The sequence below is a fragment of the Paenibacillus sp. SRL342 genome, from assembly GCF_984798905.1.
In genome coordinates this window covers 7,143,521-7,201,191 of record NZ_OZ481790.1, presented here as the reverse complement: position 1 = coordinate 7,201,191, position 57,671 = coordinate 7,143,521, and the positions used below count along the sequence as shown (strand labels likewise).

The following is a 57,671-nucleotide window of genomic DNA, read 5'->3' as shown; positions in this document are numbered from 1 at the left end:
GCAGTTACGCAATTTACTTTGGCAGTGGACAGACCGTTTACAAGCCAAGGGGGAGAAAAGGAAGCCGATTTCATTCCGGTCGTAACCTGGAGACAGCTTGCCGAGACCTGTGCGAACTACTTGCGCAAAGGACGCCTGGCTGCAGTCGAAGGACGCATTCAAGTACGGAACTACGAGAATAACGAAGGAAAACGTGTATACGTGACCGAAGTCATTGCCGATAATGTCCGTTTCTTGGAGTCAGCTAACCGTGATAATAGCGGTGGCGGCGGTGGGCAACCAATGCGTGAAGAGCCTTCTTATGGAGGCGGCGGACGCGCGAACAATAACAATAATTCGCGTAGCAACAATCAGGATCCTTTTTCCGATGACGGAAAACCGATTGATATATCGGATGATGATTTGCCATTTTAACATGAACTGATACTCTTAGGAGATATGGGTTACATGATAGGAAAGGACTGAAAAGCATGGGCTTCAAGCAAAGAGAAGGCGGAGACAACGATAAAAGACCGGCACGTCGTGGCGGCCGTAATAAACGTCGTAAAGTGTGCTTCTTCACAGCTAACAAAATTACTCACATCGATTATAAAGATACGGACTTGCTTCGTAAATTTATCAGCGAACGTGGAAAAATTTTGCCACGCCGTGTAACAGGTACTAGCGCTAAATATCAACGCATGCTGACGATTGCAATCAAACGCTCCCGTCAAATCGCATTATTGCCATACACAACTGAGTAGTCTTTACTCAGCTTGCATACGAAGCAGTCGGCTTATAGCCGGCTGCTTTTTTGTATATATGAATAGAAGTAATAGAAATAACAGATCCACTCTAACAAATGGAAGAATTCAACTGTGGTGATAGAAGCATTCAAGGCTCAAATGAATTATAATAGAGTCTAATCTACTGAAAAGGTTCAGGCAGCAGGAATAGCTGTTTATTTCAGAATAAACACCAGGAGTGGATATGAATACATCAAAACGTAAAGGCAAACAGAGAAAAAAGAGCAGTCTAAAAACCTGGATTATAGCTACTCTTTTACTTTCCATTATATATGTATGGTTACAGCAAAAAGGTGATATAGATAACAGGTGGCCCGGGACAACAATTCAAGAAGCTATGCCAATCACCGGCCTACATCCTGTGGTAGCAGAGAATGAGGAATTATTGGTACGTAAGGCAGCGAGACGTGGAATAGTGATTGTTATCACCCACGGCTACCGAAGTTCCGAGGAGCAAGATGCACTATTCAACCAAGGACGCTCAAGTGCAGGTAATATCGTTACTAATGCGCGTGGTGGTGAGTCATATCATAACTACGGATTAGCAATTGATTTTGCACTGAGTACGCCTGACGGTGATGTGGTGTGGGATATGGAACGTGATGATAACGGCAATGGCAAGTCAGACTGGATGGAAGTTGTGGAGCTTGCCAAAGAGTTAGGTTTCACTTGGGGTGGAGATTGGGCAAACTTTCCAGACTATCCTCACTTGCAGATGGATTTTGGCTTGAGTATTAATGAGTTAAAACGTGGTAAAAGACCTCCTGATTCTCCGTAAAAGGTTGTTTTATATACAATTAAATGAATAAATATTAGATAAGCTCTGCATTTTGCAGGGCTTTTTTCTTTCTTTTGTAAAATAAATGATAAAAGATGACAATTTGGTCTTTACATTAGCAAATAAATAAAACTATACTAGATTAACTAGATTTCTTACTTTGATCGCATATATTATTTCGATTGTAGTATATCGGCTCCGATTAAATAAAATTCAGCTATAGATCGAGTTATAATCATCACTTATATATGTAACATTTACCTCACGCCAAATTAAGAATGTCTACTAAAGTCAAAGCATACACATACACTAGATGTAACTACTATGTTATGTATATGTTATTTTGACTAATTGCCTATGTGCACCTCACAGCCAAAAAACAAAATAATACCATTCAAATTCTCTGATATATACCTTTATAGTATTACTAATATCCAAATCTGTATTATAAAAAACATTTATACCAAAAATCTCAAAATAAGCATTGACGTTAGCTAAAATTACACGTATGATTACATTAATTATTTTGATATATAATTCCGCTAGGAATTATCAACATTAATTGACCAATGGTCTAAATATGAGTCTCTTAAACTTGTTTCTCCTAACAATTTGGTATTTTGTATAAGCTATTGTTCGTTATCTTCAAGAACTTGGAAATATACAGTGGATGCATTTCTCTACACACGAATACAATCTACGGAAATTATGGGGTTAGGGTGATTGATTTGAATACAGAGCTATTGGAAGTCAGAAATCTAACAACATCATTCAGAATTGAAGATGACTATTATGCAGCAGTGGATCACGTTAACCTTACGGTGAAGAAAAATGAAGTGTTGGCGATAGTAGGTGAATCCGGGTCAGGTAAAAGTGCTTTTGCATTCTCTCTTATGGGTTTGCATAACAAAGCAAAAATTGAAGGCCAGATTCTCTATAAAGGACAAGATATTGCCAATATCTCCCCAAGCAAGTTAAACAAGCTACGAGGCAAAGAAATGGGCATGATTTTTCAGGACCCATTGTCCGCACTAAATCCTCTAATGATTATTGGTGAACAGATTGAAGAGATTCTCACACTTCATCAGTCCAAGCTGTCTTCCAGAGAGAAGAGAGAAAAGGTCATTCACTTATTGAATCAGGTAGGGATTCCACGTCCCGAACAAATATACAAGCAGTATCCCCACGAACTATCTGGTGGTATGAGACAGAGAATTGTTATCGCCATTGCGATTGCCAACAAACCGGAACTACTCATAGCCGATGAACCAACGACGGCGCTTGACGTTACGATTCAACTACAGATCCTGGAGCTGATCCGTGATCTGAAGAATGAAATTAACGCAGGCATTATTCTGATTACACATGATCTGGGTGTCGTAGCTGAGATGGCTGATCGCGTTGCAGTAATGTATGCAGGCGAAATTGTTGAAATCGCAGATATCTTCACATTGATGAACGATGCGAAGCATCCATATACCCGCTCACTGTTGAACTCTATTCCCACCCTGTCTGAAGAAAGATCCAAATTACATGTCATCCAAGGCATCGTACCATCACTCAAAAACCTTCCTCGCAAAGGGTGCAGATTCAAAGCCCGAATTCCATGGATTAGTGATTCGGCTCATGAAGAGAACCCACAGATGCATGAAATTGCACCAGGTCACTTTGTACGGTGTACCTGTTACCAGCACTTTCATTTCCCTGACCAAAGCTGAGGAGGAATAACATAATGGCATTACTCGAAGTAGAAGGGCTCAAGATACACTTTCCGATTCGCGGTGGATTGCTTAAACGGGAAATTGGCAGTGTAAAGGCTGTTGATGATGTTAGCTTCTCCATTGAAGAAGGACAGACCTATGGTCTGGTTGGCGAATCAGGTTCAGGTAAGACAACAACAGGCAGAGCCATTATTGGGCTAAACCATGTCACTGACGGAAAGATTCTGTTTAATGGAAAAAATTTGGCTACGGAGCGACGTAAGAACAGGCAGCTCCAGCGGGATGTACAAATGATTTTTCAAGACCCATATTCATCATTGAATCCAAAAAAGCGGGTTATCGATATTATTGCTGAGCCTTTCCGTAACTATGAGCGTCTGACCGCTACCGAGGAAAAAAGACAAGTAAGAGAATTACTTGAAAGGGTTGGTCTAAGTCCGGAATCAATCTACAAATATCCGCATGAATTCTCAGGGGGGCAGCGCCAACGGATCGGCATTGCACGGGCTATTGCACTGAAGCCGAAGCTAATTATCGCGGATGAACCTGTATCTGCACTCGATGTATCGGTACAGGCTCAGGTACTCAACTTCATGCAGGAAATTCAAAAAGAACTGAATCTGACCTATCTGTTCATCAGTCACGATCTGGGCATCATTCGTCATATGTGTGATCAGATTGGAATTATGTATAAAGGTCGATATGTGGAACAGGGCACAACAAATGATATTTTTGAGAATCCGCAACACATCTATACCAAACGTCTTATTGCAGCCATTCCGGATATGGACCCAACCAAACGAGAGGAAATGGTAGCCTTCCGTCAACAGGTCAAATCCGAGTATGAACATTCATACCGAAATTTCTTTGATGAGGAAGGGCTTGCATACTCGCTCAAATCCATTTCCGATACTCACCGAGTAGCTCTACCTCAGAAAGGTTGAAGGCCATATGTGGAAAACGATAGTACGCAGAATTATCATAATGATTCCTCAGATCTTTTTACTTAGTCTTTTGGTCTTTCTGATGGCCAAGGCCATGCCGGGCGACGCGCTAACCGGATTGCTTGATCCAAGCGTTGATCCCAAAGCATTGGAAGCCCAGCGAGAGAGACTGGGATTGAATAATCCCTGGTACGTGCAATATTGGGACTGGATCAAAAACGCCGTCCAAGGTGATTTTGGGCAATCCTTCCGTTTCAAAATGCCGGTTACCGACTTGATCGGTCAGCGTGTAGCAAACACATTCTGGCTCGCACTGGCGACACTTGTACTGACATACCTGATCGCTATTCCACTGGGTATCATCAGTGGTCGTTACAACGATACCTGGTCTGATCGGTTGATCACGGGATACACCTATCTGGGGTTTGCCGCACCATTGTTCATCTTCGCACTAGTGATGGTATGGATCTTCGGATTCCACTTCGGCTGGTTCCCGACAGGAGGTAGCGTTGCGCCGGGACTTACACCAGGCACATTCAGCTACATAATGAGTAAGTTCTATCATCTATTATTGCCGGCACTATCCATGGCACTGATTACAACGGTATCTACTGTTCAATATTTGCGTAGTGAAATCATTGATATCAAGCATAAGGAATTCGTTATTACTGCCAGAGCCAAAGGCGCCTCGGAATCCCGGATCTACAACAGGCATATCTTGAGGAACTCACTATTACCTATCGCCGCGTTCTTCGGATATGAGATTACAGGGCTTATCGGAGGTACGGTTTTTATCGAAAGTATATTCAGTTATCCAGGTATGGGGCAGTTGTTCCTGAGTTCCATCTCATTGCGTGATTTCAGCGTTGTGACTGCACTCGTATTGTTGTATGGCGTAGCTTCCATTCTCGGGGCATTGCTGTCTGACATAATTCTGGGAATTGTAGATCCACGTATACGGATCAAGTAAGAACTTGAAGATTTCGGGGTGAAAACAAGATGAGCAAGGCCAACGAGGTAGTTGTAACTTCACAAAAGGTTGATAAAAGCCCCTCCAGCTTGAGTATTTTATGGAGGGAGCTTGTCAGAGATAAGGTGGCACTAATCTCGCTCATTTTCTTGGGCTTGGTCATGTTGCTGGTATATGGCACGTCTCTCATTCTGAATCAGGATGATATCGTGCGCGTGGATCTGTTTGCCTTATATGAACCACCATCCGCGAAATATTGGCTTGGAACGGACTATGGAGGTCGTGATGTATTTGGCCAACTAGTGATCGGTACACGTAACTCCCTGACCATTGGAATTATCGTAACGTTAATGACTGGCTTCATAGGTATCTTAATTGGCCTTTTATCCGGTTATTTCGGTGGAATGATAGACAACCTGTTTATGCGTGTTGTTGATTTCTTCATGATCCTTCCGATGTTGATGATTGTTATCGCGTTTGTTACGGCAGTACCGAAATACAATATCATCTCGTTCTCTCTTATCATGACGGCATTTCTCTGGATGGGTATCGCCAGATTGATTCGCTCCAAAGCATTACAGGAACGGGAACTGGATTATGTAAAAGCTTCAAAAACATTGGGCTCTTCTCATCTGAAGATTATGCTCTCACAGGTTCTTCCGAATCTGAGCTCCATTATCATCGTAACGATGACATTGAATCTCGCTGCCAACATTGGCCTCGAATCCGGGCTGTCTTTCCTAGGGTTTGGTTTTCCCGAAAGTACGCCTAGTCTTGGAACACTCGTAAGTTATGCACGTAATCCGCAAACCCTGGAATCCAGATGGTGGATATGGCTACCCGCATCGGTACTGATTCTGGTATTGATGTTGAGTATAAATAATGTCGGTCAAGCCCTAAAGCGTGCGACTGATGCAAGACAAAGAAGAGGTTAAAAAAAGGGAGGAAAGGTTCATGAAAAAGGGATTATTTTCACGGGGACTATTTTTCACGATGATGTTGGTCTTTGTATTGGTGCTCGCAGCGTGCTCTGAGAAAGAAGCAGCTACTCCAGCTCCAGCTTCCAACACAGAAGAGGGAAAAACGGAGGAAAAACCTGCTAATGAAGAGGGCGTTTACTCCATTGAAGACTTCAACAATGTCAAAACGAATGAGGGTACTGCGATCGAGGGTGGATCGATTACATTCGGACTTGTATCGGATACTGCTTTTGAAGGTACACTGAACTACAACTTCTATTCCGGTAACCCAGATGTTCAGGTACTGCAATGGTTTGATGAGGCATTGCTTACATGGGACAAAGACTATGTGTACACCAACGATGGTGCAGCAACATATGAGACATCTGAAGATGGCAAAACGTTCACACTGACCATTCGTGACAATGTGAACTGGCATGATGGCAAGCCGGTAACGGCTGAAGATCTGCAGTTTGCTTATGAAGTGATCGGTAACAAAGCGTATGATGGTCCACGCTACGACTCCAACTTCACTAGTGTCGTAGGTATGGACGAGTATCATGCTGGAAAAGCAAAAACAATCTCTGGTATTAAAGTGCTGAGCGACAAACAAATCAGCATTACGTATAAAGAATCTACTCCGTCCCTGCTGACAGGTGGCGTATGGACGTATCCACTGGCTAAACATATCTTCGGAGATATGGATGTAGCCAAAATGTCTTCTTCCAAAGAAGTACGTGAAAAACCAATTGGTTTTGGTCCATTTAAAGTGGATGTCATCACTCCGGGTGAGTCTGTAACTTATGTTAAAAACGAAGACTACTGGCGTGGAGCTCCAAAACTGGACAAAGTGACTCTGAAAGTTATCAACCCGACAACGGTTGTTCAAGAACTGAAATCTGGCGGGGTAGACCTCGTGGATGCATTCCCGACAGATCAATATAAAGACAATGCAAACCTGTCCAACGTAGAATTCCTGGGCGCAATCGATCGTGCTTATACGTACATCGGTTTCAAACTGGGTACGTGGGATGAAGAGAACGGAAAAGTTGTAAGCAATGCCGAAGCAAAAATGGGCGACAAAAACTTGCGTAAAGCAATGTGGATGGCTGTAGATAACGATCAAGTAGGTAAACGTTTCTATAATGGCCTGCGTTGGAATGCAACAACCTTGATTCCACCGTCTCACCCAGAATTCCATGATTCCAACAATCCGGGTGTAGCATATGATCCAGAAGCAGCGAAAGCATTGCTCGACGAAGCTGGTTACAAACTGGATGGTGAATTCCGTACGAATCCGGATGGAACACCACTCGAAATCAACTTTGTATCCATGACTGGTGGCGACACAGCTGAACCATTGGCTCGTTATTATGTTCAATCATGGGCAGCTATTGGTTTGAAAGTAAACCTGGAAATGGTTGAGTTCAACAGCTTCTATGACCGTGTAGGTAACACAGGTAAAGATGATCCGAACATTGATGTGTATCAAGCCGCATGGGGCGTTGGTATTGACGTAGATCCATCTGGTCTATATGGCCGCGATGCACTCTACAACTTCTCCAGATTCTCCAGCGAAGAGAATGACAAATTGCTGGCACAAGGTATCTCTGCTGAAGCATTTGATGTAGACAAGCGTAAAGAGATCTACAATCAATGGCAGCAATACATGGTAGATGAAGTTCCTGTATTCCCTACACTGTATCGTGCAGTTGTAGCACCCGTTAACAAACGTGTAATGAACTATGCGATTGGTGATGGAACAGGCGTTTACCTGAGCGACCTGCAAGTTAATGCAGACAAAGCAGTTGTAGCTGAGTAACACATTCTTAAATTAGCAGCTGTTAGGATTGGGGTCCTTTAAGAAGTCGGTTGCTAAATTATCAAAGAAGAATTCTCCTGGGAAAATGAATAAAAAGTGTCTTTAAAAACATGGATTCTGTACACTCTGGCATGGGTGTATGGGGTTCATGTTTTTTTTGTAACCAAAAAATAAAAAAAATTTAACTTTTTTTCAAAAAAGTGCAGACAAAATGCCTCTTTACTTCGTCTATATAGGTAAGAGGTGATCATCTTATGAGAAAATGGTGGAAACGGGCAGGTATGCTGCTAGCTCTCTTGCTTATTATATATTTGGGTGTGAAACCGGACATGCTGGTAGGCAAACCGGGAATTAAAGCTGAATCTGCGGTATTAATGGATATGAACTCTGAACAGATCTTAATGGATTTTAACGGCTCCGAAGAGATTGCTCCGGCAGGCGTCAGTAAGTTGATGACAGAACTGTTAGTAATGGAGGCCGTGATCAATGGTGAGATAGGCTGGAATGATCTTGTTAATGTGAGCCTGTATGCCAGCTCCGTGGGGGGCAGTCAACTGACCCTGAAACAGGGAGAGCAATTCACCGTTCAGGAGTTGTTCGAGATCGTAGCTGTCTATTCAGCCAATGATGCAGCGGTTGCTCTGGCTGAACATATCAGTGGTACAGAGCAGAAGTTCGTGCAACAGATGAATCAGAAAGCAACTCAGATTGGGCTGTCTGAGGATACACAATTCACGAATTCAACGGGCCTCAGTGAAAAGCTGCTTGGTCCTAACCGTCCGATGGAAATACAAGGGCAGACCTTAATGACGGCTATAGATGCATGCAAGCTCGCGCGATATCTGCTGAATAACCATCCCGAGATTTTAAGAATTTCCAGTCAAATGCAAGTATCAATGCATCAAAAAGGGATGTACATGAGTAACACGAACTGGATGTTGTCCTCTATTGGTGGGCCGTATGCTTACGATGGGAATGACGGATTAAAGACCGGGTATGATGAAGATTCCGGATATCATTTTGTGGGGACAGCTGAACGTGATGGCAAAAGACTGATATCAGTTGTATTTGGAACAGATACTCGTGAAGGGCGTTTTGTGGAGACTCGGAAGTTATTCAACTATGGATTTTCGGGAAACCAAGTCAGACCAGATTATTGAAGCATTACGCAAGCGTTAGTACGTTAGATAAGATATGAGGGCTGTCCGCAAGTTCAACTGAACATGTGGTAGCTCTATTTTATCGAATCAGAGGTAAATTGATCCATATAATCATATTATTAAATTGACATATGGTTTTCTTTTGTTTTAAAATGACCAGTGAGTCATTATTATTCAATTCAGTTTAATATATATGTACCAAACCAACTGTACGATACTGAATTTACGATCTGATCGGGAGGTAATATGTGATGCAAAAACAAATGAAATGGCCGCTAATCCTGTTTGCCATAGGGGTATTTATGGCTGCGCTGGATAACGGGATCATCACCTCTTCACTGACCACCTTAAATGCATCATTTGGTGTGTCGCCAACATGGGGAGCATGGACGATTACGCTTTACACGCTTGGGCTTGCGGTGAGTGTACCTATTGCAGGCAAACTGTCGGACCGTTATGGTCGCAAGAAACTATTTTTGATTGAAGTGGCGTTGTTTGGGATCGGGTCCCTGCTCGTTGCGTTGAGCACATCGTTTACCTTTTTCCTGATCGCTCGTGTCATTCAAGCTCTGGGCGGTGGAGGGATATTTATCATCGCCAGCTCATACGTATTAAGCAAGTTCCCGGCGGAGCGTCAGGGTACAGCTTTGGGTCTGCTCGGAGGTATGAATGGTGTTGCCGCTATTTTGGGACCTAATGTCGGTGCTTTTATACTGGATCTTACGGGCAACTGGCATTGGTTATTCCTGATCAATGTACCTATCGCCATTCTGCTATTCATTGCAGGTATTCGATTTATTCAGGAAGAACAGGAACTGAATCGTGCAGCAGTGGACTGGAGCGGTATTGCTGTCCTAACGTTGGGTGTACTCAGTTTAATGTATAGCTTCAGCAATCTGGACGGTGTGAACATGCTTCAAAGCCTGGGATCACCGATGTTCTACGGTTTCTTCTTGGCAGGTGTGATTATTCTGGTACTCTTTTACTTCATGGAAAAAAGGCTGGAAGGATCTGAACGTGAACCTGTTGTATCGACACAACTTCTGGGCATTGCGTCCTTTCGCTGGACGCTGTTGATTGCCTTTTTCTCCGGAGCCATTCTGGCCTCGGTGATCTTTATTCCCGGATTTGTTGAACAATATCTTGGCGTATCCAATACAGCTTCCGGGTACTGGTTTACTCCGCTCGCGCTGGCATCCGGCATCGGGGCAGGTGGAGGTGGATACCTCGTAGACCGCAAAGGGCCAATCTGGACGTTATCGGTTGCGGGGCTGCTATCTGCGATTGGATTCCTGCTGTTCCCGCTATGGGTGGAGCATATCTGGCAATTTGTCATTGCGAGTACACTCGTAGGTATTGGCTTCGGTATGATGCTTGGTGCGCCAGTTAATGTACTTGTCACGGAACAGGCCGGTGAGAACAATAAAGGCATCGCAGTAGCGACCAGCTCGTTATTCCGCCAGATGGCTATGGCTATTGCACCTACCATTTTTGCCGGATTCCTGGCACGTTCTTTCATTAATCTGGGATCCAACATTCAGGCAGGATTAGCTGACAAAGGAATTCAGGTGCCGCCCGAGATGCTGCAACAATATGCCTCGGGAGGGGCAGCAGGGAGTGATGTCTCCAGTCTGACAGAGGGCCTGTCCCAGATTCCTGATGAAGGCATCCGTGAGGTGTTGCTCCAGGCAGTGCATCAAACGACAGGGCAGGGTTATAATGGCCTTTTCTGGTCTGCGGTGGTATTCAGCGTGCTTACGCTGGTAGCTGCGCTTATAACGGGACGTCTGCGTCAAAAAGAGAAGAGTCATCATGTGGAAGGTGTATCCACAAACTGATTTAATAATGTTGGAAATGAAGAGAACAGTGTACCTTTTGTAGCTAAAAAGGAGTCGCTGTTCTTTTCAATTTAACCGGATTGTAACTTTTCTTGCTCCTGCAATGATTACAATAGAACGAGCGTAAGCGGTGTCTTGATTCCAGAGAGAGAAAACTTCAGAGAACACCGAGTCACAAGTCATCCCAGACGTTTAATTGGTATTATGGATTATCATTTTGATAGTGAAGAAGGAATCAATGGATGAAAAGCAGAACTAAAGATAAGAAGAAGAAAAGAAGAAAAGGCCTATATATAACGCTCGTTTCACTTGTTGTTTTGTTAATCGGAGGTTATTTGTTCCGTCAGCAACTGGCTGTAGCGGCATTTGATCTGTTTCTCGCCGGTTCGGTAGAAGATCAGCTATCCCGCTCTTATGTACCGCAAGAAGGTAATAACACGCCTGATCCAACGGTATACCGTAAGGAACCATTTTCCGTATTACTGCTCGGTTCGGACAAACGCGCCTATGAAAAAACGCGTGGACGTTCGGATACCGTTATCTATGCTGTAGTACGTCCCAAGGAATCCCGTGTGCTTCTGGTATCCATTCCACGTGATACGTATGTGCAGATTGTAGGACGGGACGCGAACAAGGACGGCGAAGATGATTATGATAAGCTGGCGCATGCCTATGCTTTTGGTGGGGAGAATATGTCCATCAATACGGTGGAGAAATTTCTTGATGCTGATGTGGGTTATTATGCAACGATCAACTTCGACGGAATCAAAAAAGTGGTTGATGCGCTTGGTGGTGTAAAACTGCCAATTGATGAGGACATTGTGAACAAAAACCCGGATCATGTGCAATTCACGATTGAAGGCGGTAAGCCGATCTATGACGGGCAGGAAGCACTGTACTATGTAAGATACCGTGAGGATAGCGATTTTAATCGTACCAAGCGGCAGCAGATATTCCTCAACGCGATGGCGAATGAAATGCTGAATTTGAATCAAATCGCCAAAATCCCGGAATTGATTCAGATCATGGGAGACAGCTTCCAGACAGATATGCGAGCTTCTTTCATTATTGATCTGGCTAAACAAGTGCTTACTCAGGAGAAACCGCAGATCTCAAGCTTCACCATTTTGGGTGAGGGGATGAAAAAAGACGGTATCTATTATGGTCAGGCTGACGAGAAAGATGTCCAATATGCCAAAGAGCTGATTAACAACTGGATGGATCAATCGACCCCAGCCGGTGAAGTAATGATCCCTGACCGGCAAAAGATTGAATAACCAATTCCATACCAATGATGTGTTGTAGACCACAATCAGCAGTACGTTTATTCGCGGGCTGCTGTTTTTTTTCTTTGTAGTGAGAACTATTATCCTTTTGGAACATCCTGCGTTCTGATCCGTATAATATAAGTTGAGCGAGATAAGTTGAACGAAGAAATTCACAAGGAGGATATACAAGGGTATGAACATCGCATTTTTTTTGCTACCCAAACAAGAGGTTACGTGCGTGACGTCGGATTCTACGCTGCGGCAAACGTTGGAACGGATGGAATATCATCGTTTTACGGCGGTACCCATTTTGAATAAAGAGGGCAAATATATTGGTACGGTTACCGAAGGCGACTTACTATGGTATATGAAGAATGCCGAGGGAAAGATTTCATTTGAAAACGCTTCAAAGTTCTTGCTCAAGGACGTTCCACTTCGCTTGGATATTAAACCCGTATCCATTGACGCCAACATGGAGGACCTGATTAATCTGGCTAAAGTTCAGAACTTTGTTCCTGTGGTCGATGATATGGATCGGTTCATTGGTATTGTCAGACGGAGTCAGATTATTGAGTACTGTGAGGGCATTGTAGCCAAAGAATCGATCAAGGCTAAGTAAGGTGGTTACGAATTTAAACATTATTGTGTCATTAGGGATAATCACAGCCGTCCGGTATCATGTTAAACTTAAGAAGTCCTGAACTAGGGACGCATTCGAAGTTTTTTACAAATATATAGGTCGCTAGGATGTACGGAGGACTCCGCATAAGTACCTGACATCAGTTTCGGAGAACTTCTCCGCTTTTTGGGGTAATTTTGCGGGCCCTCTTTTTATGCTATAATCGAGAATAAAGCTTTTTCGGGGGAGAGTGACTTTCGCCAAATGCCTAAAGAACTGGATGTAGCCAAACGCGCTAAAGTGATTGAATGGCTGAAAACCGAAGTACTTGATCAGGTATCCCGATTATTCAAGGCGTTATGGGAAGGCAGTACAACTCGAATCGGGGACAGTCTTGCCAGTTTGATTATGAGTAGTTACATATTGGGCCGCAGGCTCGGTATTCCTTTCAAGGATCTGGATGCACTGCTAGTTGAGAAGTTGAAAAAGCATAAACAGGAAGGTCACCAGCTTGAAGACTGGTACCAGGATATTTCCGCGCTAGAAGATCATATGCGTAAGAGGTGAATTTGTTGAAATTTAGCTTTAAATCAGCTGTTTGGAGCGCAGTCTATCTGCTCTTGCTACTTTCGCTGTTAACTCCTTTATCGGTACTTGCCATATTTTTTATGATGATTCCGGGAGTTATTTTGTATGCTTCATTATCTTTAAAATCATTTATATGGCATCTCGTGCCCGTAGCCGTTATTTTGGTCGTATTCCACCCCATCTATCTGTTACTATTGCTCATCTTCACCCTGCCTGCGATCGTGATGGGTCACGCGTATAAAACACGCAAATCAGCCCTGTTCGCTCTGATGGCGGGAAGTGGCATGATGTTGGCAGAATACTTGTTGTTGCTCTTAGTGGGCAGTGTCATTTTTCAATTCGACCTGTCCAGTTATATTGAAGATGTCGTCAAATTGACCATTGAACCGTTAACCAATACATCGAATCAGATGATCAACGGGTTTGCATGGACACCTGAGATGACCGAGGATGTTGCCAAACAAACACAGCTTATGATTCCGTTTGCTCTCGTTGTCACATCGATGGTAATGGCCTTTATTACACACGCCATAGCTCGTCCAATTCTGAACGTGATGGGTGTGGTGGTATCGAAGCTTCCACCAGCGAGAGAATGGCGTATGCCGCGTGCATTGATCTGGTATTATTTCCTTGCTCTCTTGATCGAAGTGATCTCCAGACAAAGTGATGGAACATACTGGACCATGATTGCCATGAATCTGTCCCCGTTAATTAATCTGGGCTTCATGATTCAAGCGATCGGTTTCTTCTTCTTTCTCTCACATACAAAGAAATGGAATCCGGTTATACCATATTTCCTGGCGGCTGCGGTCTTCTTCATTGGCCCGCTTCGGATTATCGGAATTATCGATCTGGCGTTCCCGCTTCGTGAGGCAATATCGAAATCAAAACGATAGGGTGATGAGTCATGCCTAAATTTCTGAAGAAACGCTGGCACGGCTACTATACCGTATGGGCGTTCATACTGCTGCTGTTGCTCGTTATGTTCGTTACCATTTATAACTGGACGCTTGGTTTGATTAGTCTGATACTGGCTTCGGCGCTGGGAATCGTCATGATTAAGGCGGAGCTCGCGTTCCGCCGTGAGCTTAACGACTACATTAATGGCCTATCTATTCGGATCAAACGGATGGAGGGGGAAGCGGTCAGCATGCTTCCATTCGGAATTGTGCTGTACAGCGAAGATCGTACGGTAGAGTGGCATAACCGCTTTGTCGCGGAGATGTTCCAGGAGAAGACAATGGTGGGTAATCCGCTACTTAATATGTTTCCTAAACTTCCTCAGCCTAAAGAGAAGAAGGATGGGACGAAGGAACATTCATCCAAGGAGTTGCATGACGAATTCCAGTTGGATGATCGACATTATGGAGTTATTCATAACCCGCAGGAGCGGTATGTATATGTATACGAGATTACGGAGCTAGCCATTCTTCGTGATAAATATGAAAATGAACGCCTTGCATTGGGAATTCTCGTTCTGGATAATCTGGACGAGGCTGCCCAAGGCATGGACGATCAACAGCGTACAGCACTGATTGCCCGAGTGACCAGCGAAATTACGTCTTGGGCCAAGCGGTACGAAGTGTACCTGCGCCGTCTGTCTTCTGATCGTTATCTGTTGATGCTGAATCATAAGTCTTTGCAGGAACTGGAGCAGAGCCGATTTGTCATTTTGGATGAAGTTCGTGAGATGACTGCTGATCTCAAAGTGCCAATGACACTCAGTGTTGGACTGGCGTTTGGATCGGATAGCATCAGCGAGATGGGAGAACTGGCACAGTCCAGTCTGGACATGGCGCTTGGACGTGGTGGTGATCAGGCTGCCGTGAAGTCCGGACAACGCCTGTCTTTCTATGGCGGTAAGTCTAACGCAGTGGAGAAACGCACACGGGTAAGAGCCCGCGTTATTGCGCACGCGCTGCGTGATCTTATGCAGGAGAGCGATCGGGTGCTCATCATGGGGCACAAAATTCCGGATATGGACGCGATCGGCGCATCCATCGGAGTGTGGAAAGCGGCCAGTCTGTATAATGTGGAAGCACGGATTGTTCTGGATGGAATTAATCCATCGATTGAACGCATGATGGAGCAAGTGAATAAGGACGAGAAGTTGTCCAAAGCATTTGTATCACCGGAACAAGCAACCCAGATGATGACCGAGCACACGTTGCTGGTGGTAGTGGATACTCATAAGGCCTCCATGACCATGGAGCCAAAACTGGTACAGTCTGCTACCCGTGTCGTCGTTGTGGATCACCATCGCCGGGGTGAAGAGTTCATCAATGACGCAGTGTTGATCTATCTGGAACCTTATGCGTCCTCTGCTGCCGAATTGGTAACCGAACTCTTGCAATACATTCATGATAAGGTACAATTCACTCCGCTGGAAGCTACGGCTCTACTTGCCGGAATTACGGTAGATACGAAGCATTTTGCACTGCACACGGGGTCCAGAACGTTCGAAGCGGCAGGCTTCCTGCGCCGTAGCGGTGCGGACACCATTATGATCCAGCGGTTGATGAAAGAGGATCTGTCAGAATATATTGCTAAGGCAGAAATCATAAAGCATGCTAAAATGGTATATGGAAACATTGCGCTGGCGGTCACAGACCCTGGCAGCAAGATTTCACAGATGATGATCGCCCAGGTGGCGGACACATTGCTGAACATGACTGACGTGGTCGCTTCATTTGTTATAAGCGAGCGTCCGGATGGACTCATTGGCATCAGCGCGAGATCGCTGGGGCGCATGAATGTTCAGGTTGTCATGGAACGACTGGGCGGTGGCGGACATTTGACGAATGCTGCCGTGCAGCTTGAAGGAACGCTTGGAGAGGCAGAAAAACGGCTGACGAACGTACTGGCTGAAATCGAAAAGGAAGAGGGGCTGTTCGAATGAAAGTCATTTTTATAAAAGATATGAAGGGTCAAGGCAAGAAAGGGCAAGTGAAAGAAGTATCTGAGGGTTACGCACAGAACTTCTTATTGCCACGGGGAATCGCACGTCTGGCAACGGACGGCAACATGAAAACACTGGACAACCAGAAGGCGGCTGAGGAAAGACTCAAACAGGAAGAGAAAGCGGAAGCGGAAGCACTTGCGAAAAAGTTGGAAGCAGAAGTGACTGAACTGAAAGCGAAGTCCGGCGAAGGTGGTCGTCTGTTCGGCGCCATTACCAGCAAACAGATCGCAGAAGCTTTGTCTAAAAAGGGTCTGAAAGTAGACAAACGCAAAATTGAGCTGGACGAGCCTATTCGTACACTCGGCGTAACACAAGTAACTGTCAAGGTTCACCCTGAAGTGAAGGCAACCTTGAAGGTACAGGTAACGGAAGAGTAAGATGGGCGGAGAAATGTTATTCGACCGGATTCCCCCGCAGAACCTGGAAGCCGAACAGGCCGTGCTGGGTGCAATCCTGTTGCAGGGCGAGGCCCTGATTACAGCGATGGAACGGGTGCAAACCGAGGATTTCTATGATAAGCCCCATCAATTAATCTTTGAAGCGATGATCCAGCTTGGTGAGGGAAATCAACCGATTGACCTCGTGACACTGACTTCGCTTCTGAAGGATAAAGGTGAGCTGGAGGACATCGGGGGCGTTAGTTATCTGGCTAAGCTAGCCCATGGTGTACCTACAGCCGCGAACGTAGACTACTACGCTCAGATTATCGAAGAGAAATCGATGCTGCGTCGCCTGATTCGTACGGCAACACAGATCGTGAGCGAAGGATATACAGGCGGCGAAGATGTTGCAGCGATGCTCGGAGAAGCTGAACGTCGCATTCTGGAGATCTCCAACCGTCGCTCCAGTAGTGGTTTTATAGCCATTCAGGACGTACTGATGGAAGTATTCGATCGTGTGGAAACACTTCATCAGAATAAGGGTACAACGACAGGTATTCCGTCCGGGTTTATCGATCTGGACAAGATGACTGCCGGATTCCAGCGCAGTGACTTGATCATTGTAGCGGCCCGTCCTTCCGTAGGTAAGACGGCCTTCGCCCTGAATATCGCTCAGAACGTTGCCATTCGGGCACAGGAGACGGTAGCTATCTTCAGTCTGGAGATGTCAGCTGCCCAGCTGGTACAACGTATGATCTGTGCGGAAGCCAACCTGGATGCCAGCGTAATGCGTATGGGTGACTTCAAAGGTGATGAGGACTGGCAGAAGCTGACGATGGGTATTGCCGCTTTGTCAGAAGCCAACATCTTCATAGATGATACGCCAGGGATTACCGTAGCGGATATTCGTGCCAAATGCCGTCGCTTGAAGAAAGAGAAAGGCCTTGGCATGATCCTGATCGACTATCTTCAACTGATTAGTGGACGTGGTAAAGCAGGGGAGAACCGTCAACAAGAGGTATCCGAGATTTCACGTACACTGAAACAGATTGGCCGGGAACTGGAAGTTCCGGTTATTGCCTTGTCCCAGCTGAGCCGGGGTGTAGAGCAACGTCAGGACAAACGTCCGATGATGAGTGACTTGCGGGAATCGGGTTCGATCGAGCAAGATGCCGACATCGTAGCGTTTCTGTACCGGGATGACTACTATAACCAGGAGACCGAGAAGAAAAATATTATTGAGATCATTATCGCTAAACAGCGTAACGGTCCGGTAGGTACGGTAGAACTGGTCTTCCTGAAAAACTTTAATAAATTCGTCAATTACGAGAGGGCGCACAATGACGCCTTCGCGATGTAACGGGCAGGTGCTGACGGCTTCGATCAAGAAGCCAGAATCGTTTGTCCCGAAGATCAACCATTAGAGCAACTGAACGCAAACAGGTCTTATAAATACCAGATATAGAATTACATTGAAATGGGTATCCTTGAACCGGTGATAGCAGTCAAGCAAGCTTGGACTGAAGTCTCCGGTTTTTTGTGTCGAAATAATGGGTAAATCCCGAACATTACAGTTGTACTATATCTAATTGTTCGCCATTTGATTTGACTTTGAAAAAGGGTACTGGTACACTAATACTGCTGCGTTAAAGCAGCGCAAACCTTCCCTTGAATGTAACGGAAGGACATTTTTACTGTCCGTTAGCACGCTTCTCAGTCGGTTTTTTGCGTAACACGCCTGCCGGGATAGAGGACGGACAGACCAATACAAAGGTGCGCAAGGCACCCACGGAGGAATGTTAACTATGTCAACGGTAGTTGTAGTGGGAACGCAATGGGGAGACGAAGGAAAAGGTAAAATCACGGATTATTTGGCGGAGAGCGCTGATGTGGTGGCTCGTTATCAAGGTGGTAACAATGCGGGTCATACAATTCTGATTGATAACAAAAAATATAAACTGACGATGATTCCATCAGGGATTTTCTACACGGATAAAGCGTGTGTTATTGGTAACGGAATGGTTATCAACCCGAAGGCACTCATCGAAGAAATTAACTATATTCATGACAATGATTTCACAACGAAGAACCTGTCCATCAGTGAGCGCGCACATATCATCCTGCCATATCACATGGTGTTGGATGCACTCGAAGAAGAGAGCAAAGGTCCGAATAAAATCGGTACGACTGGCAAAGGAATTGGCCCATGTTACATGGACAAATCAGCCCGTATTGGTATTCGGATGGTTGACCTGCTGGATGCTGAAGACTTCGAACTGAAACTGCGTCATCTGGTCAAAGAAAAAAACCGTGTCATCGAGCAAGTCTATGGCGGCCAGCCTGTTGATGTGGAAGAGATTCTGCAAGATTACCTCGGATATGCCGAAATTCTGCGTCCTTACGTACGTGATACATCGGTTGTTCTGAACGAATATATTGATGAGGATAAAAAAGTATTGTTTGAAGGTGCACAAGGCGTTATGTTGGACCTTGATCAAGGAACTTATCCATTTGTTACATCATCCAATCCGTCCGCAGGTGGCGTATGTATCGGTTCTGGCGTAGGCCCGGCTCGTATTCAGCAAGTCATTGGGGTAGCGAAAGCTTACACAACGCGTGTAGGAGATGGCCCATTCCCTACGGAATTGCATGATGCAATCGGCGACCAAATCCGTGAGACTGGACATGAGTATGGTACGGTAACTGGACGTCCACGTCGTGTAGGTTGGTTCGATAGTGTTGTTGTTCGCCACGCGCGTCGTGTCAGTGGAATCACAGGTCTGTCCCTGAACTCTCTGGACGTAATGACAGGTCTGGAAACTGTAAAAATCTGCACAGGATACAAATTCCGCGGCGAGGTCATCACACACTATCCGGCAAGCCTCAAAATGCTGGCAGAATGTGAAGCAGTATACGAAGAGATGCCAGGTTGGAGCGAAGATATCACTGGAGCTAAGAAACTTGAAGACCTGCCAGTGAACACACAGAATTATGTAAAACGTGTTTCCGAACTGACAGGCATTCCAATTGCCATCTTCTCCGTTGGTCGTAACCGTGAGCAAACAAATCAAGTTCTTCCAATCTACGAGTAATCGAAGAAATAGAGAGATTGTTTCTTGAATTATAAAATAGAATCCTCTGCCGACTTAGGCATGTTAAGCCTCCAGTTGTTGCTTTTATAGCGATGACTGGAGGTTTTTTGTATGTTTTTCGGATATAATCCCAAGATTTCCGTCAATACTGGTTAACAGTAGAGTCACAGACCCCGACATGCGCATGTTAGACGGGTGGGATAATCGGAGGGAGAGAACGGAATGAAGTTGCTTGTGTGGTTTGTCAAAATCGTGCTAACCGTGTTGCTGGTCAGTTCACTGACACTGCTCACGACCGGATTAATTGTACAGTCATATGCGAAGTCGCTACTCGCGAGTTTCAATATTCAGTGGGAAGGTCAACCCACGGGGTTAACTACCATGTTCCAAGGTGCCTTGGGCGGTAAAACCAGTGAAGGGAACAAATCAGGAAATGGGACGACAGATCAGCCGACAGGAGCGGACGAAGAGCAGGTTCCGGAAGATGCTGTTTCAGTTATGGGGAATGGGACGGAGAGCGGTCAATCTGGCGTAGATACAGGTAGCGATGCGTCCCAAGGAAGTGGCTCAAACGAGGGCACTGGGGAAGGTTCAGGTACAGATACGACCGTAGGATCAAATTCAGGCACAAGTGCAGGCAATGGGACGAATACGGGCACGGGTAATGACTCAGGAACAGATCAGGGTAGTGGTTCAGCTTCAGGTAATGGAACCGGAGCGGCCAGCGGAGGTGCTTCTACAGGCAATGATGCCATTGTTGTATCACCGGATGACATTACAGGAGCGAAGGACAAGCTGCCAGCAGAGGAGAAAGAAAAAATCTTCAGCCTGCTCATGAACAAGCTGCCGCAGAAAGAAATGCAACAGATCTCAGGTGCCATGGAAGGTGGCCTAACGGAACAGGAACTACGTGAGATTGAACAGGTGATCTCGAAGTACCTGACCAGTGAAGAGTATGACAATCTGATGGAAGTACTGCAGACAGAATAAGATAGGCAGGGAAGACAGGCGTGCTCATAGACGAGTAACGCCTGATTCATACTGTATTGGACTTGTCGATGACTATTGAATATAATCTATTTAAATAAATACTGGAAATGCCTATAGGAGGGTACAGTGTATGAAATATAAAGGGAAAGAACACGACATATAAAAACGTTTAGGCAAAATTGCAGAAACCTCTAGTTCAATTCGGGGGCCTCCGTTCATAGGGTGCATTCAAGAGATACGATGTATCTGTGTTTATGAATTCACTAATTGGAGGTTTTATTGAACATGAACTTATATCATTCGAAGTCAGAACCGTCAGTAAACAAGTTTGCCGAGACTGCTAAAGAGCGATACGAGCAAGGTCTGCAAGAAGCAGATCAGCCGTTTAGTGGCTGGGATCTTAGCTATGTAACAGGGAGTGAGCGACTTCAGAGTGGAATGTTGCCCTGGTCCTATGGAACGATGGCGCGCCGATTATTGAATCAAACAGAACGAATGCTCGACATGGGGACTGGTGGAGGAGAAATGCTGTCCAGGCTCTGTCCCCTTCCTCCATACACATGTGCGACCGAAGGCTATCTCCCCAATATACCGATTGCAGAGGAACGTTTACAGCCGCTCGGTGTGAAGGTGCTTCCAGTGACTGATGATTCACAACTTCCTTTCGCAGATGGGGAATTTGATCTGATTCTTAATCGGCATGAGTCGTATGATGAGCAGGAAGTTAGGCGGATTCTATCGGTAGGTGGACTGTTTCTGACTCAACAGGTAGGTTGGTCAGATTGCAGGGAGATCAATGATCGGCTCGGCATTCCTATGCCAGCGGATTACGCTGGATGGGAGCTGGATCGTGCTGTTCTTCAGCTGGAACAGTGTGGATTCCGTATTCTGGAGCAACGGGAAGCAACTCCCGCGCAGCGTTTCTATGATATAGGGGCACTGGTATATTATCTAAAGACCATCCCGTGGCAAGTACCTGATTTCAAGGTAAAACAGTTCCGTCAGCCGTTAATGGATATTCATATGGAGATGGAGCAAAATGGATTCTGGGAAGTACAGCAGAAGCGATTTGTAATTCTTGCAGCCAAAGAATCGAGACATGAAGGTTAATTTCTATTGTGACATGAGATGAAATCCAGTTTAAGATAAACCACAAACAGGTTGTTTACGTAATCCCTTATCAGAGTTGATCTGGTGAGGGATTTTATTTGTATTTTTATGAAAAATAAAGCATATTTCACTGGGTCTTAGAACCTAGTCTTAATTTGCGAACAAAAGTACATAGTACAGCGGATGTTGAGGCATAATGGGTGATGGAACAGCCATACTATCTTATGGGTAATTAAGGGAAACCAAGCGGGGCGTGGCTTTGCGGTGTGACGTGTAGAGTTGAAATGAGTGTAAAACCTGTGTTAAAGTATACGGGTGTGATAAAAGGTTAAAATTTTGACACTTTTGAGAGCGTAGCTAAAGTCCGATTTTGCGGACAACCAATACAAGTATCAACGAGCATGGGACAGACACGATGGGTGATGTCTTGACAGAAATGCGAACTGAGAAGTGCTGAAAAGGAGAGAATCATGAAAGGTTTCAGAGGCATACGCCAACCGGGCAAAGACCGGGTACACGAACAATCCGGGGAACACCGGACGGCCGAAGACAAAAACAACATGAGCATGTCCACCTTCAGTGTGAATAAGAAGCGCGTTCTGGCCTCGCGCAAATGGATCATTACAGCAGCATGTGGTGTATTCATCGCAGCATCGCTTGGGTTCGCAGGCAAACAATATGTTACTGCAAACACCGTACCGTACTATAAAGTAATGGTTAAAGGTAGCGAGATTGGTACCATTGCAGATGAGGCACAATTACAACAACTATTTACAGACAAAACTGAGGAATATCAACATAAATATCCGGATGCAGAGATGGTGCTGAACACGGATGGCATCACAACCGAAACGGTAAGAGCGTACAAACCTGAAGTGAACAGTGACGAGACGCTGGACAAACTGGGTGACATGCTGACAGCCTACGCCAAAGGTGTGGAGCTCAAGGTAGACGGTGAAGTCATTGGTATCGTGAAGGATCAGGCAACAGCGGATGCAATCCTGGAACAAGTGCAGAGCAAATACATATCGGCATCGGCTGTGCGAAGTTCGCTGAAGACGAAGTCGGTATCGGCTAACTCCTCGAAGAAAGAGGAGGGACCTAGCACAACCCTGAAATCGGTAGGCATCAAGGAAGATGTAGCGACAGATGTGGTGAAGGCTGATCCAAACAAAATATGGGATGTGTCCGAGGCGGTTAAAGCATTAACCGTTGGTAAAGACGCGCCTGTAACTTATGTGGTTCGTGAAGGAGATACAATCTCTTCGATCGCTGCCAAGTATGAAATTACACAAAGCGAGATTCGTAAGCATAATCCGGGCATCAAGGAAACGTCGCTTCAAATCGGAGACGAACTGACCTTGACCGTTCCGAAACCGGCGGTAACCGTTAAATCGGTTGAGCAGGTTGTTGAACAGATTGAGATCAAACCGCAAGTGGAAGTGCGCAAAAGTGACGCGTTGAAAGCAGGTACAACAAAAGTCGTGCGCCCAGGACAAAGTGGCTTGAAAAGCATGCAGTACCGTATAACCAAAGAAAATGGTGAAGTGGTTCAGGAAGAGTGGCTTGGTCAGGAAGTGATTAAAACAGCAGTAACTGAAGTAGTCCTTAGCGGAACAAAAGTTGTTGGTGAGGGCTCAGGTGAATTTGCTTGGCCGGTATCAAATGCAACGATGAGCAGCAGCTTTGGACAACGTTGGGGTCGCCAGCACAAAGGTGTCGATCTGGTAGGTAACCGCGATGTGAAAGCGTCTGATGAGGGTGTAATTACTTTTGCAGGACAGAAAAGCGGCTATGGTAATGTCATCATTATTAACCACCGTAACGGATACGAAACACTGTATGGACATTTGAACAGCATTGGCGTTAAGGTTGGACAAGTGGTTGAAAAAGGCGAGAGTATCGGCGTTATGGGCAACACGGGTCGTTCGACTGGAACACATCTGCATTTTGAGATTATTAAGAATGGAACGGTAGAAAATCCGTTAACGTATCTGAACTAATATAGAGCTTAAGTAGAGCAAGGTTGGCTATAATGCTGGCCTTGTTTTTTGCTGCTGTAAAAAATTTTCAGATGAAAGACCTTCCAAGCCCCTGATCGGGATGTGACGGTGCTTCAGGTATGTTAAACTAGAGAATATAAACAACAAGCTAGAGAAACCAATCAAGCAGGCTTGGTACAAGCTAAACATAGAAAAGAGATATAAACGCTAACGCGGATTAAGCAGGATATAGGGGTGAACTTAGCCGATGCAGGGGAAGATTTTGGTGGTGGACGATGAACAGCCCATCGCGGACATTCTGAAGTTTAATTTGGAAAAAGAGGGGTACGAGGTCATCTGTGCATTTGATGGCATTCGTGCGGTTGAACTGGCGTTATCCGAGAAACCGGATCTGATGCTGCTGGATCTGATGCTCCCGGGCAAGGACGGTATGGATGTCTGTCGTGAGGTGCGCGCTCATCTGGAGATGCCGATCATTATGCTTACCGCCAAGGATGGCGAGATCGACAAGGTGCTTGGTCTGGAATTGGGTGCGGATGATTACGTGACGAAGCCATTCAGTACGCGTGAGCTGCTTGCACGGGTGAAGGCACAGATGCGCAGACGGCAAAAGCTTGCGATTACGGCAGAAGCGCACGAAGACGAAGAGAAGCAGGTCATGCGGCTGTTTGATCTGGCGTTTGATATGGACATGTATACGGCTTATAAAGGCGGAGAACCGCTTGATCTGACCCACCGTGAGTACGAACTTCTCTATTATATGGCGAAGCACTCCGGCAAGGTTATGACACGGGAGCATCTGCTGCAAGCGGTATGGGGATATGAATATTTCGGCGATGTACGTACCGTGGATGTCACGATCCGTCGTTTGCGTGAGAAGATTGAGGAGAATCCAAGCAAACCGGAAACGATTCTGACACGCCGCGGGCTCGGTTATCTCGTGCGCAGTGCCAAAAGCGTGGGGATATAATGGGCCGATTCGCGCGATTCTCGTTCTTCCGAACGATTCAGGCGAAATTGATCATTATCTATGTACTACTGATTCTGATTGCGATGCAATTGATCGGGGTTTATTTTGTGAGCGCGATGAAGAACTCACTAACGAGCAACTTTACGGAAGACTTGCAGGCGCGTGCGGAGATGCTGTCGGTTCTCGTGGGGGAGACGATGGCGGGTGGAGAAGCAGAAGCTGGCGAGGACAAAACGGAAAATCTGCGTGTGCTGGTGAACAACCTGTTCAACATTAACGGTGCCGAGATTCAGGTGCTGGATGCCAGCGGCAAAGTACTGACAACCTCGCTAAGTTCACATTCGGATTATGTGGGGCGCAAAAATACCCAAACCGTTGTCAGCCGTGCGCTGCAAGGTATTCGGGACAATGAGGAATATATTGTGGACGAGGATAATGTTCGCAAAAAGGTCGTCGCCAAGCCGGTGCTGTCCGGCGGCAAGATCATTGGTGCGGTCTACATTGCGGCATCCATGAACGAGCTGTATTCCACGATGGAGGGAATCAACAAAATCTTTATCTCAGGCATTCTGATTGCCTTGGTGTTAACGGCGGTGCTTGGCGTGATCCTGTCCCATACGATTACACAGCCGATTAAGGAAGTGACTCGGAGAGCGACAGCGGTCGCAGAAGGTAACTTCGATCAGCAGACACCTGTATTTGGCACGGATGAGATTGGTCAGCTCAGTCGGGCTTTTAACTATATGACCAGTAGGCTTCGGGATGCACTTTCACTGAATGAAGAGGAGAAGGAGAAGTTAACCTCCATTCTGACCAATATGAGTGATGGTGTGGTGGCTACGGATGAGTACGGTAAAGTCATTCTCGTAAACCGTCGTGCCAGCAGCATTCTGGGTATGCATCCTGCGGATATTGAAGGAAGACACTTCGCTATATTACTCGGCATTGATCCGGAGGATGCGGAAGCCCTTGCGAGTGGTTTCACAGGTTCAACTTTGCTGCAGATTGCACCCGCAGGACAAGAAGAACCTGTGGTCATTCGGATGACGTTCACACCGGTTCATCGGCGTGAACGGGGGATCACGGGAACGATTGCCGTACTTCAGGATGTTACCGAGCAGGAAGAGCTTGAGGCATCCCGTCGTGAATTCGTAGCCAATGTATCCCATGAACTGCGTACACCACTGACTACGATCAAGAGTTACGCGGAAGCACTGGATGACGGTGCACTGGAAGATCCGCAGCTTGCCGGTCGTTTCGTTGGTGTTATTCAGAACGAGACAGAGCGAATGATACGACTGGTTACGGATCTGCTGCATCTATCGCGGCTTGATTCCAAAGAGGCTTTGCTACGTAAACAGCCAACAGACATCCTGGAAATGCTGGAGGAAGTGACGGATCGATTCTCGTTCCAGATGCATCAGAAGGATATTCAGCCTGTGCTGTCTGTAGAGAATGATATTCCGGCTGTTCCGCTGGATCGCGACCAGATTGATCAGGTGCTGGATAATGTCGTGTCCAATGCGCTGAAATATACATTGGAAGGCGGCACCATTACGATTGCGGCTAGACGCAGTGATGAACACACACTTGCCATCTCGGTATCGGATACCGGAATGGGTATCCCACAGCGCGATTTGGATCGCATTTTTGAGCGGTTTTATCGGGTGGACAAGGCTCGTTCTCGCAGTATGGGAGGCACAGGGCTAGGACTGTCCATTGCCCGGGAAATTGTGAAGGCACATGATGGAAGCATCTCTTTGGAGTCTGAAGTAGATGTGGGAACGACAGTAACGTTCACACTGCCGATGCGTGAGAAAGGGGGTGAGCACCGTGAAGGAACGGATTAAATCCTTGGTGCTTGCTGCCCTTGTTGTGGCCAGTCTGGTTCAGAGTTATTTTCTGATCTACCGTTTGCCCGGAGGCGGAGATTCCATTGTGACGTCAGAGACGAACTATGTGAAGACGGAAAATATGGGTCAGGAACGCAATATTGAAGAATTGATCTTCCCTGATCAGATGATTATTCATCTGGGTGAGGATAAACATACGGTGTTTTACCCTGGCAATACGTTCTATCAGTTGATCTATTCACGGTTACAGGGGCGGGCGTTCGATGATTTTCAGCGCCGCAGTGTGCAATCGGTGAACTGGGATCAGATTCGCAAGGAGAACCCTGGGTTTGAGCTATCGTTCAAAGAAGGTATCCCCGTAGCATTGTTACAGCGGGTGATGAGACTGGGGACGGATTCCTTGTTCCAAGGGGAGACCATTAACCGAATCTCGATCTATACAGCTAAAAATGAAACGAAGGCCCATGCGCTGTTCTTCAGCGCCAAGGGAGATGTGGTATACGAAGCAACTCAGGCGGACTTGACGGTACAGGACGTGCAGCAGCATGTCGACTTCGGTACGAATTGGACGCCATATACACTGATGGACGGCGGGTATTATATCCCGGCGGAAGCTCTGGAGACGATTGAAGCAGATGTGCCGACAGGTCAATTCACGGTTGAGCAGATGCAACGCAGTCTGTTCTTCGATCCAAGCATGACCCGGAACATACGGGAAAAAGACGGGTCGGAGATCTATACGGACAGTAAACGTAGTCTGCAGGTAAAACAGGAACAACGCTGGATCAGCTACACCGACCCAGCCGCACCGCCTGCGGGACAGATTGATCCCGCGAAGGATGCGCTGTCTGCGGTTGATTTTGTGAACCAGCATGGCGGCTGGAAAGGCAGGTCGCGCATGATGCTGGAGACCGCTGACAGCAAGACACAGCTTGAATTCCAGCAGTACTACGGCAGTTATCCGATTATGGATTCCATGCAGTTCCGCTTCGGAACGATCAGCATGGAGATGCAGCAGGAGACGGTGTCCAGCTACGAACGATCGCTGGAATACCTGAACGAAGGCGCAGAGACGAAGAAATCAGTCAAATTGCCAGGCGGGGAGAAGCTCCAGGCTCTGATCAAAAAGGTAGCAGGTGAGAATCGTCAGGTGGTGGACGTGTACCCGGCATATCGTCCTTCTACAATTGAGGACGGGCTGAAGCTGATCCCGGTATGGGTAATCCGCTTTGGCAATGGTGAGGAGACTACCGTATCTTGATAGGTTATAGTCATTGAACAAAGAGTAGCTGTACTTTATCACTACGCGTGCAGAATAACCTTCCGATCGCTGTTACCCCCAGATTTCTTGAACTCCCTTTAATAAGGGGGAAATCTGTTGGTAAAGGCGAACGCTCCGCTTCTTCAGGTTATTTCTGCCCTCTCCGTTGTCGTATAGCTTTAAGTTCAAAGGCTAGTAAACGGCTAGTTCCGGTGGAAGGGTAGGCAATTTGAGAAAGTGTTTCAGCCAGTTAACTGAAGGAGGTGATGTTTTGGATTGGGGACGGGCGAAAAATGTGTTGATCTATGCTTTTCTGCTGCTCAATCTGGTGCTGGGATACCAGATCTGGATGGATGCGCGGGAGACAGCCGGAGCCAATCTGGACTTCACCTCACTGGCAGATAACACACAGCAGGCGATGGAAGAGAAGGGCATTCAGGTACTGGCTCCGATTCCGAATGAAACGCCGAAGCTGCCAAAGTTGTCTTATGAGTTCATTGAAGAGGACAAGGCTGGCGTTGATATGGAACTGGAACAGCCTGTAGATAGCAAGTTGATCTTCTCGCAGAGCGAGCTGGAAGATGCATTACAGCGTGAGATTCCACAGATCGGGACATACCGGCTGGATCAGCTGATGGCCGAGGATGGGGCTTTTGTGCTTCACCCACTGGTGGATGGCAAATGGCCGCTCTTCAATGTGAGTCTGGAGCTATTCTACAGCGACCAGAAAATAACGGGTTACCGTCAGACTCCGGTGCGGATTACAACCGCAGAGGAGAGCGATCAGCAGGTACTTCCGGCGTCGAAGGCGCTGGGAACGCTGATCGAGAACTTTTTGCCAAATGATGCAATTGTCAAAGATATTCAGCTGGGCTATTACGGCCAGTTGTTCAATTCAGATATACAGGTAGCGATGCCGGCATGGCGGTTCGTGCTGGAAAGTGGCGAAGTGTTGTACGTGCAGGGCATCAGTGGGGATGTATTCAGTCCCAAGACAGACAAACCAGGGGAGTAATGCGTTATGGGGATATATTTTACCGTGTTATCCAGCGGTTCGACAGGCAATGCCACAGTCATACAGCATGGGGGCACTTCTCTCATGATTGATGCCGGCCTTAGTGCGAAGCGATTGGATGCACTGTTTCAGGAAAGGGAGATTTCTGGGGCAGAACTGGACGGAATTCTGGTTACACATGAACATTCTGATCACATTAAAGGACTAGGCGCGATGTCTCGGAAATATAATTTACCAATCTATGCGAATCTGAATACGTGGGCGGCACTGGAGAAGTCAGTTGGGGCGATTCCAGAGGAAAACCGGAGGGTGTTTGAGACAGGTGAAAAGCATGATTTTGGGTCACTGCGCGTGGAATCCTTTGGGATCTCACATGATGCAGCTGAGCCGGTAGGGTACACTTTCGATGATGGCACGGAGAAGCTGTCTGTTGCAACCGATCTTGGGTACATGAGCGACAAGGTGCGCGATGCAATCGCAGATTCTGACGTACTGGTGCTGGAGGCGAATCATGATGTCGAATTGCTGCGTATGGGGCGTTATCCATGGAACACCAAGCGCCGGATTTTGAGCGACATCGGGCATTTGTCGAACGAAGCAGCAGGCGCAGCGCTTAGTGAACTGATGAACGGACGCATCAAGCGCACGTATCTGGCACATCTCAGCCGAGATCATAATATGATGGACTTGGCGAAAATGTCGGTGCGCGACGCGATGGAGAGCCGTGGATGCTTTTATCGGGATCATGAGTTCAAACTCTGTGATACGTATTACGACCGTCCTACGCCATGGGATAGGGTGGGTGAGCCATAAAGCTGTCGAGTTCGGCGGCTTTGCGTTCGACTTCCTCGCGGGTCAGAATGCCTTTATCAATAAGCAGTTCAATGATGGTGCTGAGTGCAAGGGTATTGCGATAGTGTTCTTCCTTGAGATCGGCCAGCTTGGCCGCCATATGAACTTCATCCATGGCTGTGAGTGTACGTGTGCGATCCATATATATCCTCCTCTATGAAGCTTCGAATTGTCTTTTACTATTATTGTAGTCAGGCTTGGTGGAAAACATTCCTCTTTTTGCTGCTAACATTTGTGTGATGAGACGTGTATGCTGAACCTGTGACTATGCAGGGGTGAAAAAGTTCTTCAAATTTGCCAAAATGGCGCTTAGCGGACCGGATTTTGTGGTGATAGATACTATGGACCTTTATTGTTAAGCGCGTTATAGCGGAAATTTGCTTTAATTTTCGTAAATATGCAACTTTTTTTGATTTGACGTGTTTAGTATATGAGGAGCATTGTGATTTTGGCTGTTTTGCGTGTGAAATAGCATGTCATAGAATGCGAGAGCATGATTGATAGAGTCACTGGCAGAATGGCGTGTCCGTTCTGTTGTACATAGACGCTGTATCTTGATTTGATGCCGGGATGCGGCGATATGCAAGACCATTTTATAAAATTGCAAAAAAGCATGGGAAAACGAGAGGTTATTTACGGTACGCACGTAACGAAAGACACAGAACGAGGCTGGAGAAGCGTAGCGTTCGCCTTTATGAACAAATTTTACCTAGGAAAAAGAAATAAAAAAAATTTGTGAGTAACAGCGATCGGAAGCTCGGCTGTGGCTGGAGTGGGGTAACGTAAGAACACCATCGTTGAACCATGCGACAACTTAGGCGGCAGTCAGGGTCTTGATGCGTGACAACGAAGGGGAGAGGATCACGATGGGATTGTTTGGAGACGATTTTTATTCAACCAAAGTATCAAGACGCGCCGAACCTGAACAGAAAGGCAAACTTCAGATCATCCGCCCTGGAGGCAGAGCACGTGGACGTGACCGCTGGAGCAATCCGCGCAGATCGCGTACGGGAATCAGTTCCACAGTGAAAGTTGCTGTGATCAGCTCGGTGATCAGCTCCATCGTGACCGTCACGCTGTTTAGCTTCATCACACAGCCCACATCGTTACCGCTGGCGAATGCTACAGGCAACGGTGGTGGAGGTAGTGCACAGGCAACACAGGCAGCTGATCCATACGACCGGATTATCCAGGCAGCAGCCCACGTCCGTCCTTCCGTGGTGAGCATTGTGAACCATAAAACGGGTAGCAGTCTATCGATGGAAGATTCGGCGCTGGGCTCAGGGGTCATTTTCAAGAAGGAAGATGGCAAGGCCTACATTATGACCAACCACCACGTCGTGGAGGGTGCGAGTGATCTGGAGATTGTGACCGTAGATGGGGAGACACATAAGGCAAAGCTGGTTGGTAAAGACCGGGTAAGTGACATTGCGGTACTATCCGCAGAAGACAAAGGGCTGGGTGCAGTCGCTGAGATCGGTGATTCCAGCAAACTTCAGCGTGGTCAAACGGTGTTGGCAATTGGGAACCCGCTCGGTCTGGGCGGTACGCTGACCTCCGGTATTGTCAGTTACACGGATCGTATTCTGCCTGTATCGATTAATCAGGACGGAGTATACGACTGGGAGCAAAACGTGATCCAGACGGATGCGGCGATTAATGAAGGCAATAGCGGCGGTGCTTTGGTGGATTTGAACGGCAAAGTGGTCGGCATCAACACGATGAAGATCTCGGATACGGGCGTTGAAGGTCTCGGCTTCGCCATTCCGATGAACGAAGTGATGAGAACGGTCGATTCCCTGCTCGTGAATGGCAAAGTATCTCGTCCATACCTCGGCGTGTACACGGTCGATCTGAGCAACCCATATGCACCCCTGGATGACGAGCAGCGCAAAGATCTGAAGCTGCCATCTCACGTGGACAGCGGCGTGGTTGTGTTGGAAGCATCCGGTCCGGCATCTGAAGCAGGTATGAAGCTGAATGACGTCATTACGGAATTTGACGGGCAAAAAATTACCTCCACGCTGGATCTGCGGAAGTATCTGTACGATGAGAAGAAGATTGGGGATACCATCGAAGTAACCTTCTACCGGGATGGCAAAGCGGAGAAAGTATCGGTGAAGCTGACGGATAAACCGGAGTAAGGGAAGTTCAACGAGCGAGCCTATACTGTTGCACGGATTGAAATAAGGGAATGCTAGAAGAGTGATCAGATCAACTGACCACTCTTTTTTAGTTGTTATGGGTGAATGTGCTCGTTCGACAGTAAATGAGTAGATCAACCATTTTATGTTCTCATGATCAGTTAGACCCGGAGCCAAAGGAGCAGATACATAAGACTTGGGCTGTGGTAAACTGTTGTCAATATGTTGGAGACGGTCGCTGATGCAATAACATCTGTTTGTCGATCTGCTTTTATTTCAGAATGGAAGGGGTATTTATAATGAAACGGTTGAGGAAAAAGATGCTTGGAGGAACGAGTTTGGCGCTGTCCCTGTTTATGCTGTCTGCCTGTGGATCCGAGGTAGCTACAACTACAACAGGAACATCTGTAGATACAAGTGCTCTGCAAGAGAAGATTGCAGGGCTTGAGAAGAAACTGGTGGAGCAGGGAGCCAAGAGCGTTGAGCAGGAACAAAAGATCGCAGAGCTTGAGGCCAAGTTGAATGAGCTGAGTACAAACGTGATTGCGGTGGGTGAGGCTGTTGGCCAAACGCCTGTAGCATCAGGAAACAACGGATCGGCCGGGAAAGGCGATGGGGTGCTGATTACATTTGCCCAGTATGAGAAGCTTGAGGTTGGCATGTCGGTGGGAGATGTCATCGAGATCCTCGGCGGCGAAGGTGAAGCGCTGAGTGAAGCGGAGAATATGGTGGTTTACAACTATAAAGGCACAGCCGGCAATGGTGCCAATGCTGTTATTGCTTTTCAAGGCGGGAAGCTGTTGACGAAGGCGCAGTCGGGATTGAATTAAAGAGCATGGATTAAGGAGCATTCTTTTCAGGGTACCGTGGAGGTATCTGGAAGGGATGCTTTTTGTGTTCTTTTACGACGAATGGAGAGGTTTGGTGGAGGTTGGGCACGATAAATTAGGGCTAGGGGTTTCTTTTCGGTGGCAGGTGTGATAGAACTGAGAAGTGGCTATCCTGTAATGGGATACGCGGTTGTGAATCGGGAACATAGCTGGTTACAGAAAGGATGCTTAACGGATGTACGTTGTATGCAAAGAACACGTGGACATTGCCATCGACATGTTTGTCGATGAGTATGAGGACGCTCCAGATATCGTTGATCTGAAGGAGACGGAATTTGCCGATTGGGACCCGCCTGCGAAGTGCGCCGAGTGCGAACAGCACGCGGAATTCCTCGTCGTTTAGCGTACTGTAGGACTTAGACGGCTGGAGGCGTGACTTAATGTGGCGCTTCGGGCTGACTTTCCATCCGGTATGAACATCACAGCAAGAAGCCAAGGAGAGCGTGATGAGCGCTCTTTTTGTGTTTGTGGGGGGAATTGGTGTGGTTAGTAGGCTGTGTGGAGCTGGGCGAGGCTTTAGGGGCTGGCGTTGGAGTAGAGGATAGTAGGAGAAGATTAAGGTAGGTTGGTGCTGAGTTCTGAGTTGGAAGTGAACCAGGTCGTATCGAAAGTACAAAGTAAGTAGTTAATAGAAATGGATGCCACCCGGGTACGGGGAAAGTGAAGTTGTGTGACAGCGATGTGGGTAGATACGGAGGCGTGGCGTGGCGTGGCGTGGCTTGACCGAGTAGCTCTAACGAATTTGGGCAAATACCGCCTGGTTGAAATCTAACGAATCGTAGACACGTTATATTCCTGAAATGGCCTCGAAAGAGGTGGGAAACGCTTGTTTTGACTGGGATAGCGTGTTTCAGATTCGTTAGATTTTAAAGTAGCCGAAATGGGGCTGATTAAGGTGTGTGGGGTTCGTTAGAATTTGGAGAAATGTGTAGTATAGGTATAATACAGTTGGAATGAACGATGCGATGAAGCATCTTATTTATAGAATATCTCGCAAGACAATTTAGGAGGAACGAATTTCATGTTTATTCAGATTATTGGCGTAGGCAAATTGAAGGAAAAGTATCTCACGCTGGGCATTCAAGAATATGCCAAGCGTCTCGCCCCGTACATCAAGTTTCAGATGATCGAGGTTGCAGACGAAAAGGCGCCCGATACCCTGAGCGAAGCTGAGGTTCGGGCGGTAAAAGAGCGCGAGGGCGAACGCATCCTCGCGCATGTGAAGAGCGAGGCGCATGTGGTCGCGCTCGCATTGGATGGCCAGCTCTGGAGTTCCGAGGAGCTGGCATTGGAGATCGACAAGCTCGGCACGTATGGGACGAGCCATGTCGTGTTTGTCATCGGAGGAAGCCATGGGCTCTCCGATGAGGTATTGCGCCGCGCGAAGCAGCGCTTGAGCTTCGGGCGCATGACCCTGCCGCATCAGTTAATGCGGCTGGTGCTGGTGGAGCAGATTTATCGCGCTGTGAAGATAAATCGCGGTGAACCTTACCATAAGTAGGGCGCAATTCTTTGTGTACGTGTATAAGCTAAGCAAATTTTTTGTTCAATTTACTGGAATATAGTAGTAATATTATTACATTAGTTTTGAAAAGTAGAGTGATACTGCCTAATCCTAACCCCAATCATGATCCATTCCAAATTTTTAATGGTTTAAATAAAGTATTAGGTCAGTTTTTAAAAGTTCTGCAGGGGTTTTCCAAATTAGGAACATTGAAATCATAGCTTTATAAGAGGGAATCAGGGGGAGTCTATCAGTGAGTTTTTTTAAAAATGTAGTCACCTTTGGGGCACACGGGCGTGTTGAACGTAAGATTACTGAGTTTGAAGATTTAAAGATCCGATATGAACAGCTTTATACTGAAATGGAGTCTAAACGAAGAGATGTGGATATAACACTAGAGAACGTTATTCAAGTCAAGGTTAAAGCTGTTAAGAGTTTAAAGAAAATTAGTAAGGTTTCTAAGAATTTAAAGGGAAAAGACCGAGATATTGTATCCAGAAGTTATGGAAATCAATATGAAATGATTGACTTCAAAAGAATTGAAAAAACTATAACCGCTGGGCAAATCGCAATGTCAGCTACTAAAGGTGTGTCAGCAGGTGTTGGGACTGCCTTGGGGACTTGGGCGCTTGTCACAACATTTGGTGCAGCTTCAACCGGTACAGCGATTGCTAGTCTATCAGGAGCGGCAGCCACGAACGCTACACTAGCTTGGTTTGGTGGTGGGGCAATTGCTGCTGGTGGCGGTGGCATGGCTGCTGGAACCGCTGTTATTGGAGGGATCGTTGCAATTCCTGCTCTTGCTTTACTTGGAGTGTTTAGTCACCTTAATGCTAACAAGAAAATTAATGAGATTGAAAGAGAAATGTATAGAGTAATTGGTTATATTGATCAAATGGAAGGTAACATACTTCAAATGAAACTTATAGAAAAACGATCTAATGAACTCATTATTGCAATTGATAAGGCGCGATCTGTTTTCGAAAGTGAATTAAGAAAAACTCTTCGTTACTTAAATAGATTCTTTATCATTTCTAAACTTGTTCGTTGGTTCCGTAGGAATTTGTTTCGGGGAAGTTATTATTCAGAAAATGATCTAAAGCATATTTCTTATATAGGTGGTATTGCATCCGATTTTGCAGCTATGATTGATACACCTGTTTTTGACGAAGAACTAGGAGGGATCTAAGTGTTTAAGAAGGTAATGAAGGATAAGCAAATTCAACAGGCTGTTGTTAAATTAGGAGAAACCGCAAAGATTATTCCAATCCCTGATGTATTGCACTTATTTAACTTATTGGGCGAGGCGTACAAAGAGAAACAAGTTACAAGTTTAGAATTAGCGAAACTAGAGGCACAAAAAGAAGTTGCTCTGCTTGAAATCAAAAGTAAATATGAACGTTATCATCAAGTATTCGACTCAATTTTTGATGAGCGTAAAGTTGCTATTAATAAATCATTTGAAATAATAGATCGTGGTCTTGAATTAGGAGATAAGGAGATGGTAAACATAGGTATGCAGGGTCTTAGCAAAATTGTTTCCAGCAGTCCATTTGCTAATCTTCAACAACTTTCTAAAGCATTGGAAGGCAGAAATGTAATTGAAATATAAACTCTGACTAAGCTACTTGAAGAGGAGTAAGTATTATAAATATGGCCGATATTGTTTTTATGTTAGCCTGTTGAAGAAAAATCTCCATGATCTCTATACAGTAGCATAATTTAATCTACAAAGTTTAATTTAGGCGGCTGCATTTATCAACCGCCAGTCTCTTACTCAAAATTTAAGGGCAGGAGTAAAATTGTTTATATCGCTCTAAAGACTTTTTACCATTCTTCTTAATATATTCCTGTTGTTTTGCCTTATTATATCCTACATAGTCAGAATAAATTTTCCCATCGGAATGAAAGTTTACACCGTTATATGGTATACGGCTTTCAGGTTCTGTATTAATTTCTACACAATCAAAGTTGTTATTTCTTTTAGCATCTATAACAGTAGCCTTCCAACCTTGTTCGGACTTAATTCTGGTAATAGGAACCTTAACGACTATAGCTACAACCACTTCATGTTCATTGTTGTCGTCTGTTACAAATGCGTCGATAATTTGTTTATCATTAGCTAGCTCAAGGATTTGATTTACTTCAATTTTTTTAGTGTTATTCGAAGCATCTGCCATATATATCAACCTTTCTATCAATAATATGATATTTATATCGGTAAATAATGGTTTTATATTAGATGATTAAGTTGAGATTTTTAACTGATTTTTGGGCTTTTCCAGACAAAGGAAAAGCCCCCTCTACCAAATTATCGGCAGAAGGGGCTACGCTTAAAAAATACTTCTTACTGTCTTCATTGAAGTCAAGTCCCACCTTTTCAACTCGCTTTTTGTCGTCCAGCGTAATCTTCTTAACGATCAGGTGTAGCAGGGTCTTGCGCTGCTGAAACGGAGATTGATGTAGGAGGGCATGAAAGTTTGTCATAAGGGAGCGTACACCTGATCATCCCGAAGCTCAAGTTCCAGCTTTGACTTGCGGGATTTGTAAAATTCCTATTTTTCATAGAGAACGAATCTCCTTACCTATTGATAGCTAAGGAATATGGTCACAACAGTATTACCAATAGAATTGAAGAGCTGGTGAGTACAATTGAATCAGATTTTTTGGAGGACATAGGCTTTTCAGTTATTGAAAACAATATTCAGATTTGGTACATGGAGGATAGCGACTTTTATCAACAAGTGCATTTGGAACCAGGACTAACACGTCCTACCTGGAGAACTCTTGAAGGAAATGAAAAGCTATGGTTTCAGAGTGTATGGCTGACATGGGAGAATGAATCGAACAATAAACGACCAGAAACAATATTTTTTGAAAAAGGTCGGCAATTTGATGCGTACAACACAATAAAATCTATTTTAGGAAGTGCCCAAAGAGAAATACTTATTGTTGATAATTACATAGATTCTTCTCTGTTTTTGACTCTTGATGAGTTGAATCCATTAGTGACAATAAAACTAATAACTTCTAAGTTAAACGGCGACATTCCAGTAGCTCTGGAAAAGTATGAAGCTCAACATAAAAATTTCGATTGGTGCAAAGTAAAAGACTTCCACGATAGATATTTATTTGTAGATAATCAATGTTACTTACTAGGTTCCTCAATCAAAGATTTCGCAAATAAAGCAACGACTCTATCGGAGATTAAAGACAAACAGGTGATTAAATTGATTAGAGATTATGCAAGGGATAAGTTTAAAGAGGCAAATGATAAAGAAAAGAGCTTAGACATGTAAAAAAATCTTCTTTTGTGTTGGAAGATATAATTTGAAACAGTGGAGTTAAATGATACTAAAAGGAGTCTTTATGTTATTAGAAAATTTTCCATTCATGAGCGTATTAGGTGGCATATCAATTATATGTGGCATTATAATTTCATTTTTATTAATAAAACATAGTTTTAATAATAAAATCGTTACAACTCAAATGAAAATTCTCGGGATAATAATAATCCTTGGATTATCTTTGATATCTAATCAATGGATATCAATCATCCTTGCTATTTTTATAATAGCTCCTCTAATTTCTGAAAAAGGTTATCTGATTAGTGTTTTTCAAATTTTCGAAAGAATATTTTATGGGAAAAATAAAGAAAATGGATATATTCAACCCATGAATGAATCTCAAATTCTTAATGAAGCTGAGAAAAAAATAGTTAAATATGAATCGGAATTCCAGACTATTGATACACCGAATAATTTACTTGAAGAGCATAATGCAGATACACTTATAGAATATGAGGATTTGATCTATGATAAATTAGAGAGAGAGCTATTCAGTAATGCCTATAGTATTAAACGTTACCAAGTTCTCACGGAAAAGAACGAAAAGAAGAATAAATTTATAGGGGCTGTTATTGAGTATTCCTCAAATAACCTTATTTTAGTTGACATTCAACCTCTCTTCATTTCGAGTAATGAGTATGATTACGTGAAAGATATGTGGGAGAAAATCAAATCTTTAAAAAAACAAGTTAATAAAAAATACTCTATTAAAGGAATAATAATCGTTTCCTCAGAAGATAATATTTCACACGATCAATATGGTGATATAAGATTTATTATATACGACATTTCTAATGAGAATTTCAGAAATTATGAAGAGGTTTCCAATTGGATTTCTAAAGAAAAGTAATGTTTGGAGTGGGTTTTAAGATTAATAAATTATATCTTTTAACTATTATAGTATACTCTTGTTCGCTTGTTTATCTAATTAGTTTCGTGCCTCAGATTTTATATATAATAATTTCAGAAATATTTAACATTCAGACGTCAATGGTTTTAGTGAGAATTATATCCTTTTGCTTTATTTTATCTATCGCTTTACTAAAATTTATTAGAGAAAAAGATAAAGATTTATTGATTGAAGAAGATGATATACCTTTGAAGATTGATTATCCTGAATTATCTCAGAAAATCGAAGGAATTTTAAATAATTTAAAATTCAAAAGAAATATTTATCTTTTTGTACGGCAGCATCCAGCAGTGAATGCAATATCAGAGGCTAATAATCATGAAGGGTATATTATCTTATATGAGGGACTGTTGCAGTTGCGTGAGGAGGAAATCATTGCAGCAGTCTACCATGAGATTTATCATTTAATTTATTGGCCTGTTCACGAAATCAATAAATTATTTTTTTCAATGTTAACGGAAATAATTCAAAAGCTTTATCAGCAAAGTCTTAAAGTTGAAAAGAGATTCTTTCTTTCAAAGGTACTACTAATTGACTCTTTTATAAATTTATTTATGCTAACACTACATACATTCCGATTTATAATCATTTTTTTCTCTCGGGCATTTAGTGTTATTATAGATGAAAATTTAGCAGATAAATTCGTAGTTGATCAAACCAGAAAGAAAACATTAATTAATGTAATTAAACATCATTCACATATTTCAGTGGAAAAGTATTCAAACTTAATAAATATTCGTCATTTAGAGCCGGATATAAGAGTGAAATTAATAGAAGCATATCATACACATAAGTTTATAAGAAAAGATCTTAAGAAGAAATTTGCTAAAGTATTTTTAAAATTTCTTTTGTTATTTATTTTTGTATTGGTGTTTATGAGGATATTGTTACTTATAATACTAATAGCTTCTCGTTATGTTATGAGTTTTTTGTCTGATCTCTGGCTAAGCTTGTTTCATTATGAAGAAGATGTGGCTACTATTTGGGGGATTAATGTATTACTTTCGATATATATTTTATATTCAATTACCAAATTAATAAGAAGGTTTCGTATAATGAACAAAGTAATGATTAGGAAGGAAATTTTAAAAATATTTATGCTCAAATGTATGTTGGTCCTTTTTTTGTTTGGGTTATACTATACTCATTATCAACTTAAATAACGGACTATACTTACTTCCTAATAGTTGGTTATATAATAGTTTTTTTCATTGACGGATTGTCAAACCAAGTGCGACAGTTCCTCTGTGAAGGATTCGTGAGCGGTTCTCCAACCCAAACATTTTCGTGGTTTGTGATTCATTAGATCGAGTGAACGGGCGAGAGCTTCATCCTCCACTTGAGCGAGATCGTTACCTTTAGGGAAAAACTCTCGAAGCAACCCATTTGCATTCTCATTGGAACCGCGTTGCCAAGACGAATATGGATCAGCAAAATAAATGTGCAGGTTATGGGTCGTTTCCAGATTGGCATAGCATGCAAACTCCTTTCCTCGATCAGCTGTAGCTGTGAGGAAGGTCCCTGTAGGGTACTGCGAGATCGCTACACCGAGCGTAATCTCCATCGACAAAGCGGTACGGTCTGGCATGAGAACAGCGGTATACAGGCGTGTTTTACGTTCAATCAACGTGGCTACGCAGCCTTTACTTTTCCCACGACCCGGTACGACGGTATCCAGTTCCCAATGTCCAAACGTTTCGCGGGAACGAACCTCTTGGGGACGATCTGAAATGGATCTGCTGACGGCGAATTTACCGCGAGTTTCTGCCGGTTTCTGGCGCTTCCCCTTGTGCCGAAGAACCTGTAATACACCTCGAACCAAGCGCCCAGCGTAGATCCAGCGATAGATGGTTTTGAAGGAGACTGCACGCCGGCCTTCGATACGGAAGCGTTGAGTGATCTGTTCTGGAGACCACGTTGCCTCCAGTTTTTCCTCCAGTGAAGCAGCCAAGCTGTCTGACCATTTACCTGAAGAGACAGAGGCTTTACGACGCTCCTCATAAGCGTTCTGAGCGTGTTCTGCCTGATAGGGATGCGATGAATTAACACGATCTAGTTCACGGCAAATCGTGGATGAGTGCCTTCCCAGCTCTTTTGCAATAGCTCTTGAGCTTTTGCCTTGTCTGTGGAGGATTTCTAGCTTGCTGCGTTCGATTATGCTAAGATGTGAATAACTCATGGACTGATTCTCCTTGTGTGAATGCTGGTGTGGTAACTTTCATTCTACACGAATCAGGCTATGAGCCATTTTTTATTTCTAGCGGGTGTCGCACTTCATATTACAATCCGTCCATTATAAAATTTGTGATTAATTTAGAGCGACTTGTGTTTTAACGGTCGCTCTGTTTTGTCTATATTTTTTCTTTCAAATGCTGCAATGATTGCTCGCTTTCTTAGGAAGAATTCTGTGAATTATTTGGAATATAGCGGATATCAATTCACTGCTGAGCACCTGAAAACTAGTGTTGAAAAGATCTGCCAGAAGCATAACAAACCCTCTAAATGACTTAATACAAACTGAATGAACGAGAGTAAGAATCAACACAAAAGTAATAGAAATCCTTTAAAATTCGCTCTACAAATGTTACGGTGAACCGTGCCACAAGTAACAGCGGAATACTTTTGATAAAAATAGAAATCACCCGAAAGGAAACAGAGCATCGTTCACCAATTAAAGCCTCTACTCCGATTAGCGGAGTAGAGGCTTAACACACAAAAAAGATCCAGTCACCTAAAGTGACTGGACCTTCAATAACAAACTACATCTCAAACTCAACACTACCATTTCCGCTTAACTCAAACGGACCAGGTGTGACAACTGCATCGGGTCTCTTTGTTCCGAAAAAGTCAGAGCCAAAATAATATGGACTGCTGTCCGGCTCCTCAAACTTCATGTTGGCGTGATAAGTCTTTCCAAGCAGATCTGTGGTAACTAACATTGCAGAGGTTCCCCGAAGCAATTCGGGACCATGGATCTGAATGTGCACTTTGCCTAGTGCAGGATTCATCTCAATTTTTACGCCCTTCTGTGCAACTATCTTCGCTTGGGACTCGTGACGACTTGGAACCGCATCGTTAAGAAATACATTGCCACCCATAGCGACCGGAAGAACGGCATTGCCTATAAAGATATCCTTCGCCGCATCGCCAAGCTCAAGAAGCTCCTCTTTGGTGTATTCCCACCATTTCTTATCTTTCACATCAGGATGTTGATCGTAGCCTCCAAGTCCCACAGCATGCAGATAACATATGGAATTGTCCGGAACACCATCCATGACCGTCTTCCCGTCCTCTCCAACTTCATCCCTTGATTTAAGTGGAAGATGCTCAAAAAAGGTGATGGGCACAGGCTCCTTATTAGGATCATTGTCACCTATAAAGATATTGTTGTAGTACCTGTCATCGCCTCCAGTGATATTGGAGTATCCCGCCATGGCCGTCTCGTGAGGGAAATGATATGGCGTAATACGAGTAATTTCGGAACGAACGACAAATCGGCCTGCAAATAAATTATGAGCAAATGCCCCGCCCTGAGCCATATTTCTGAAATTCATCGGAGAGAGAAATAGATTGTGATCGACCATATACGGACCATGGCACACCTCAACGAAGAGGTCTTCCGAAAGATTGTCAAAAAATACATTACGACTGATGCGAGTGCCCTGTGCCTGCCAGTCCAGCCAAAGCGCACGGTAACAGCTATACATTATATTTTCGCTAATTTGAGTATCCAGGGAAGCATGCAGTTTAATTCCCGCTACTTCGGCACCGTGTCTGAGTCGTTTGTGGTGAATATTATAAATACGGTTTTGATATATGTGGCTGAAGGCTGCTCCCATATGACCCACAATACCTGCCTGTTCACAATCGTGAATTACATTACCTCGAACTGTGTGACTGCCGATGTTATCTTTATGCCAGCCGGAGCGTAATGCTCGTAAAATAACCTCCTGCTCGCGTTGAGTACCACCTTTACTATGCTTCTCCAAAGACTTGGTGTGGCCTGTGCCGATTTCGGTACCCAGGCTAATACCAACGCAATTGGATTCACTGATTATATTGTTTTCAATAATCCAGCCCTTGCTCCAGTGAGGTCCAATCAAACCTTCCTGGTAGTCCGTAGGTGGTGCCCATTGGGGGGAGGCTTGACGAAGTGTGAAACCACTTACGGTGATATAGTTCAGTCCCGGTTTATCAGGCCAAAAGCAATAAGGACGTACATTAATTTCTACATTTTCCGTACGAGGGTCTTTTCCACCAAAGGTGGCCCAGATTTTTGTTGTTGTAGAACCAACCTCGGCATACCATTTTAACAATGAATCCTTGGGATACTTGGCTTCGGACCAAACTCCAGGATTGTGAACGCTTTCAATACTATCGCATTCATACAATGATTTGCCATCCAAATAGACATCGCCGAGATGAATTGGGAAGGGCCCGTCAAACAACCAGTCTCCACTGAGCTCTACCTCATAGGGATTGCGAACGGAAAAGAGGGAATTGGGCACTTCTGTGCTCCAGACATTGTTTCCTTCAGAATTCCAGTTGGTAATCCGTTCAGCTCCTGTAATCACGACTTCCCCGTCTCCTGCGGATCGATATACGATTCTATGCTCCGCTGTTCCTCCATTAGCCGGGTTAACCCATTCCCTGTATACTCCCGCATGAACAGTAACTGTATCACCGGCCATGGCATGAGCCGCAGCGCGTGATATGGTACGAAGGGGTTGATCCGCTGTTCCTTTTCCTTGATCATTCCCATGGTTGGATACATGATATTCCATAACAACTCTCCTTCTATTTTAAAATGTTTGTTGTATCCCGTTATTATACTAGAAAATAATTATAATGGCAGAGATAGGAAGGTGTATGTTAGCCTGAATTGATATTGATAAAAGGTAAAACCACATCCACTACCCTATGAAGTTGTGGATTTTTGCGTATTAAAGTCTTCTAGCTATTGTTAAAAGCTATGACTAGCCATGCTTTTTTCATATAACAAGCATTCCTTTCCATCATGCTATACTCATTAGACTAAAAAGTTAGAAGGAGAAATAGTTATGATACCATTTCGTAATGATCATGTAGGTAGCTTTCTACGTCCTGCAGATTTAAGTCAGGCACGTGAACAATATAAATTAGGCAACATCACATATGAGCAATTAAGAGCTGTGGAAGATAAAGAGATTATTCGAATTATTGAAAAGCAAAAGGAAAATGGCGTATTGGCAGTTACGGATGGTGAATTCCGCAGAAGCTGGTGGCATTTTGATTTTCTGGGCGGCCTGGATGGCGTAGAGCTGTATGAGCAAATAGATGGACCAAAATTCCACAATATGCAAACGCGCAAGGGTGGGATTCGTGTTGTTGGTAAAGTTGATTTCTCGAGTCATCCCTTTGTTCAGGATTTTGAGTTTTTGAAAAAGCATGCAGGTGACGCAGTAGCGAAACAGACCATTCCAAGTCCAAACATGCTTCTATATCGATTGGAGAATGACGCCAATATCTATACGGACCGAGAGCAATTTCTTCAGGATACGATTGCGGCGTATCAAAAAGCCATTCAAGCCTTCTATGATGCAGGATGTCGATACCTGCAATTAGATGATACAGCTTGGGCAGACCTGTTCTCAGAAGCTGGTCACGATAAGCTACGTGCTAAAGGTCTGGAACCGGCGGAAGAGTTGAAAACGATGCAGCGCATGATTAATGAATCCTTGTCTCATAAACCGGCAGATTTAGTGGTGACGATGCATATTTGTCGTGGTAACTATAAATCGAACTATTTCTCAACGGGTGGTTATGATTACGCTTCTGAAGTTATCTTTGGAGGCTTAAACGTAGATGGTTTATTTTTAGAATTTGATGATGAGCGCTCAGGTGGTTTCGAGCCATTAAAATATGTGAATCGAAAAGATTTGAAAATCGTGCTTGGTTTACTCACATCAAAAACAGGCGAGTTAGAGGATAAAGAACACATTAAAGCTCGGATTGCAGAGGCGGCAACCTATGTACCACTTGAGCAACTTTGTTTGAGTCCACAATGTGGCTTTTCATCTACAGAAGAAGGCAATATTTTAACGGAAGAACAACAATGGCGTAAACTTCGTTATGTTAAGAAAATTGCAGAAGAAGTTTGGAATTAATCCATTTAAATAACGGAGGGGATGTAAAATGACAATTCAAGCAGACCAAGAGACAATTATAGTTGAAGCGTTCATTAATGGTCAAAATGTAAAATCCCTTTCGCAGTTAGCAAAAGAGAATCCGACAAACCCAACTGAGATCGTAGGTTATTTCCCTGTCACTACGAAAGAACAAGCGGTTGAAGCGATTGAAGCAGCGGCAGGAGCTTTTAAAACATGGAAGCAGACCACCATTGATGAACGCATTATGATGATGCGCAAGGCGATCGAGAAGATTAGAGCAGCTGAGAATGAAATTGTGAATTTGCTGTCTAGAGAGCATGGCAAGCCCCTGTATGATGCACACGGTGAAATTTATGTTTCGTTAATGTGGATGGAGTTTGCTTGTAATGAAGCCAAATCGGCTCTACAGGAAGAGATCAAAGAGCATGAGAATGGTAAAACGATTCTTTCCTATGATCCAATTGGTGTGGTGGCAGCGATTAGTCCATGGAACTATCCCATTGCTTTATCTACGATTAAGATCGCTCCTGCCTTACTTGCGGGCAACACGATTGTGCTTAAACCAAGCCCATATGCGCCACTGGCGGCAGCGAAGGTGGCAGAGATTATTGCGAGTGAGTTCCCGGCTGGGGTAATCAATGTCGTTCATGGTGATGCGGATGTGGGTGTTGAACTAACTAGTAATCCTCTTGTTACTAAAATCGCTTTTACAGGTGGAACCGCAACAGCTAAGCATATCATTAAAGCTGCGTCGGAAACGATTAAGGATATGACGCTTGAGCTTGGTGGTAATGATGCGGCTATCTTCTTGGAAAGCTTTGATGTTCATGATGAGCGAGCAATGCGCCGGATTGTCATTTCTAATTTCTTGACTGCAGGCCAGATCTGTATGATCGCCAAACGTGTGTATGTGCACCGTTCTATTTATGATGAGTTTGTGGAAAAATATATAGAGGCCGCTAGTCGCTGGATTCGAATTGGTGACCCATTTGATTCAAATACGACAGTAGGTCCACTTAATAACCTGAAGCAGAAAAATTATGTGCTTGGTTTGGTTGAAGATGCGCAAAAGCGTGGGGCTAAGGTCATCCCTCTCGGTCAAATTCTTGATCAGAAGCTGTTTGAACAAGGTTACTACCTACAACCTACGCTTGTCTTAGGTTGCGATGTTCATGATCCGATTGTAGTGGAGGAACAGTTTGGTCCTACGGTTCCGATTCTGCCATTTGACGATGAAGAGCAGGTTATTCATCTACACAATGAAAGCATATATGGATTGACGAGTTCTGTATGGGGGAAAGAAGAGGATGCCATCTCCGTCGCACGTCAACTCGAAGCTGGAACGACCATGATCAATACAGCTGCTGTGCAGGGGCTCGACGTTCGGTTCCCTTTCGGTGGGGTTAAGCAATCCGGTATTGGCCGTGAATACGGCGCGGAAGGTATCCGCACTTATACAGAAAAGCATGTCATCAACGTTCCGAAGACACTGGATCTTCCTTATATCCCAGAGTAAATGGTATACCACAAACTTCCACATCGTACGAGGAATGTACATGTAAAGTTGAATGTAGGCTCTAACTTTGCGCTTTGTTTACTGATTTTTAAGAATCAGTAGACAGGGCGTTTTTTTGTCAGATCAGTTTGACCGCAGCAACTTTTTAGAAAAAATTAACTCATATCTGCTGGAGATGAGCCTGAAGAAATAAAGAAGCCACTCCATTATTTTGAAGTGGCTTTGTACTCAGCTATTATACGGTGAACGGCGGCTATCTTCTACCTAGTGTCTCCCAAATGCCATGGAGCCAGGAGTCGAATTCAGCATCTTTGTCGCCCTCGTAAGTATCATAAATATCCAGACGTGTCTTTTGCAGTTTTTCCTTAAATTGCTCGAATGTGTGACCTTCAGGAAGGCTTTTTTTAATCCGTAGCAAAATTTTGTTAGTACCTTTAAACAGCTCACCTTTGTTTTTGGCAGGCATTTGTACATCTTCATCCAACTGCTTGAGCTTGTGATATGCGGCTTCGCGCACTTGAAACACTTGATCATTTTTCAAAACATGCTGAAGCAATTTAATGGTAGGAGCTGTATTCCAGTTCCCCAATTCGTTCACTGCATTCAGTCTTTCTCTCCAGCTCGACGTCCGGTTAGCCGCTCGTTTGAGCTCTTCAAAGTTCTCCGGTAGTTCGTTAACTGCTCCAATATCATGGTTGTTCGTCAAAATTCAATCTCCTTAATCATCGCCATCTCGGCAGAATGATGAATGTTATTTATGTGATCACTATTATAGCACGAACCTGACTAAACTACTCCTATGAAGCCGATTGGTTAGCCTTTTCCTTAATGAAGTCCACCATATACACCCAACCAATCAGTCCGCATAAAACAAAACCAAACGCATGCAGAGATCCGTAAATGGGAATAAAATCGAGTATGGTTAAGGAGTACATATTTTTCAGTAACGGATAGAAGATGGAAATGACAATAACCGTGTAAAAGGCTAGACAAGAAAGGCCTAAGAAGAAGGCTGCCTTAACATCCAAAGCATTTTTCCTCAAGTAAGCAAGGAGATAAGCGGTGTAAACCACAATATTGCAGGCGAACAAACTGACACCGACGTATTCAATCGGCTTGGAGAAAATCATACCAATAGCAATCAAGATTGGTCCGATGATATCGATGGCAACAACCCAGGGATACCAGCTTTTCTTCGTCATGATGCGTCCCAGTGCACCAATAAAAATCGGAACGATCGCAGATGAGAAATGAAAGTGGAGCGAGCTTAACGCGTGCGTTGCAGGATTAGCTTGAAAGAGGGTTAATTGATATTGATATAAGGTAAACCAAATGCCCCCGATAAAAAAATAAACGAGCCCCGCACCAATCGCTATTTCCGCTGCTTTTCCTTTAGAGATCACAATAGTGGTCAAGCCATAGATGCCGAGCAGCAGTGTGAACAGTAGCCACCCAAGGGACAGAATCCCCGGTATTACCGTGCTTTCTAACCCCCACATCTTACTACTCATTACCGAGGCCAGGGTAAGAAGCGCAGCGGGAAATTGAAGCCATTTCATAGCAGCATAAATCATTCGTTGATGTTTATTCTTTTCGTCAGGGTTCAAAAGTAAAATCACAAGAGGTACAATGACAAAAGCCGCAAAAAGCAGAAATTTTTCAACAAGTTCGAATTGGAAGTAATCAAGGGAAAATATCAGAATGGTTATGATTCCACCGGGAAACACTGGTGCTAATAATGATTTCATTCGTTGCTTCAAGGAACTATTCATGGGGTTTCCTTTCTAACTACGTTTATCGTGTAATAACTGCCTGCATCCAGTTGTGTAGCGTTCTTTAGTATAGATTGGCAATTCTTTCTTTAAGTAGTCTAACATATTTATTTGTCAATATATGAAAATAAGCTTATCTTACTGCGGTTGATGGAGTCATGGGAAATAGCCCTACCGCTCTTCAAAGACTTTCACCATAAAGGAGCTGTGGTATCAAATGAATAAGGATAAAAGTACAGAAATGAAATACTCTTCAAAAGCAGGGGACATTCTACAGCAGATCAATAGTAAAACTAAGCTAGGTGACTTACGAAAAATCGCGAAGGACATAAAAAAAGATCACGAACTTGCTATGGAACTTTGGTCGACCGAAGCGTTTTTGCCCAGACTATTAGCTATTTTAATTATGGATAAAAAACTTCTCTCACAAGAATTGCTTAATAGGTTTGATAAGGATATGCAGACTCACACTTTTGATGAGCGAAATAACTTAATGGATTGGTTAATGGCTAATCAGCTTACCAAAGACAAGAAGACCATTGCATTGATGGAGTTATGGGAAAACAGCCCTTCTGCTCTTCAAAGGCGAGCTTTTTGGTATTATCAAGCGCGATTGAGATGGACTGGACAAACGCCTCCTGATAACACCGAAGACTTACTATCTGCAATTGAAGCTAATATTACGCAGGAAGAGCCGGAAGTTCAGTGGGCTATGAATTTCATTGCAGGCTGGATAGGCATTTATGATCAAAAGTATCGTTCGCGTTGTATTAAACTTGGTGAGAATACAGGTCTTTATAAGGGTGAAATGGTATCAAAGGGTTGTACTCCTAATTATTTGCCAGAGTTCATTGCAATTGAAGTTAACAAACGAAATAAGAATTAGTTGCCCCTGAAATATTCATTAGTACCTGATGTGACAATAAAAATTCGAAGCCTCAATATAGAAAAAGGATCTGGAACTAAGCTTCCAGATCCTTTTTGCTTGGAGGGCAATTATAACCGTAATTCATTGGTTCTGAGGTATAATACTTATTTCAAGAATCTCAATTAGGTTGAATTCTACAAGGGCGCGCTTTGACCATTGTTTTTTTGCTCATAATTTTTCTTCACAGGAATTTCGAAGCTCCAGTCTCCAGTGAGCAGATCCTGCTGATCCGGTCCATTGGACAGAACTAACTGATTTACGTTGACTTTCAACAGGAACTGGTCTGGAGGTGGCGAATTCTCGATAAAATAAAAATGGAGGGTGCCATTTTTGGCGAACACTACTCCTGAATCTGTGGCGATGCCGGGAACTATCTTTATCGTTGAAGGGTCCAACATAAAAGTCGGTTTGACCGATTGTTTCGCCCACTGCGTCTCCGATATCTGGTCAGAATGTTTCATGGAGTATTGGATAATTAGGTCATGCCCGTCGAAAAGGTAGTTATGAATAAGCAGTGTATAGTCTTTGTCTGTTTTACCGGTGATTAGAACCAATTCGTCCTTCCCGGTTGTTGGCATCAGCGTTGAATCTTCTTTTTCAGAGAAGATGGAAGGTAACTTCACCACGAGATTAGAGGTAAATGAATTCTTCATACTGAATAGTACCACCGCGCAGACGAGCAACAAGATCATGGGTACAGCAGCTATCCTGGAGAGAGACAGGTGTCGAAGCCAAGGAAATATTCTTTGTTTTGGTACAAGGTGTTGTTCCGGAAGCACGGTCGGTATCCGATTGATTTCGTTTTGAACTTCTTCCGTAACAGCCACTTGCGTCTGATTGGGTCCGAACATCGATAACCGTGTTTCAAACCAGGTTGCCCTTTTGCTGCTGTGCGCAGTGATGCCTCCTCCGTGTACCTCGACAATACTTTTTGTTATGGCGAGACCGAGACCTGTACCTCCGGTCTGCTTCGACCTGGAGCTGTCTACCCGGTAGAAACGGTCGAAAATAAAAGGTAAATCCCGCTCGGGAATAGGGACTCCATAGTTTTGAATCCGTACAACTAACATATCTCCATCTTGTGCAATATCGATATCGATATATTTGCCTGTACGCCCGTACTGGATGGCATTGGCGAGTATATTCTCGTATGCCCGTACCAATAATGCTCCGTCCGCTTGAATGTTGAAGTCTCCTTCTTGAACATTCAGCCTGATTTGCATGCCTGCACTCTCGGTAATCGGCACGAATTCTTCGGCAAGCTGGCCAATTAACCCGGTCATATTAAGCTCACTGAGTTCCAGAGGCATGCCATTGTTGACCCGTGTGTATTCAAATAGTTCGTCGATCAATCGCCGAAGTGCCAAGGATTTCTCATATGCAATATTGACGTAATAGCGCATCTCCACCTCATCCTGATACCGATCCTTCTCGATGACTTCGAGAAAACCGAGTATCGAGGTCAGTGGAGTTCGCAGGTCATGAGATACACCGGTGATCAGATCATTTTTGGTCTTTTCCGCCTTGCGTTCCTCCGCAATTGATTGCTTCAACTGCATGCTCATCCGGTTAATGTTGCGTGCTACCTCTCCCAGTTGATGATCGGCAATTTCGGGGATTTGATGGTCGAACTGTCCGCTCGCAATCTCCCCCAGGCCGCGAGTGATTTCCGCAAGATAATGATCCCATTCGCTGCTCAATTGATTCATACTCTCCGCGATTACGCTTAACTCATCCTTACCCTTAACCCTTACAACTTGCCCAAACCGCCCTGCCGATATTTCCTGCAATCCGGTGTTAATTTCACGTAAATCCCGAACCAAACGGAGGCTGGCAAGGAAGAAATTAATGGGGAATAGAACGATACCGGTTATGATCATCACGCGAACGGACCCGGCATACTCAATGAGCCAATTGATCGGAACAGCTACGTATTCAATGTTCTGCAGCGCTCCCGCCATGACATACCCCAAGAAAATAGCTATGCCTGTCAAAACCAGGCTTGCAACCATGATCAGCATTAATCTCCACCGAATCGTATACAGCCACTGTGGTTGGATCCTAATCACCCCTTGCTTTTAAATCGCTTTCGATTTTGTATCCGATCCCCCACACGGTTTTAATGATCCGTGGTTCACGTGGATTGGATTCTATCTTCTCACGGAGCTTACGGATATGAACCATGACGCTATTCTTCGACTCCATAAAAGGTTCGTTCCAGACTTCTTCGTAGATGCGGTCCATACTCAGCACCATCCCTCTATTGACAGCCAGCATGTGAAGGAGCGCGAACTCGCGGGGAGTCAACTTGATTTCCTGCTGATCGACCGTTACCGTGTGGGATGCATTATTAATCACGACGTTTTCGATATGTATTTCGTTCGTATTGCCCAAAACGGAGTTGAACTGGTTCATTCTCCGAAGCTGCGACTTGATCCGTGCGATCAACTCGAGTGGGTTGAACGGTTTGGTTACGTAGTCGTCAGCGCCGATACTGAGGCCTGATATTTTATCGATATCTTGGCTTTTAGCGGACAGCATAATGATAGGAATCGGATTCGTCTCTCGTATTTTCATACACGCTTGCAAACCGTCCATCTTGGGCATCATTAGATCCAGTACAATTAGATCGACTTGCTTGGTCTGCAGAATCTTCAGCGCCTCCATCCCATTTGATGCTTGCAGCAGCTTGTAACCTTCGTTATTGAAATAAATACTCATTAATTGGATAATTTCCGCTTCATCATCCACCATTAAAATTGTGCTTTCCGCCATAAACCCTCCCTATTCCAGCATCTTCCTTAATTGAAGAGCATCACAATAATTATAAGCGATATTCCTTATGCATTGAATAACGTCAGCATGATTTAAGGAAATGATAAGAAGTTCGGTAGTTAGATGATAAGCTTTCACTTCTATACTGAGTACAACACAAGCGAATAATCGTTTGAACAATACATGAGTGGAGGTTTTATTTTTGAAGCATAAGGTATTACAGAAGGCCATGCTTGTTAGCCTAAGTGTTATGTTAATCGGTATTTCAACAGTTTTTAGCACAGGCAAGCAAGTCTCTGCAAATTCGGACAACGGGGCAGATTCTACACGTACTTTAAAAGTATTGTACTGGAACGAAAATGATTTCAACATGACATATGGAGATCTGTTTAGTCAGAAGTACCCGAATGTAAATATCGAAGTAGTTACACCTGGAGGTATGGAAGCGATTAGGGATTACAACGGGGCTATCAATAAGTATTCACCCGATCTTGTGATGCTCCCCCCTTACCAATACCAACAAATGTCTAAAGAGAAAAAGCTGGTTGATTTAGAACCTTTAATTAAGCGAGATACGTATGACACGACAACGTTATACCCCGGCTTGCTTGATGAATTGAAGAAACAAGGCGGTGGCAAACTTTATGGGTTAAGCCCAAAAGCGGATTCCTACGCTCTTCTGTATAATGCTGATTTATTTAAAAAGTACAATGTTAAAACTCCAACGGATGGGATGACATGGGAAGAGATATTGAATCTTGCTAAGAAATTCCCAACCAAGGGAGATAAGAACTCCCGAATTTGGGGCTTAAGCTCCACTGGATCAAGCAATTTGGTAATGGAAATCGCCAGAACAGAAGGATTAACGTACATGGATCCAAATACCCTTAAGGCTACTGCAAATACAGCTGCGTGGAAAAATGCTTATCGTCTGTCGAGCGAGGCAACGAAGTCCGGGGTACTTGACGAGATGATCAGTCTGTCCGGCAAAAGTTACTTGGAAAGCAGCTCGTTCATTATGGGACGATCAGCTATGAAAGTAGCCTCTATTAGTCAGTTGCAATCCCTGCAAGCAGCCAAAAAAGGTGTGAAGAATTATAAACCTTTCACGCTTGGTATTGCTGCCGGTCCAGCCGCTAAGGACCGAAAGTCAACAGGGAACGTGTATGTTAATGAGATATTTGCAATTCCAGCAGGCGCATCTCATGTTGATGCAGCTTGGGATTTCATCAAATATTTCAATGGAGATGACTACGCTAATGAATACTATAAACCCAAGAACTCGAACAATAGTATCGGTGCTCCTCTATCTCGCATGATTAAGGAGTACTCTGGTTACAAGATGGATGCATTCTATAAATTAAAACCTAACCTGGATTCATCGATAACAAGTTATGTTCTCATGAACAAGTCACCAAATTTCGAATTGAGGTTTCGCTCAATTGTATTGAAAGAATTGACACAGGTAGTAAACGGGAAGAAAACATTAGACAAAGCAACTGCTGCTATCCAATCCAACACTCAAGCTGTTGCTGATAAATTGAAGAAAGCTCAGACAGCAAAGTAATAGACGCTCTAGAGTTATTATATTTCCCCGAGATATAGAGAGTGGGATAGTCCCATACGATATTTATGTATAGAGGTCAGCCATTTTTACTGGTTGACCTCTTTTTGTTAAGTGGTGAGTCTATCAGCACGCCTTGCAGTATGTAAAATTAAAGCTGAACCTTATCACAAATATAGCGAGTTGGTTCCATCATCCTACTTTCTTTCATTATTCTTTCATAGCGCTCTGTTAATATCCATAGAAGGTGATGACTTTCGGATCTGGTTAAAAGGTATGCTCTGGCGTTGCCTGAATCAAAGGGATGAAGGAGAGATTAGATATTGTTATCGTTTAATTGGAGAAAGACGGTTTATCTTGTTATATGCTTCATTTTGTTGTTCAGCACAATCGCTCCATTCGAGGTGCGATCAGTTTATGCTGCAGGTCCTGCTTCTCCTGTTAATGCGGAGAAAATAGACGGTGGGGGTCATTCTTCTATGGTATTAATGTCAGATGGTACCGTGGTTGGCTGGGGAAACAATGGTTATGGTCAGCTACACTTGCCCGTAGGCGTAAGCGAAGTTGTAGCAATTGATGTTGGGAGTCTACATACACTAGCATTAAAACCGGACGGAACTGTGGTGGCCTGGGGGCATAATTATAACGGCCAAGTCAACGTGCCGGTTGGCTTGAATGGTGTGGTGTCAATTGCCACAGGAGGAGTTTATTCGCTTGCACTGAAATCAGACGGCACCGTAGTTGCCTGGGGGAACAATGCCCATGGTCAAACAAATGTACCAGCGGACTTAGACGGAGTAGTGGGGATTGCTGCTGGAGACATCCACTCGCTTGCATTGAAATCAGACGGCACCGTAGTTGCCTGGGGGAACAATACCCATGGTCAAACAAATGTGCCAGCGGGCTTAGACGGAGTAGTGGGGATTGCTGCTGGAACTGATTATTCACTAGCGCTAAAGTCAGATGGCACCGTGGCAGCCTGGGGGTACAATAACGTTAATAACTATGGTCAAACAAATGTGCCAGCAGGCTTAGACGGGGTAGTAGCGATCGCTGTAGGATTATATCATTCACTAGCGTTAAAGTCAGATGGCACCGTGGTCGTCTGGGGATATAATCAGAATGGACAAGCAAATGTGCCAGTGGGCTTAGACGGGGTAGTAGCGATCGCTGCAGGTGCCCAACATTCCCTTGCACTGAAGTCAGATGGCACCGTAGTCGCTTGGGGATACAATCAGAATGGACAAACTAATGTACCTGGGAATGCCCGTCTGAGTGATCTTAAGTTACAGGAAGGGGACTTCATCGAATCATTCGATCCTTCAGTCACGGCTTACACGTATTATTACGATGGGCAATCGCTGTCGAGTGTAGATGTAACGCCTACACTTGCAAGTACTAACCAGACAGTTATGTATGTTAACGATGAGCTGCTGCCGTCTGGCAGCACGAAGACGATAAACTTTGCGGGAGCAACCACGGATACGGTTATCCTAGTTCGCGTGGAGCCCTACTTGTTACCCGGTCAAACGTATAATATTACTTTAGCGATTGATTCCACGGCTCCAGAAGTGCAGTTTGGTACGAATGGTCGTGCAGTGGCAGCGAAAACTGCAGCAAGTATCGTAACGGTCAGCGATCTACAAAGCGGCGTAGATGAGACTTTACTGGAATATCTGTGGACGCAAAGTACCACCGTTCCAATAAGTGGCTGGTCGCCATTTAGTGACGGTGATACGTTGAGTCAGACTAGCGGGGATGGCAACTGGTACTTACACATTCGCGCAACAGACAACGTAGGGAATGTTACGGATGCGATTTCCAATCCTTTTCTACTGGACAATACCGCGCCGACAGTAACCGTATCCAGCTCGGCAAGCGGTACGGTAAACAATGCATTTCCGGTGAGAATTTCTTTTAACGAAGGCGTAACAGATTTCACTGAGGATGAACTTGTGGTCGTAAATGGAATAGTTTCCGATTTCGTTGCTGAGAACGCAACTACTTACACAGCAACCATTACGCCCATAACGAGTGGTCAGGCTGTGACGGTAGCGGTTGATGCAGCGGCAGCAACGGATAAAGCAGGGCTTGAAAATACAGTATCCAACACACTTAGCTTGCTGTATGATACGACGAAGCCGGTGGTTACCTTTGACGGATTCATGGATCATCAGCAATTCGCTTCACCGCCAACAGAAATCTCCGTTTCCGTCAGTGAATTGGTGTATTGGATCGCGGACGATGCTCCGCTCATTACTGCCAATGCGTTGCCGCTGATCAGCATGGAGATGGATGGTAACGTATTCTCAGCTTATACACCAAGCTATGATGAATTTTCACGAACCTTTACGTTGACATTTAACAAAGCGCTGGAGGATGGAGAATACAGGGTTCTTGTAGCTGGAAACGTAGTGGAAAATGAGAATCATAATATACTCGAAGCTGCGAATGTGAGCTTTATCGTAGCTGTGCCTACAGTTACGAATCTGGCGGCTAGCCCCAATAGCTTGCCCCACACCGGAGGCGATGCAGCCGTCATCCTTACAGGAACCAACCTGACCGGACAGACGGTGCGGATATACGTCGATGGCGCTCCTGAAGGCGCCGCAGCGACTGTCATCAGTGACAAGAGCGCAACAGCGACCGTAACGTTTCCGCATAATTCAGCTCGAACCGATCGAAGCTATAGGCTAACCAGTGATCTAAATGGGGGTGAGGTTGCGGGTCAATCTACGACGGTAACTGTGAATGCAGCACCGGCACCAACGAGCCCAATAGATCAAGGCGGTAGTTCAGCTGCTCCGCCTGCAGTAACCCCATCCCCATCTAACCAGGCAGCTTTAGCTAAAATAAATGTTTATAATTCCGGAAAGGCATTGGAATTATCGCCTAATTTCACATCCGGGACTATGGATTATACAGTAGAGACAGATGCTGAGCAGGTGGAGTTGGAAGTAACTTCAGTCCATTCCAAGGCGGTTGTTAAGCTAAGGGGAGAACGCATAGGTGAGGTGACGACCGTCCCTTTGGCGATGGGTGCCAATGTGCTAACACTTACGGTTCAAGCCGAGGATGGAACGATCAACACGTATATCGTAACGGTTACCCGTATTACCGATGATGAGAATAATGTGCCATCAGCTCCGGTATGTCGGTTCACGGATATCGAGAATCACTGGGCAACATCCGAAATTTGCGAGGCAGCAGAATTGGGTATTGTGGAGGGGATAGATGCCTACACCTTTGTACCAAGAGGCAACGTAACACGAACAGAGTTCACTGTTATGCTGATGCGGACACTTCAGATCCCGATACGTAACGAATCAAGTGAGGTGTCTTTCAGCGATGCAGAGAGCATCCCGGCATGGGCACACCTGGCGATTCAGACAGCCGTAGCTGAGGGAATTCTGCAAGGATATCCCGATGGAACATTACGGCCGAGGCAAACGGTAAGCCGTGCAGAGATGGCTACGATGCTCTCCAAGGCGATGAAGTGGAATGCTGATCGTACAGCTAGCTCTTATTTCTCTGATAATACAAGCATTCCAACATGGGCCAAGGCATATGTCGAAGCTGCTCAGGAGCACGGACTTCTGAAAGGGCAAGCGGGTAATCGATTTGTTCCGGAGGGACGAACATCAAGAGCCGAAGCAGCGGTTGTACTCTTGCGACTTTGGAAATCTATACATTAAGCAATAAAGGACTGACCCCTGATGTCATTAGATGACATCAGGGGTCAGTTTTTGTTGAAGCCTGATAGCAGATAGGCTTGTAATCCATAATTCCCTCTACTATTATGGATAGAAAAGGCATAAGGTGTCTATTTTCTTAATTTAAATATAAAGGGACCTGATGTATGAATTCCACTCTAGAACTTATCCTCATGATTGTTTCATTGATCATGACGGGTATCATCTTACTCACTGTGTACGGGTTTAGACGAGAGCGCGGAGTAATCTACCTCGTAGGGTTGATCGTATGCCGGATGATGTACTCAAGCAGTATCATTCTGGAGAGACATAGCGATGTATTAATGACTAAATTCATTTTTCGCAATATTCAGAATACGACCCAAAATGTAATGGTCCCTTTCTTGATCTTATTTGTTTATCACTTAGTCGGTCGAGACAAGCTGCTGAAGATCCGATGGAAGATCCTATTGTTTGCTGTATTCGCATCGTGGTCGTTGCTTATGTGGCTTGACCCAAACCTTCATATTATATATCTGA

At 44.5% G+C, this 57,671-nt stretch carries 50 protein-coding genes (2 of these 50 running past the window's edge); 41 read left to right on the top strand and 9 right to left on the bottom strand.

What is annotated here, in order from left to right:
- The 26 genes from ssb to AC4E8D_RS31665 form a co-directional block, all read left to right on the top strand.
- On the top strand, positions 1 to 414 hold the 3' portion of the coding sequence (gene ssb / locus AC4E8D_RS31790; protein ID WP_017691432.1) for a single-stranded DNA-binding protein. It extends 72 nt beyond the left edge of the window; the window shows 414 of its 486 coding nt (coding positions 73-486); its start codon lies off the left edge, out of view; it ends in the stop codon at positions 412 to 414.
- Positions 415 to 470: 56 nt separating this feature from the next.
- The gene (gene rpsR, locus AC4E8D_RS31785; RefSeq protein ID WP_017691433.1) at positions 471 to 743 is read left to right on the top strand and encodes a 30S ribosomal protein S18; all 273 of its coding nucleotides are present in this window, start codon (positions 471 to 473) and stop codon (positions 741 to 743) included.
- A 226-nt stretch (positions 744 to 969) separates the two neighbouring features.
- On the top strand, positions 970 to 1,563 hold the full coding sequence (locus tag AC4E8D_RS31780) for a M15 family metallopeptidase (protein ID WP_339180908.1): 594 nt from the start codon (positions 970 to 972) through the stop codon (positions 1,561 to 1,563).
- 728 nt (positions 1,564 to 2,291) lie between these two features.
- Positions 2,292 to 3,281: an ABC transporter ATP-binding protein gene (locus AC4E8D_RS31775; RefSeq protein WP_339180906.1), complete on the top strand. Its 990-nt coding sequence runs from the start codon at positions 2,292 to 2,294 to the stop codon at positions 3,279 to 3,281.
- 14 nt (positions 3,282 to 3,295) lie between these two features.
- Positions 3,296 to 4,228: an ABC transporter ATP-binding protein gene (locus AC4E8D_RS31770; RefSeq protein WP_260632670.1), complete on the top strand. Its 933-nt coding sequence runs from the start codon at positions 3,296 to 3,298 to the stop codon at positions 4,226 to 4,228.
- Between the two features lie 7 nt (positions 4,229 to 4,235).
- Entirely contained in the window at positions 4,236 to 5,198 is a 963-nt protein-coding gene (opp4B, locus tag AC4E8D_RS31765; protein ID WP_221820232.1) for an oligopeptide ABC transporter permease, read from the top strand.
- 29 nt (positions 5,199 to 5,227) lie between these two features.
- Positions 5,228 to 6,133, top strand: a complete 906-nt coding sequence (locus AC4E8D_RS31760; protein WP_036611941.1) for an ABC transporter permease — start codon at positions 5,228 to 5,230, stop codon at positions 6,131 to 6,133.
- A 19-nt stretch (positions 6,134 to 6,152) separates the two neighbouring features.
- A complete protein-coding gene (locus AC4E8D_RS31755; protein ID WP_221820227.1) occupies positions 6,153 to 7,979 on the top strand; it encodes an oligopeptide ABC transporter substrate-binding protein in 1,827 nt (608 codons plus the stop codon).
- A 254-nt stretch (positions 7,980 to 8,233) separates the two neighbouring features.
- Positions 8,234 to 9,139, top strand: coding sequence for a D-alanyl-D-alanine carboxypeptidase family protein (locus tag AC4E8D_RS31750; protein ID WP_339306316.1), 906 nt, complete (start codon positions 8,234 to 8,236; stop codon positions 9,137 to 9,139).
- Positions 9,140 to 9,390: 251 nt separating this feature from the next.
- Positions 9,391 to 10,977, top strand: a complete 1,587-nt coding sequence (locus AC4E8D_RS31745) for an MFS transporter (RefSeq protein ID WP_221820223.1) — start codon at positions 9,391 to 9,393, stop codon at positions 10,975 to 10,977.
- Positions 10,978 to 11,219: 242 nt separating this feature from the next.
- A complete protein-coding gene (locus AC4E8D_RS31740; protein WP_036671869.1) occupies positions 11,220 to 12,254 on the top strand; it encodes an LCP family protein in 1,035 nt (344 codons plus the stop codon).
- A gap of 184 nt (positions 12,255 to 12,438) precedes the next feature.
- The gene (locus AC4E8D_RS31735; RefSeq protein WP_091035263.1) at positions 12,439 to 12,864 is read left to right on the top strand and encodes a CBS domain-containing protein; all 426 of its coding nucleotides are present in this window, start codon (positions 12,439 to 12,441) and stop codon (positions 12,862 to 12,864) included.
- Positions 12,865 to 13,128: 264 nt separating this feature from the next.
- The gene (locus tag AC4E8D_RS31730; RefSeq protein WP_017691445.1) at positions 13,129 to 13,431 is read left to right on the top strand and encodes a MazG-like family protein; all 303 of its coding nucleotides are present in this window, start codon (positions 13,129 to 13,131) and stop codon (positions 13,429 to 13,431) included.
- Positions 13,432 to 13,436: 5 nt separating this feature from the next.
- The gene (locus AC4E8D_RS31725) at positions 13,437 to 14,348 is read left to right on the top strand and encodes a DUF2232 domain-containing protein (RefSeq protein ID WP_036612044.1); all 912 of its coding nucleotides are present in this window, start codon (positions 13,437 to 13,439) and stop codon (positions 14,346 to 14,348) included.
- Between the two features lie 11 nt (positions 14,349 to 14,359).
- Positions 14,360 to 16,351 (top strand): DHH family phosphoesterase, encoded by a 1,992-nt coding sequence (locus AC4E8D_RS31720; protein WP_076216655.1) that lies wholly within the window; start codon positions 14,360 to 14,362, stop codon positions 16,349 to 16,351.
- The gene (gene rplI / locus AC4E8D_RS31715; protein WP_036611925.1) at positions 16,348 to 16,791 is read left to right on the top strand and encodes a 50S ribosomal protein L9; all 444 of its coding nucleotides are present in this window, start codon (positions 16,348 to 16,350) and stop codon (positions 16,789 to 16,791) included. Before AC4E8D_RS31720 ends, rplI begins: the two co-directional genes overlap by 4 nt.
- A gap of 1 nt (position 16,792) precedes the next feature.
- Positions 16,793 to 18,154, top strand: a complete 1,362-nt coding sequence (gene dnaB, locus AC4E8D_RS31710; RefSeq protein ID WP_036611922.1) for a replicative DNA helicase — start codon at positions 16,793 to 16,795, stop codon at positions 18,152 to 18,154.
- Between the two features lie 445 nt (positions 18,155 to 18,599).
- On the top strand, positions 18,600 to 19,886 hold the full coding sequence (locus tag AC4E8D_RS31705; RefSeq protein WP_036671866.1) for an adenylosuccinate synthase: 1,287 nt from the start codon (positions 18,600 to 18,602) through the stop codon (positions 19,884 to 19,886).
- 222 nt (positions 19,887 to 20,108) lie between these two features.
- A complete protein-coding gene (locus tag AC4E8D_RS31700; RefSeq protein ID WP_339306313.1) occupies positions 20,109 to 20,876 on the top strand; it encodes a hypothetical protein in 768 nt (255 codons plus the stop codon).
- A gap of 285 nt (positions 20,877 to 21,161) precedes the next feature.
- On the top strand, positions 21,162 to 21,986 hold the full coding sequence (locus tag AC4E8D_RS31695; RefSeq protein ID WP_490205703.1) for a class I SAM-dependent methyltransferase: 825 nt from the start codon (positions 21,162 to 21,164) through the stop codon (positions 21,984 to 21,986).
- Between the two features lie 470 nt (positions 21,987 to 22,456).
- On the top strand, positions 22,457 to 23,989 hold the full coding sequence (locus tag AC4E8D_RS31690; RefSeq protein WP_339306311.1) for a peptidoglycan DD-metalloendopeptidase family protein: 1,533 nt from the start codon (positions 22,457 to 22,459) through the stop codon (positions 23,987 to 23,989).
- A 247-nt stretch (positions 23,990 to 24,236) separates the two neighbouring features.
- Positions 24,237 to 24,959 carry a response regulator YycF gene (yycF, locus tag AC4E8D_RS31685; protein WP_017691453.1) on the top strand — a complete coding sequence of 241 codons (723 nt, stop codon included), beginning with the start codon at positions 24,237 to 24,239 and terminating at the stop codon, positions 24,957 to 24,959.
- Complete coding sequence (gene walK / locus AC4E8D_RS31680) at positions 24,959 to 26,809, top strand: cell wall metabolism sensor histidine kinase WalK (protein ID WP_076216658.1); 1,851 nt, start codon at positions 24,959 to 24,961, stop codon at positions 26,807 to 26,809. Before yycF ends, walK begins: the two co-directional genes overlap by 1 nt.
- Positions 26,793 to 28,073, top strand: a complete 1,281-nt coding sequence (locus tag AC4E8D_RS31675; RefSeq protein WP_145324958.1) for a YycH family regulatory protein — start codon at positions 26,793 to 26,795, stop codon at positions 28,071 to 28,073. The genes walK and AC4E8D_RS31675 overlap by 17 nt, the downstream gene beginning before the upstream one ends.
- A 271-nt stretch (positions 28,074 to 28,344) precedes the next feature.
- Entirely contained in the window at positions 28,345 to 29,088 is a 744-nt protein-coding gene (gene yycI, locus AC4E8D_RS31670) for a two-component system regulatory protein YycI (RefSeq protein WP_017691456.1), read from the top strand.
- Between the two features lie 6 nt (positions 29,089 to 29,094).
- Positions 29,095 to 29,901, top strand: a complete 807-nt coding sequence (locus tag AC4E8D_RS31665) for an MBL fold metallo-hydrolase (protein ID WP_091035273.1) — start codon at positions 29,095 to 29,097, stop codon at positions 29,899 to 29,901.
- On the opposite strand, the gene AC4E8D_RS31660 is transcribed toward AC4E8D_RS31665, so the two are convergent.
- Complete coding sequence (locus AC4E8D_RS31660; RefSeq protein WP_036611899.1) at positions 29,870 to 30,082, bottom strand: hypothetical protein; 213 nt, start codon at positions 30,080 to 30,082, stop codon at positions 29,870 to 29,872. The two genes, AC4E8D_RS31665 and AC4E8D_RS31660, sit on opposite strands and share 32 nt — an antisense overlap.
- 724 nt (positions 30,083 to 30,806) lie before the next feature.
- Here AC4E8D_RS31660 and AC4E8D_RS31655 point away from each other — a divergent pair.
- The 6 genes from AC4E8D_RS31655 to AC4E8D_RS31630 all read left to right on the top strand — a co-directional run bounded on the left by AC4E8D_RS31655 (position 30,807) and on the right by AC4E8D_RS31630 (position 36,090).
- Entirely contained in the window at positions 30,807 to 32,084 is a 1,278-nt protein-coding gene (locus AC4E8D_RS31655; protein ID WP_490205702.1) for a S1C family serine protease, read from the top strand.
- A gap of 299 nt (positions 32,085 to 32,383) precedes the next feature.
- Entirely contained in the window at positions 32,384 to 32,914 is a 531-nt protein-coding gene (locus AC4E8D_RS31650; RefSeq protein ID WP_490205701.1) for a hypothetical protein, read from the top strand.
- A gap of 235 nt (positions 32,915 to 33,149) precedes the next feature.
- A complete protein-coding gene (locus AC4E8D_RS31645) occupies positions 33,150 to 33,317 on the top strand; it encodes a CxxH/CxxC protein (protein ID WP_017691462.1) in 168 nt (55 codons plus the stop codon).
- A 678-nt stretch (positions 33,318 to 33,995) separates the two neighbouring features.
- Positions 33,996 to 34,475 carry a 23S rRNA (pseudouridine(1915)-N(3))-methyltransferase RlmH gene (gene rlmH / locus AC4E8D_RS31640; RefSeq protein ID WP_017691463.1) on the top strand — a complete coding sequence of 160 codons (480 nt, stop codon included), beginning with the start codon at positions 33,996 to 33,998 and terminating at the stop codon, positions 34,473 to 34,475.
- A gap of 256 nt (positions 34,476 to 34,731) precedes the next feature.
- The gene (locus AC4E8D_RS31635) at positions 34,732 to 35,667 is read left to right on the top strand and encodes a hypothetical protein (RefSeq protein WP_490205700.1); all 936 of its coding nucleotides are present in this window, start codon (positions 34,732 to 34,734) and stop codon (positions 35,665 to 35,667) included.
- Entirely contained in the window at positions 35,668 to 36,090 is a 423-nt protein-coding gene (locus AC4E8D_RS31630) for a hypothetical protein (protein WP_490205699.1), read from the top strand.
- 172 nt (positions 36,091 to 36,262) lie between these two features.
- Here the strand turns inward: AC4E8D_RS31630 and AC4E8D_RS31625 are convergent, their stop codons facing one another.
- Together AC4E8D_RS31625 and AC4E8D_RS31620 are read right to left on the bottom strand one after the other, a co-directional pair.
- On the bottom strand, positions 36,263 to 36,658 hold the full coding sequence (locus tag AC4E8D_RS31625) for a hypothetical protein (protein ID WP_490205698.1): 396 nt from the start codon (positions 36,656 to 36,658) through the stop codon (positions 36,263 to 36,265).
- 58 nt (positions 36,659 to 36,716) lie between these two features.
- A complete protein-coding gene (locus AC4E8D_RS31620; protein ID WP_490205697.1) occupies positions 36,717 to 36,965 on the bottom strand; it encodes a hypothetical protein in 249 nt (82 codons plus the stop codon).
- Between the two features lie 101 nt (positions 36,966 to 37,066).
- Between AC4E8D_RS31620 and AC4E8D_RS31615 the strand changes: the two genes are divergently transcribed.
- From AC4E8D_RS31615 to AC4E8D_RS31605, 3 genes are all read left to right on the top strand, one after another.
- Complete coding sequence (locus AC4E8D_RS31615) at positions 37,067 to 37,777, top strand: hypothetical protein (RefSeq protein WP_490205696.1); 711 nt, start codon at positions 37,067 to 37,069, stop codon at positions 37,775 to 37,777.
- Positions 37,778 to 37,847: 70 nt separating this feature from the next.
- Complete coding sequence (locus tag AC4E8D_RS31610; protein WP_490205695.1) at positions 37,848 to 38,675, top strand: hypothetical protein; 828 nt, start codon at positions 37,848 to 37,850, stop codon at positions 38,673 to 38,675.
- 140 nt (positions 38,676 to 38,815) lie between these two features.
- Positions 38,816 to 39,898 (top strand): M48 family metalloprotease, encoded by a 1,083-nt coding sequence (locus AC4E8D_RS31605; protein WP_490205694.1) that lies wholly within the window; start codon positions 38,816 to 38,818, stop codon positions 39,896 to 39,898.
- 59 nt (positions 39,899 to 39,957) lie between these two features.
- On the opposite strand, the gene AC4E8D_RS31600 is transcribed toward AC4E8D_RS31605, so the two are convergent.
- Complete coding sequence (locus tag AC4E8D_RS31600; RefSeq protein WP_490205693.1) at positions 39,958 to 40,914, bottom strand: IS30 family transposase; 957 nt, start codon at positions 40,912 to 40,914, stop codon at positions 39,958 to 39,960.
- 580 nt (positions 40,915 to 41,494) lie between these two features.
- The gene (locus AC4E8D_RS31595; RefSeq protein ID WP_490205692.1) at positions 41,495 to 43,519 is read right to left on the bottom strand and encodes a right-handed parallel beta-helix repeat-containing protein; all 2,025 of its coding nucleotides are present in this window, start codon (positions 43,517 to 43,519) and stop codon (positions 41,495 to 41,497) included.
- Positions 43,520 to 43,795: 276 nt separating this feature from the next.
- Between AC4E8D_RS31595 and AC4E8D_RS31590 the strand changes: the two genes are divergently transcribed.
- On the top strand, positions 43,796 to 44,881 hold the full coding sequence (locus AC4E8D_RS31590; RefSeq protein ID WP_339306299.1) for a 5-methyltetrahydropteroyltriglutamate--homocysteine S-methyltransferase: 1,086 nt from the start codon (positions 43,796 to 43,798) through the stop codon (positions 44,879 to 44,881).
- Between the two features lie 28 nt (positions 44,882 to 44,909).
- The gene (locus AC4E8D_RS31585; protein ID WP_339306297.1) at positions 44,910 to 46,400 is read left to right on the top strand and encodes an aldehyde dehydrogenase family protein; all 1,491 of its coding nucleotides are present in this window, start codon (positions 44,910 to 44,912) and stop codon (positions 46,398 to 46,400) included.
- A 253-nt stretch (positions 46,401 to 46,653) separates the two neighbouring features.
- Here AC4E8D_RS31585 and AC4E8D_RS31580 read toward each other — a convergent pair whose 3' ends face one another.
- Positions 46,654 to 47,106, bottom strand: coding sequence for a HEAT repeat domain-containing protein (locus tag AC4E8D_RS31580; RefSeq protein WP_339306295.1), 453 nt, complete (start codon positions 47,104 to 47,106; stop codon positions 46,654 to 46,656).
- 91 nt (positions 47,107 to 47,197) lie between these two features.
- Positions 47,198 to 48,172, bottom strand: a complete 975-nt coding sequence (locus tag AC4E8D_RS31575; RefSeq protein WP_339306293.1) for a YndJ family transporter — start codon at positions 48,170 to 48,172, stop codon at positions 47,198 to 47,200.
- 217 nt (positions 48,173 to 48,389) lie between these two features.
- Here AC4E8D_RS31575 and AC4E8D_RS31570 point away from each other — a divergent pair, with 217 nt between their 5' ends.
- Positions 48,390 to 49,058, top strand: coding sequence for a DNA alkylation repair protein (locus AC4E8D_RS31570; protein ID WP_221820199.1), 669 nt, complete (start codon positions 48,390 to 48,392; stop codon positions 49,056 to 49,058).
- 176 nt (positions 49,059 to 49,234) lie between these two features.
- Here AC4E8D_RS31570 and AC4E8D_RS31565 read toward each other — a convergent pair whose 3' ends face one another.
- The gene (locus AC4E8D_RS31565; protein WP_490205691.1) at positions 49,235 to 51,169 is read right to left on the bottom strand and encodes a sensor histidine kinase; all 1,935 of its coding nucleotides are present in this window, start codon (positions 51,167 to 51,169) and stop codon (positions 49,235 to 49,237) included.
- Positions 51,162 to 51,875 (bottom strand): response regulator transcription factor, encoded by a 714-nt coding sequence (locus tag AC4E8D_RS31560; protein ID WP_221820197.1) that lies wholly within the window; start codon positions 51,873 to 51,875, stop codon positions 51,162 to 51,164. The genes AC4E8D_RS31565 and AC4E8D_RS31560 overlap by 8 nt, the downstream gene beginning before the upstream one ends.
- 202 nt (positions 51,876 to 52,077) lie before the next feature.
- Here AC4E8D_RS31560 and AC4E8D_RS31555 point away from each other — a divergent pair, with 202 nt between their 5' ends.
- The 3 genes from AC4E8D_RS31555 to AC4E8D_RS31545 all read left to right on the top strand — a co-directional run.
- On the top strand, positions 52,078 to 53,442 hold the full coding sequence (locus AC4E8D_RS31555) for an ABC transporter substrate-binding protein (RefSeq protein ID WP_221820196.1): 1,365 nt from the start codon (positions 52,078 to 52,080) through the stop codon (positions 53,440 to 53,442).
- Positions 53,443 to 53,816: 374 nt separating this feature from the next.
- Positions 53,817 to 57,134 (top strand): RCC1 domain-containing protein, encoded by a 3,318-nt coding sequence (locus AC4E8D_RS31550; protein ID WP_260632667.1) that lies wholly within the window; start codon positions 53,817 to 53,819, stop codon positions 57,132 to 57,134.
- Between the two features lie 164 nt (positions 57,135 to 57,298).
- On the top strand, positions 57,299 to 57,671 hold the 5' end (the start) of the coding sequence (locus AC4E8D_RS31545; protein WP_221820194.1) for a sensor histidine kinase. Its footprint extends 1,358 nt past the window's final position; the window shows 373 of its 1,731 coding nt (coding positions 1-373); it begins with the start codon at positions 57,299 to 57,301; its stop codon lies off the right edge, out of view.

Excerpts from the sequence above, each read along its gene's own strand:
- AC4E8D_RS31700 (WP_339306313.1), top strand. The coding sequence starts at position 20,109 with ATGAAGTTGCTTGTGTGGTTTGTCAAAATCGTGCTAACCGTGTTGCTG.
- AC4E8D_RS31750 (WP_339306316.1), top strand. The coding sequence starts at position 8,234 with ATGAGAAAATGGTGGAAACGGGCAGGTATGCTGCTAGCTCTCTTGCTT.
- walK (WP_076216658.1), top strand. The coding sequence starts at position 24,959 with ATGGGCCGATTCGCGCGATTCTCGTTCTTCCGAACGATTCAGGCGAAA.
- AC4E8D_RS31690 (WP_339306311.1), top strand. The coding sequence starts at position 22,457 with ATGAAAGGTTTCAGAGGCATACGCCAACCGGGCAAAGACCGGGTACAC.
- AC4E8D_RS31585 (WP_339306297.1), top strand. The coding sequence starts at position 44,910 with ATGACAATTCAAGCAGACCAAGAGACAATTATAGTTGAAGCGTTCATT.
- AC4E8D_RS31755 (WP_221820227.1), top strand. The coding sequence starts at position 6,153 with ATGAAAAAGGGATTATTTTCACGGGGACTATTTTTCACGATGATGTTG.
- AC4E8D_RS31645 (WP_017691462.1), top strand. The coding sequence starts at position 33,150 with ATGTACGTTGTATGCAAAGAACACGTGGACATTGCCATCGACATGTTT.
- AC4E8D_RS31570 (WP_221820199.1), top strand. The coding sequence starts at position 48,390 with ATGAATAAGGATAAAAGTACAGAAATGAAATACTCTTCAAAAGCAGGG.
- yycF (WP_017691453.1), top strand. The coding sequence starts at position 24,237 with ATGCAGGGGAAGATTTTGGTGGTGGACGATGAACAGCCCATCGCGGAC.
- AC4E8D_RS31650 (WP_490205701.1), top strand. The coding sequence starts at position 32,384 with ATGAAACGGTTGAGGAAAAAGATGCTTGGAGGAACGAGTTTGGCGCTG.
- AC4E8D_RS31625 (WP_490205698.1), bottom strand. The coding sequence starts at position 36,658 with ATGGCAGATGCTTCGAATAACACTAAAAAAATTGAAGTAAATCAAATC.
- AC4E8D_RS31605 (WP_490205694.1), top strand. The coding sequence starts at position 38,816 with ATGGTTTTAGTGAGAATTATATCCTTTTGCTTTATTTTATCTATCGCT.
- rlmH (WP_017691463.1), top strand. The coding sequence starts at position 33,996 with ATGTTTATTCAGATTATTGGCGTAGGCAAATTGAAGGAAAAGTATCTC.
- AC4E8D_RS31695 (WP_490205703.1), top strand. The coding sequence starts at position 21,162 with ATGAACTTATATCATTCGAAGTCAGAACCGTCAGTAAACAAGTTTGCC.
- AC4E8D_RS31760 (WP_036611941.1), top strand. The coding sequence starts at position 5,228 with ATGAGCAAGGCCAACGAGGTAGTTGTAACTTCACAAAAGGTTGATAAA.
- dnaB (WP_036611922.1), top strand. The coding sequence starts at position 16,793 with ATGGGCGGAGAAATGTTATTCGACCGGATTCCCCCGCAGAACCTGGAA.
- AC4E8D_RS31560 (WP_221820197.1), bottom strand. The coding sequence starts at position 51,875 with ATGGCGGAAAGCACAATTTTAATGGTGGATGATGAAGCGGAAATTATC.
- AC4E8D_RS31740 (WP_036671869.1), top strand. The coding sequence starts at position 11,220 with ATGAAAAGCAGAACTAAAGATAAGAAGAAGAAAAGAAGAAAAGGCCTA.
- AC4E8D_RS31575 (WP_339306293.1), bottom strand. The coding sequence starts at position 48,172 with ATGAATAGTTCCTTGAAGCAACGAATGAAATCATTATTAGCACCAGTG.
- AC4E8D_RS31735 (WP_091035263.1), top strand. The coding sequence starts at position 12,439 with ATGAACATCGCATTTTTTTTGCTACCCAAACAAGAGGTTACGTGCGTG.
- AC4E8D_RS31780 (WP_339180908.1), top strand. The coding sequence starts at position 970 with ATGAATACATCAAAACGTAAAGGCAAACAGAGAAAAAAGAGCAGTCTA.
- AC4E8D_RS31720 (WP_076216655.1), top strand. The coding sequence starts at position 14,360 with ATGCCTAAATTTCTGAAGAAACGCTGGCACGGCTACTATACCGTATGG.
- AC4E8D_RS31745 (WP_221820223.1), top strand. The coding sequence starts at position 9,391 with ATGCAAAAACAAATGAAATGGCCGCTAATCCTGTTTGCCATAGGGGTA.
- AC4E8D_RS31660 (WP_036611899.1), bottom strand. The coding sequence starts at position 30,082 with ATGGATCGCACACGTACACTCACAGCCATGGATGAAGTTCATATGGCG.
- AC4E8D_RS31705 (WP_036671866.1), top strand. The coding sequence starts at position 18,600 with ATGTCAACGGTAGTTGTAGTGGGAACGCAATGGGGAGACGAAGGAAAA.
- AC4E8D_RS31590 (WP_339306299.1), top strand. The coding sequence starts at position 43,796 with ATGATACCATTTCGTAATGATCATGTAGGTAGCTTTCTACGTCCTGCA.
- AC4E8D_RS31770 (WP_260632670.1), top strand. The coding sequence starts at position 3,296 with ATGGCATTACTCGAAGTAGAAGGGCTCAAGATACACTTTCCGATTCGC.
- rplI (WP_036611925.1), top strand. The coding sequence starts at position 16,348 with ATGAAAGTCATTTTTATAAAAGATATGAAGGGTCAAGGCAAGAAAGGG.
- AC4E8D_RS31730 (WP_017691445.1), top strand. The coding sequence starts at position 13,129 with ATGCCTAAAGAACTGGATGTAGCCAAACGCGCTAAAGTGATTGAATGG.
- AC4E8D_RS31620 (WP_490205697.1), bottom strand. The coding sequence starts at position 36,965 with ATGACAAACTTTCATGCCCTCCTACATCAATCTCCGTTTCAGCAGCGC.
- opp4B (WP_221820232.1), top strand. The coding sequence starts at position 4,236 with ATGTGGAAAACGATAGTACGCAGAATTATCATAATGATTCCTCAGATC.
- AC4E8D_RS31655 (WP_490205702.1), top strand. The coding sequence starts at position 30,807 with ATGGGATTGTTTGGAGACGATTTTTATTCAACCAAAGTATCAAGACGC.
- AC4E8D_RS31610 (WP_490205695.1), top strand. The coding sequence starts at position 37,848 with ATGTTATTAGAAAATTTTCCATTCATGAGCGTATTAGGTGGCATATCA.
- rpsR (WP_017691433.1), top strand. The coding sequence starts at position 471 with ATGGGCTTCAAGCAAAGAGAAGGCGGAGACAACGATAAAAGACCGGCA.
- AC4E8D_RS31665 (WP_091035273.1), top strand. The coding sequence starts at position 29,095 with ATGGGGATATATTTTACCGTGTTATCCAGCGGTTCGACAGGCAATGCC.
- AC4E8D_RS31600 (WP_490205693.1), bottom strand. The coding sequence starts at position 40,914 with ATGAGTTATTCACATCTTAGCATAATCGAACGCAGCAAGCTAGAAATC.
- AC4E8D_RS31595 (WP_490205692.1), bottom strand. The coding sequence starts at position 43,519 with ATGGAATATCATGTATCCAACCATGGGAATGATCAAGGAAAAGGAACA.